62 protein-coding genes, 2 riboswitches and 2 other annotated features (1 of these 66 only partly in view) are annotated in these 55,292 nt (G+C 54.3%); of the genes, 27 read left to right on the top strand and 35 right to left on the bottom strand.

What is annotated here, in order from left to right:
- A protein-coding gene (locus KNP83_RS00990) for a YfbR-like 5'-deoxynucleotidase (RefSeq protein WP_214759396.1) crosses the window boundary here: on the bottom strand, positions 1-418 show its start. The gene continues 710 nt to the left of window position 1, outside the view; 418 of the gene's 1,128 nt are visible here — the first part of the coding sequence; its start codon is at positions 416-418; its stop codon lies off the left edge, out of view.
- Positions 418-1,449, bottom strand: a complete 1,032-nt coding sequence (locus tag KNP83_RS00985; RefSeq protein ID WP_214759394.1) for an ion channel — start codon at positions 1,447-1,449, stop codon at positions 418-420. The genes KNP83_RS00990 and KNP83_RS00985 overlap by 1 nt, the downstream gene beginning before the upstream one ends.
- 103 nt (positions 1,450-1,552) lie before the next feature.
- On the opposite strand from KNP83_RS00985, the gene KNP83_RS00980 reads away from it, so the two are divergent.
- The 5 genes from KNP83_RS00980 to KNP83_RS00960 are packed head-to-tail and all read left to right on the top strand — an operon-like array spanning position 1,553 to position 4,573.
- Positions 1,553-2,011 carry a hypothetical protein gene (locus tag KNP83_RS00980; protein ID WP_214759368.1) on the top strand — a complete coding sequence of 153 codons (459 nt, stop codon included), beginning with the start codon at positions 1,553-1,555 and terminating at the stop codon, positions 2,009-2,011.
- Positions 2,008-2,373, top strand: coding sequence for a hypothetical protein (locus KNP83_RS00975; protein WP_214708346.1), 366 nt, complete (start codon positions 2,008-2,010; stop codon positions 2,371-2,373). The genes KNP83_RS00980 and KNP83_RS00975 overlap by 4 nt, the downstream gene beginning before the upstream one ends.
- Positions 2,370-3,593: a glutathionylspermidine synthase family protein gene (locus tag KNP83_RS00970; RefSeq protein WP_214759366.1), complete on the top strand. Its 1,224-nt coding sequence runs from the start codon at positions 2,370-2,372 to the stop codon at positions 3,591-3,593. Before KNP83_RS00975 ends, KNP83_RS00970 begins: the two co-directional genes overlap by 4 nt.
- The gene (locus KNP83_RS00965) at positions 3,590-4,003 is read left to right on the top strand and encodes a DUF350 domain-containing protein (protein WP_214759364.1); all 414 of its coding nucleotides are present in this window, start codon (positions 3,590-3,592) and stop codon (positions 4,001-4,003) included. The genes KNP83_RS00970 and KNP83_RS00965 overlap by 4 nt, the downstream gene beginning before the upstream one ends.
- A gap of 60 nt (positions 4,004-4,063) precedes the next feature.
- Positions 4,064-4,573, top strand: coding sequence for a hypothetical protein (locus KNP83_RS00960; protein ID WP_214759349.1), 510 nt, complete (start codon positions 4,064-4,066; stop codon positions 4,571-4,573).
- Positions 4,574-4,635: 62 nt separating this feature from the next.
- Here KNP83_RS00960 and KNP83_RS00955 read toward each other — a convergent pair whose 3' ends face one another.
- Entirely contained in the window at positions 4,636-5,736 is a 1,101-nt protein-coding gene (locus tag KNP83_RS00955; RefSeq protein ID WP_214759347.1) for a globin domain-containing protein, read from the bottom strand.
- A gap of 190 nt (positions 5,737-5,926) precedes the next feature.
- On the opposite strand from KNP83_RS00955, the gene KNP83_RS00950 reads away from it, so the two are divergent.
- Positions 5,927-6,367, top strand: coding sequence for an RrF2 family transcriptional regulator (locus tag KNP83_RS00950; RefSeq protein ID WP_214759344.1), 441 nt, complete (start codon positions 5,927-5,929; stop codon positions 6,365-6,367).
- Positions 6,368-6,388: 21 nt separating this feature from the next.
- Here the strand turns inward: KNP83_RS00950 and KNP83_RS00945 are convergent, their stop codons facing one another.
- Positions 6,389-7,321, bottom strand: coding sequence for a ring-cleaving dioxygenase (locus KNP83_RS00945; protein WP_214759336.1), 933 nt, complete (start codon positions 7,319-7,321; stop codon positions 6,389-6,391).
- 119 nt (positions 7,322-7,440) lie between these two features.
- On the opposite strand from KNP83_RS00945, the gene KNP83_RS00940 reads away from it, so the two are divergent.
- From KNP83_RS00940 to KNP83_RS00915, 6 genes are all read left to right on the top strand, one after another.
- Positions 7,441-7,650 (top strand): helix-turn-helix transcriptional regulator, encoded by a 210-nt coding sequence (locus KNP83_RS00940; RefSeq protein ID WP_214759327.1) that lies wholly within the window; start codon positions 7,441-7,443, stop codon positions 7,648-7,650.
- Positions 7,647-8,111, top strand: coding sequence for a hypothetical protein (locus tag KNP83_RS00935; RefSeq protein ID WP_214759326.1), 465 nt, complete (start codon positions 7,647-7,649; stop codon positions 8,109-8,111). Before KNP83_RS00940 ends, KNP83_RS00935 begins: the two co-directional genes overlap by 4 nt.
- A gap of 133 nt (positions 8,112-8,244) precedes the next feature.
- The gene (locus KNP83_RS00930) at positions 8,245-9,573 is read left to right on the top strand and encodes an MATE family efflux transporter (protein ID WP_214759324.1); all 1,329 of its coding nucleotides are present in this window, start codon (positions 8,245-8,247) and stop codon (positions 9,571-9,573) included.
- A complete protein-coding gene (gene gshAB, locus KNP83_RS00925; protein WP_214759322.1) occupies positions 9,557-11,839 on the top strand; it encodes a bifunctional glutamate--cysteine ligase GshA/glutathione synthetase GshB in 2,283 nt (760 codons plus the stop codon). The genes KNP83_RS00930 and gshAB overlap by 17 nt, the downstream gene beginning before the upstream one ends.
- 64 nt (positions 11,840-11,903) lie before the next feature.
- Complete coding sequence (locus KNP83_RS00920) at positions 11,904-12,233, top strand: ArsR/SmtB family transcription factor (RefSeq protein WP_214759320.1); 330 nt, start codon at positions 11,904-11,906, stop codon at positions 12,231-12,233.
- Positions 12,233-12,733, top strand: a complete 501-nt coding sequence (locus KNP83_RS00915) for an SRPBCC family protein (RefSeq protein ID WP_214759318.1) — start codon at positions 12,233-12,235, stop codon at positions 12,731-12,733. Before KNP83_RS00920 ends, KNP83_RS00915 begins: the two co-directional genes overlap by 1 nt.
- Before the next feature lie 43 nt (positions 12,734-12,776).
- On the opposite strand, the gene KNP83_RS00910 is transcribed toward KNP83_RS00915, so the two are convergent.
- From KNP83_RS00910 to KNP83_RS00895, 4 genes are read right to left on the bottom strand one after another with little or no spacing between them, the layout of a single operon-like run.
- Positions 12,777-13,148, bottom strand: coding sequence for a YidH family protein (locus tag KNP83_RS00910; protein ID WP_214759317.1), 372 nt, complete (start codon positions 13,146-13,148; stop codon positions 12,777-12,779).
- A 23-nt stretch (positions 13,149-13,171) separates the two neighbouring features.
- Positions 13,172-14,230 carry a threonine aldolase family protein gene (locus tag KNP83_RS00905; RefSeq protein ID WP_214759315.1) on the bottom strand — a complete coding sequence of 353 codons (1,059 nt, stop codon included), beginning with the start codon at positions 14,228-14,230 and terminating at the stop codon, positions 13,172-13,174.
- Between the two features lie 50 nt (positions 14,231-14,280).
- Complete coding sequence (locus tag KNP83_RS00900) at positions 14,281-15,261, bottom strand: zinc-binding dehydrogenase (protein ID WP_214759313.1); 981 nt, start codon at positions 15,259-15,261, stop codon at positions 14,281-14,283.
- A 2-nt stretch (positions 15,262-15,263) separates the two neighbouring features.
- Positions 15,264-15,755 (bottom strand): lactoylglutathione lyase family protein, encoded by a 492-nt coding sequence (locus KNP83_RS00895; RefSeq protein WP_214754523.1) that lies wholly within the window; start codon positions 15,753-15,755, stop codon positions 15,264-15,266.
- A 117-nt stretch (positions 15,756-15,872) separates the two neighbouring features.
- Between KNP83_RS00895 and KNP83_RS00890 the strand changes: the two genes are divergently transcribed.
- Complete coding sequence (locus tag KNP83_RS00890) at positions 15,873-16,178, top strand: winged helix-turn-helix transcriptional regulator (protein ID WP_214759304.1); 306 nt, start codon at positions 15,873-15,875, stop codon at positions 16,176-16,178.
- A 28-nt stretch (positions 16,179-16,206) separates the two neighbouring features.
- On the opposite strand, the gene KNP83_RS00885 is transcribed toward KNP83_RS00890, so the two are convergent.
- Positions 16,207-16,587, bottom strand: coding sequence for a VOC family protein (locus KNP83_RS00885; RefSeq protein ID WP_214759302.1), 381 nt, complete (start codon positions 16,585-16,587; stop codon positions 16,207-16,209).
- Positions 16,588-16,666: 79 nt separating this feature from the next.
- Between KNP83_RS00885 and KNP83_RS00880 the strand changes: the two genes are divergently transcribed.
- Positions 16,667-17,152 (top strand): GNAT family N-acetyltransferase, encoded by a 486-nt coding sequence (locus KNP83_RS00880; protein WP_214759301.1) that lies wholly within the window; start codon positions 16,667-16,669, stop codon positions 17,150-17,152.
- Positions 17,153-17,161: 9 nt separating this feature from the next.
- On the opposite strand, the gene KNP83_RS00875 is transcribed toward KNP83_RS00880, so the two are convergent.
- The 5 genes from KNP83_RS00875 to mtnK are packed head-to-tail and all read right to left on the bottom strand — an operon-like array spanning position 17,162 to position 22,789.
- Entirely contained in the window at positions 17,162-18,163 is a 1,002-nt protein-coding gene (locus KNP83_RS00875) for an ABC transporter permease (RefSeq protein WP_214759297.1), read from the bottom strand.
- Between the two features lies 1 nt (position 18,164).
- Positions 18,165-19,538: a sugar ABC transporter ATP-binding protein gene (locus KNP83_RS00870; RefSeq protein ID WP_214759295.1), complete on the bottom strand. Its 1,374-nt coding sequence runs from the start codon at positions 19,536-19,538 to the stop codon at positions 18,165-18,167.
- A complete protein-coding gene (locus KNP83_RS00865; protein ID WP_214759293.1) occupies positions 19,538-20,614 on the bottom strand; it encodes a sugar ABC transporter substrate-binding protein in 1,077 nt (358 codons plus the stop codon). The genes KNP83_RS00870 and KNP83_RS00865 overlap by 1 nt, the downstream gene beginning before the upstream one ends.
- Entirely contained in the window at positions 20,607-21,641 is a 1,035-nt protein-coding gene (gene mtnA, locus KNP83_RS00860) for an S-methyl-5-thioribose-1-phosphate isomerase (RefSeq protein ID WP_214759285.1), read from the bottom strand. Before mtnA ends, KNP83_RS00865 begins: the two co-directional genes overlap by 8 nt.
- Entirely contained in the window at positions 21,638-22,789 is a 1,152-nt protein-coding gene (gene mtnK / locus KNP83_RS00855; protein WP_214759283.1) for an S-methyl-5-thioribose kinase, read from the bottom strand. Before mtnK ends, mtnA begins: the two co-directional genes overlap by 4 nt.
- A gap of 81 nt (positions 22,790-22,870) precedes the next feature.
- Positions 22,871-22,973: riboswitch (SAM riboswitch) on the bottom strand.
- 205 nt (positions 22,974-23,178) lie between these two features.
- A riboswitch (SAM riboswitch) is annotated at positions 23,179-23,280 on the top strand.
- A gap of 69 nt (positions 23,281-23,349) precedes the next feature.
- On the opposite strand from mtnK, the gene KNP83_RS00850 reads away from it, so the two are divergent.
- From KNP83_RS00850 to KNP83_RS00835, 4 genes are read left to right on the top strand one after another with little or no spacing between them, the layout of a single operon-like run.
- Positions 23,350-24,507, top strand: a complete 1,158-nt coding sequence (locus KNP83_RS00850; protein ID WP_214759281.1) for a 2,3-diketo-5-methylthiopentyl-1-phosphate enolase — start codon at positions 23,350-23,352, stop codon at positions 24,505-24,507.
- Complete coding sequence (locus KNP83_RS00845) at positions 24,504-25,154, top strand: 2-hydroxy-3-keto-5-methylthiopentenyl-1-phosphate phosphatase (protein ID WP_214759278.1); 651 nt, start codon at positions 24,504-24,506, stop codon at positions 25,152-25,154. Before KNP83_RS00850 ends, KNP83_RS00845 begins: the two co-directional genes overlap by 4 nt.
- A complete protein-coding gene (locus KNP83_RS00840) occupies positions 25,151-25,768 on the top strand; it encodes a methylthioribulose 1-phosphate dehydratase (protein ID WP_214759276.1) in 618 nt (205 codons plus the stop codon). Before KNP83_RS00845 ends, KNP83_RS00840 begins: the two co-directional genes overlap by 4 nt.
- A gap of 13 nt (positions 25,769-25,781) precedes the next feature.
- Positions 25,782-26,315, top strand: coding sequence for a 1,2-dihydroxy-3-keto-5-methylthiopentene dioxygenase (locus KNP83_RS00835; protein ID WP_214759274.1), 534 nt, complete (start codon positions 25,782-25,784; stop codon positions 26,313-26,315).
- A 37-nt stretch (positions 26,316-26,352) separates the two neighbouring features.
- On the opposite strand, the gene KNP83_RS00830 is transcribed toward KNP83_RS00835, so the two are convergent.
- Positions 26,353-27,186 (bottom strand): TerC family protein, encoded by an 834-nt coding sequence (locus KNP83_RS00830; RefSeq protein ID WP_214759272.1) that lies wholly within the window; start codon positions 27,184-27,186, stop codon positions 26,353-26,355.
- A gap of 255 nt (positions 27,187-27,441) precedes the next feature.
- Here KNP83_RS00830 and folE2 point away from each other — a divergent pair, with 255 nt between their 5' ends.
- Positions 27,442-28,350: a GTP cyclohydrolase FolE2 gene (folE2, locus tag KNP83_RS00825; RefSeq protein ID WP_214759271.1), complete on the top strand. Its 909-nt coding sequence runs from the start codon at positions 27,442-27,444 to the stop codon at positions 28,348-28,350.
- A gap of 35 nt (positions 28,351-28,385) precedes the next feature.
- Here folE2 and KNP83_RS00820 read toward each other — a convergent pair whose 3' ends face one another.
- The 4 genes from KNP83_RS00820 to pta form a co-directional block, all read right to left on the bottom strand.
- On the bottom strand, positions 28,386-28,574 hold the full coding sequence (locus tag KNP83_RS00820) for a hypothetical protein (protein WP_214761703.1): 189 nt from the start codon (positions 28,572-28,574) through the stop codon (positions 28,386-28,388).
- Entirely contained in the window at positions 28,550-28,849 is a 300-nt protein-coding gene (locus KNP83_RS00815) for a rhodanese-like domain-containing protein (protein ID WP_214759269.1), read from the bottom strand. Before KNP83_RS00815 ends, KNP83_RS00820 begins: the two co-directional genes overlap by 25 nt.
- Positions 28,850-28,885: 36 nt before the next feature.
- Positions 28,886-29,593 (bottom strand): DUF2711 family protein, encoded by a 708-nt coding sequence (locus KNP83_RS00810; RefSeq protein ID WP_214759267.1) that lies wholly within the window; start codon positions 29,591-29,593, stop codon positions 28,886-28,888.
- 77 nt (positions 29,594-29,670) lie between these two features.
- The gene (gene pta / locus KNP83_RS00805) at positions 29,671-30,660 is read right to left on the bottom strand and encodes a phosphate acetyltransferase (protein ID WP_214759265.1); all 990 of its coding nucleotides are present in this window, start codon (positions 30,658-30,660) and stop codon (positions 29,671-29,673) included.
- A 338-nt stretch (positions 30,661-30,998) separates the two neighbouring features.
- Here pta and hemQ point away from each other — a divergent pair, with 338 nt between their 5' ends.
- A complete protein-coding gene (gene hemQ / locus KNP83_RS00800; protein WP_214759263.1) occupies positions 30,999-31,778 on the top strand; it encodes a hydrogen peroxide-dependent heme synthase in 780 nt (259 codons plus the stop codon).
- Positions 31,779-31,855: 77 nt separating this feature from the next.
- Entirely contained in the window at positions 31,856-32,002 is a 147-nt protein-coding gene (locus KNP83_RS00795; RefSeq protein ID WP_021066006.1) for a hypothetical protein, read from the top strand.
- 15 nt (positions 32,003-32,017) lie between these two features.
- Here the strand turns inward: KNP83_RS00795 and KNP83_RS00790 are convergent, their stop codons facing one another.
- A complete protein-coding gene (locus KNP83_RS00790) occupies positions 32,018-32,953 on the bottom strand; it encodes an ATP-grasp domain-containing protein (RefSeq protein WP_214759261.1) in 936 nt (311 codons plus the stop codon).
- A 157-nt stretch (positions 32,954-33,110) separates the two neighbouring features.
- Here KNP83_RS00790 and KNP83_RS00785 point away from each other — a divergent pair, with 157 nt between their 5' ends.
- Both KNP83_RS00785 and KNP83_RS00780 read left to right on the top strand, forming a co-directional pair.
- Positions 33,111-34,607, top strand: coding sequence for a potassium/proton antiporter (locus KNP83_RS00785; RefSeq protein WP_214759259.1), 1,497 nt, complete (start codon positions 33,111-33,113; stop codon positions 34,605-34,607).
- 113 nt (positions 34,608-34,720) lie between these two features.
- The gene (locus KNP83_RS00780) at positions 34,721-35,164 is read left to right on the top strand and encodes an Hsp20/alpha crystallin family protein (protein WP_214759257.1); all 444 of its coding nucleotides are present in this window, start codon (positions 34,721-34,723) and stop codon (positions 35,162-35,164) included.
- A 26-nt stretch (positions 35,165-35,190) separates the two neighbouring features.
- On the opposite strand, the gene trpA is transcribed toward KNP83_RS00780, so the two are convergent.
- The 5 genes from trpA to trpD are packed head-to-tail and all read right to left on the bottom strand — an operon-like array spanning position 35,191 to position 39,425.
- Positions 35,191-35,967 (bottom strand): tryptophan synthase subunit alpha, encoded by a 777-nt coding sequence (gene trpA, locus KNP83_RS00775; RefSeq protein WP_214759255.1) that lies wholly within the window; start codon positions 35,965-35,967, stop codon positions 35,191-35,193.
- Positions 35,967-37,148, bottom strand: coding sequence for a tryptophan synthase subunit beta (gene trpB / locus KNP83_RS00770; protein ID WP_214759252.1), 1,182 nt, complete (start codon positions 37,146-37,148; stop codon positions 35,967-35,969). The genes trpA and trpB overlap by 1 nt, the downstream gene beginning before the upstream one ends.
- On the bottom strand, positions 37,130-37,702 hold the full coding sequence (locus KNP83_RS00765) for a phosphoribosylanthranilate isomerase (RefSeq protein WP_214759250.1): 573 nt from the start codon (positions 37,700-37,702) through the stop codon (positions 37,130-37,132). The genes trpB and KNP83_RS00765 overlap by 19 nt, the downstream gene beginning before the upstream one ends.
- A complete protein-coding gene (gene trpC, locus KNP83_RS00760; protein WP_214759248.1) occupies positions 37,678-38,439 on the bottom strand; it encodes an indole-3-glycerol phosphate synthase TrpC in 762 nt (253 codons plus the stop codon). Before trpC ends, KNP83_RS00765 begins: the two co-directional genes overlap by 25 nt.
- Positions 38,436-39,425 (bottom strand): anthranilate phosphoribosyltransferase, encoded by a 990-nt coding sequence (gene trpD / locus KNP83_RS00755; RefSeq protein WP_214759246.1) that lies wholly within the window; start codon positions 39,423-39,425, stop codon positions 38,436-38,438. The genes trpC and trpD overlap by 4 nt, the downstream gene beginning before the upstream one ends.
- A 56-nt stretch (positions 39,426-39,481) precedes the next feature.
- Positions 39,482-39,706, bottom strand: a binding site (T-box leader).
- A gap of 50 nt (positions 39,707-39,756) precedes the next feature.
- Positions 39,757-39,986: a binding site (T-box leader), on the bottom strand.
- 195 nt (positions 39,987-40,181) lie between these two features.
- Here trpD and KNP83_RS00750 point away from each other — a divergent pair.
- The gene (locus KNP83_RS00750) at positions 40,182-41,543 is read left to right on the top strand and encodes an amino acid permease (RefSeq protein WP_214759245.1); all 1,362 of its coding nucleotides are present in this window, start codon (positions 40,182-40,184) and stop codon (positions 41,541-41,543) included.
- Positions 41,544-41,639: 96 nt separating this feature from the next.
- Here KNP83_RS00750 and KNP83_RS00745 read toward each other — a convergent pair whose 3' ends face one another.
- The 3 genes from KNP83_RS00745 to KNP83_RS00735 form a co-directional block, all read right to left on the bottom strand.
- Positions 41,640-43,175 (bottom strand): murein hydrolase activator EnvC family protein, encoded by a 1,536-nt coding sequence (locus KNP83_RS00745; protein ID WP_214759243.1) that lies wholly within the window; start codon positions 43,173-43,175, stop codon positions 41,640-41,642.
- Positions 43,176-43,633: 458 nt separating this feature from the next.
- Entirely contained in the window at positions 43,634-43,999 is a 366-nt protein-coding gene (locus KNP83_RS00740) for a DUF423 domain-containing protein (RefSeq protein WP_214759241.1), read from the bottom strand.
- 13 nt (positions 44,000-44,012) lie between these two features.
- Entirely contained in the window at positions 44,013-44,618 is a 606-nt protein-coding gene (locus KNP83_RS00735) for a trimeric intracellular cation channel family protein (RefSeq protein ID WP_214759234.1), read from the bottom strand.
- A gap of 93 nt (positions 44,619-44,711) precedes the next feature.
- On the opposite strand from KNP83_RS00735, the gene KNP83_RS00730 reads away from it, so the two are divergent.
- Positions 44,712-46,349 (top strand): ABC1 kinase family protein, encoded by a 1,638-nt coding sequence (locus KNP83_RS00730; protein ID WP_214759232.1) that lies wholly within the window; start codon positions 44,712-44,714, stop codon positions 46,347-46,349.
- On the opposite strand, the gene KNP83_RS00725 is transcribed toward KNP83_RS00730, so the two are convergent.
- Together KNP83_RS00725 and KNP83_RS00720 are read right to left on the bottom strand one after the other, a co-directional pair.
- Positions 46,288-47,880: an aminotransferase class V-fold PLP-dependent enzyme gene (locus tag KNP83_RS00725; protein WP_214759231.1), complete on the bottom strand. Its 1,593-nt coding sequence runs from the start codon at positions 47,878-47,880 to the stop codon at positions 46,288-46,290. The two genes, KNP83_RS00730 and KNP83_RS00725, sit on opposite strands and share 62 nt — an antisense overlap.
- Positions 47,873-48,388 (bottom strand): glycerol-3-phosphate acyltransferase, encoded by a 516-nt coding sequence (locus KNP83_RS00720; RefSeq protein WP_214759229.1) that lies wholly within the window; start codon positions 48,386-48,388, stop codon positions 47,873-47,875. The genes KNP83_RS00725 and KNP83_RS00720 overlap by 8 nt, the downstream gene beginning before the upstream one ends.
- An 87-nt stretch (positions 48,389-48,475) precedes the next feature.
- Here KNP83_RS00720 and KNP83_RS00715 point away from each other — a divergent pair, with 87 nt between their 5' ends.
- Positions 48,476-49,888, top strand: coding sequence for an NAD-dependent succinate-semialdehyde dehydrogenase (locus KNP83_RS00715; RefSeq protein ID WP_214759227.1), 1,413 nt, complete (start codon positions 48,476-48,478; stop codon positions 49,886-49,888).
- Positions 49,889-49,927: 39 nt separating this feature from the next.
- On the opposite strand, the gene KNP83_RS00710 is transcribed toward KNP83_RS00715, so the two are convergent.
- The gene (locus tag KNP83_RS00710; RefSeq protein WP_214759225.1) at positions 49,928-50,560 is read right to left on the bottom strand and encodes an HAD family hydrolase; all 633 of its coding nucleotides are present in this window, start codon (positions 50,558-50,560) and stop codon (positions 49,928-49,930) included.
- A 204-nt stretch (positions 50,561-50,764) separates the two neighbouring features.
- Between KNP83_RS00710 and KNP83_RS00705 the strand changes: the two genes are divergently transcribed.
- On the top strand, positions 50,765-52,093 hold the full coding sequence (locus KNP83_RS00705) for an alkaline phosphatase (RefSeq protein ID WP_251139141.1): 1,329 nt from the start codon (positions 50,765-50,767) through the stop codon (positions 52,091-52,093).
- A gap of 59 nt (positions 52,094-52,152) precedes the next feature.
- On the opposite strand, the gene KNP83_RS00700 is transcribed toward KNP83_RS00705, so the two are convergent.
- The 4 genes from KNP83_RS00700 to msrA form a co-directional block, all read right to left on the bottom strand.
- Positions 52,153-52,521 (bottom strand): rhodanese-like domain-containing protein, encoded by a 369-nt coding sequence (locus KNP83_RS00700; RefSeq protein WP_214759218.1) that lies wholly within the window; start codon positions 52,519-52,521, stop codon positions 52,153-52,155.
- A gap of 105 nt (positions 52,522-52,626) precedes the next feature.
- The gene (locus KNP83_RS00695; RefSeq protein ID WP_214759216.1) at positions 52,627-52,899 is read right to left on the bottom strand and encodes a DUF5327 family protein; all 273 of its coding nucleotides are present in this window, start codon (positions 52,897-52,899) and stop codon (positions 52,627-52,629) included.
- A gap of 69 nt (positions 52,900-52,968) precedes the next feature.
- Entirely contained in the window at positions 52,969-54,264 is a 1,296-nt protein-coding gene (locus KNP83_RS00690; RefSeq protein ID WP_214759214.1) for a DUF2252 domain-containing protein, read from the bottom strand.
- Positions 54,265-54,277: 13 nt separating this feature from the next.
- Positions 54,278-55,228, bottom strand: coding sequence for a peptide-methionine (S)-S-oxide reductase MsrA (msrA, locus tag KNP83_RS00685; RefSeq protein WP_214759212.1), 951 nt, complete (start codon positions 55,226-55,228; stop codon positions 54,278-54,280).
- Positions 55,229-55,292: the final 64 nt, after the last annotated feature.

The following is a 55,292-nucleotide window of genomic DNA, read 5'->3' as shown; positions in this document are numbered from 1 at the left end:
TCGCGTCGAACGAATCGATGCCATCGACGAGCCGTCCTTCGAACGAGTCGTCCTCCGCCTCGACGAGGAAACGATAAAAGTGCGGCCGCAGCGACTGCGACAACAACTCGACGAGGCCGAGACTCGCCGTCCGCTCCATCCGTTCGATATGTTCTTTGAGCGTCGGTTCTTTTTTCGTCCGGTGCATGATCGGGCCGGTCTGCACTTCGTTCATATCATGGAACAGCGCCTTGCCGAGCACATCGAGCAAGTTGACGTCTTGTCCCCGATTCTCTTCATAATACGCCGCGATCAAGCTGAAGACGGCGACACGGAAACTGTGGCTCGCCGCGTTGTCATGATAATGCGGCGCATATTCGTCCCAACGCTGCACGTTCTGCATGCGTGTCATCTTGCGGATAAACGTTCCGTTATACATCAAATTCCTCCTTGGTTCAGTCGCTCCCACGAATCATCGTGACAGACGATGTACAGCATATCGTTCGCCTGAAGCGGTGTATCGAGCACCGTCGCGTAATCGAGGCGGTCGTTGACGGCGATTAACGTGACGCCTTGATGCAACAAGTTTTCCGCGGCATCCCGAATCGTTTTCCATTCCGGTTTTGGCGCGAGCGCCTGGATGTTGCCGCCTGACTGCTTGCTGAGCAGCTGTCGAAAAATCGACGTCGTCCCCGGCTGCAATGTCGCTTTCGCCATGAGCAGTGACACCGAGTCGTTCGCGAGAATGAAATCGTCGACACGGACGTGCTTGAATTTCGAGATGTTCCGTTCCTCGCATACCTCGACGACCGTATGCAAATCGACACCGCGCTCGGACGACAATGCCTCGACCGCGGACGCGATGAGAAGCGATTTCCCGTCGGCGAGGAGCGTCTCCGTGATGCGCGCATCGGCGAAGATGGCGACCCGGCGCGCCTTTAAAATATTGGCCTGCAGGAGGATCGTCTCGTCCGACGCATCCCCATGCACGTAATGGACGTTGTCGTGGTCATACGGCTCTTCCTTCAACTGATCAATCAAGATAATCTCGGCCTTTGGTTCATAGACGAGCACTTCGTCGATTGCCTTTTTTGTCTTCGGCGACCAGCCGATATAGACGTAATGTCCTTCTCCTCGATACACTAACTTTCCCTCCCGTTTTAAGCGTTGAAACGTCGCACCGACTTCAACGAGTTTTCCAATCAAGGCCCCGATAATCCCAATCCCGAACAGGAACAAGAAAATCCCGAGCCAACGTCCCGCGACCGATGTCGGGAAGAAATCCCCATATCCGACGGTCGTGAGCGTCGTCATCGTCCACCAAAACGAGTCGAACATCGACGGGAACGTCTCCGGCTCGAGCACGAACCCGAGGACGGTACCGGTCACGATGATGCCAAGCGACGCCAAGACGACGTTCAAAAACGATAATTTCGATAATCCACGCCAGACACGAAAAAAGATATGCACAGAAAAACCCCTCCTTTTCCTATATACTAGAGACAACTTACTTGATATACGAAACCTATTCTCACTCGGTTCCGTATAGAAAGAAAAAAGAAAGGACGATGTTATGAACTCCATCGTTTTGGAATATCGACTTTATAAAAACGAACTTTCGTTCGAGCCTCTCTACCATTATACATCGCTCGGCCTCGATGAAGTACTCGCCCGCCGCGAATGCGAATTTTTCGTCAAGGACGGCATGACTTACAAGCAGCGCTCATCGGCGCTCGAAGGCGAGCAATACTTCTTGATTTACGTCGATCGCTACACGGAAGGACCCGTCGACAAGCACGAGACGACCGACATCAAAGTCGAAATCCGGACGCTCGACGACCGGTTCGACAATCCGCTGCTCGAGGCGTATTACGTCGACCGTCATCTCGACGCCCTTGCCATGCTTGGCAGCCAATATTTGTACGTCGCCGGCAAAGAATATGAACGTGACTCGGCCGAGACGGATGAGGATCGCGGCGTCTATGTCATTTACGTCACCCCTACAGGTTATACATTGGAGGAATCAACATGAAGACAAGCAAAAAAATCTTGAGCGGTTTATCGGCCGCAGTGTTAACCGCTTCGCTCGCGGCGTGTGGCACCGACGAAACCGAGCAAGCGACGTTACCGGAAGAACCGACGGGCTACGAATGTGACGATTGGGACTGGGATGACGAGACGGAATCGTATTACTGCGACGACGAGCGCTCCCCTCACTTCGGTAGCTTCTTCTTGCTCGGAAGTCTTTTCAACTCAAAGAGTGCGTTGAAAAACTCATCGTCCTATAAGAACTATCGTTCAAACGGCGGCGCCAGCAGCATCACCCCGAACAAATCAAACTCAAGTTCCAAATCGGGACTCGGGAGCGGCTCACGAGGCGGCTTCGGGGGATGAAACGGGACGCATTATTCGGCCAAATCCCTTTCTTTTGGCCTGACTTGAACGACGAGGAATACGCCCTTTACGACTGTCTCACCATGTCCACGGACGCGGTGAGGCAGATTCGGGCGGCGACGCGTGACGTCGATGCGATTTTCCGAAAGACGAACCGGCTGTTGCGAACGCTCCCAGATGAAACGCTCCGCCTACTCGGCTACCCTGAGGCGAGCCTGCCGTTCCTCCGGGACAAGGCACTGCCGCAAGAGACGATTATCGGTCGCTACGACTGGATCGTCAAAGACGGCACGATCAAACTGATGGAGTTCAATGCCGACACACCGACGTTCATCAAAGAACTGTTCGACGTGAACGGCTACGTGACGACAGAATTTGGACTCGATGACCCGAACGCGGCGTCGACCCATGAACTCAAGACCGAATTACGAAAAGCCGTCATCGCGGCGTGGCAACGCCTCGGCCGGGACGGGACGCCAAAAATCGTCTTTACAGCCCACGATGACAACATCGAGGACAAATGGACGACGCGTTTCCTCCAAGAGACGCTCGACTTGCCGTCGGAATTCGTCCCGCTCGACCGCTTGCTCGTCGATGCGGACGGCGTGTTCACACCATCCGGGGAACGCGTCGACGTCTTGTATCGTCAGACGTACCCGATTGAACACTTGGTCGACGACCGGGCACCCGACGGCGACTTGATCGGCATCCGCCTGCTCGAACTGAACGCGGCCAAACACGTCTCGCTGCTCAATCCGCTCTCGGCGTTTCTCATGCAGTCCAAAGGCGTCCAAGCACTCATTTGGGAACTGTATGAGGCCGATACATATTTCGACGAAGCGGAGCGCGTCATCATCGAGACGTACTTTTTACCGACGTACCTCGAACCCGACCCGTTTATCGGCCAGAGCGCATACGTCCAAAAGCCCGCCTTCGGACGGGAAGGTGACTCGGTCATCCTTTACGACCAAGCCGGTGTCCCGTTCCATAAAGAGACGCTCCAGACGTACGCGGACGAGACGGCGGTGTATCAACAGTTCGTCGAGTTGCCGACCCGTCTGACGAACACGGTCAATGGGCCACTCGAGACACACTACATGGTCGGTTGCTTTTGCTTGAACGGCCACCCGTCCGCCCTCGGCATCCGCACCGGCAGTATGATCACCAATAACCAGTCTTACTACTTAGCCATCGGCATAACAAAGGAGAATAACTTATGACGTTCATCACGCTCGATTCCATCTTGAGCTTCCTCGCTCACCTCGGTACAGGGTTCGGCCTGATTTTAGCCGGACTCGTGGTCTTCGCCCTGACGACGAAATACTCGGAACGTAAATTGATTAAAGAAGGTAACGTCGCCGTCGCCTTGAAACTTTGGGGGAAAGCGATAGGACTCGCCATCGTCATCTATACGGTGTGGGCGAACAGCGTCAATCTGCTCGACGCCTTCATCTGGGGCCTTGTCGGGATTCTCGCCCAAGTTGTCGCGTTCTGGACGTTCGAATACGTGCTGACGCCAGGCGTAAACTTGGAGAAAGAAGTCGAGAACGGCAACCTCGCCATCGGCATCAGCCTGTTCTCCGCCTCACTCGTCGTCGGGATCATCGTCGCCGCGAGTTTGACGTACTAAGCAGACAGCCCATGCACTCGGATGAATTCATGGGCTGTTTCTAAAGAAAGGAAGAGATGAATGTTTAAACGAAAAATCATCGGGGTGTTGCTAGCTTGTATCACGCTCATCGCCTTAATCCAAAACGGACCTACATTTTTTGAGAATCGAAAGCTGGATCGCTATTTGGCGAATGATGGCTTTGACGCCTATACATTTGATCAATTTGATGAATCCAACCTCGCCCTGTTCTCGAATGAAGACGAGACCGTACTCGGCCTCGCCGAGATGAGTGGCGACGGCTATGGTGCCAGCACTATCGAGACACTCGATTCGGCTCCGTTCGACTATATCGAGCTTGAACATGAAGACACTTATTATATGGGCGTTCGTCTCAACAACAATCCTCAACACGTGGCTTCGTTCCGCATCATCGGAGAGCGCATGCAAGCAGACCACGTCCTCAACCGTCCCGAAGAAGATACATTTTCTAACTACCATATTTTGAAATTGCGTAACGCCCCTCAAGATAACTGGACGCTTCAAACGTTAGACCAGAACGATCAAGTCATTGACTCGATTGAACTATGAAAAACCGCAAACCGATGACCGGTCTGCGGTAGTGTGGCGACTGCTTTTGCGGTCGTCTTTTCTTATGCTTTGGCGAGGACGGCCGATGGACCGAAAAACTCGTAGCGAGCGTGTGGAATCGTTTGGACAACCGTCTCCATCATCGCGGTCGGCCCGCACGTGTAGACGTCGTGTCCGTCGACATCGAGTGCTTCGAGTTGCACGGCGCTCATGCAACCTGACACATCGTCGATGTGCGTGATGAGCTGAAGCCCCTCGTTCACGAGTTCATCGAGCTCTTCTCCGAGCGGACGGAGGTTCGTGCTGCGAACGGCATGCAATAGCGTGACCGAGCGGCCTTGCTTAAGTGCCGTCTTCGCCATGTTGAAGAGCGGCGTGATGCCGATGCCGCCGGCGACGAGTGTGAGCGGGCGGTCCGTGTCTTCGAGCACGAACTCACCAGCTGGCGCGCTTACTGGAAGTTCGGTACCAATCGTCTGCTCATGGAGCCAGTTCGAGACGAGACCTTCTGCTTTCGGCGCAATCCAATAGCCGTCTTCCGTCGTCTCGACGACGCTGTATTGACGATGATGCAAGATGTCTTCGCCTGGAATACGGGCTTGGACCGAGATGTATTGACCTGGGATGGCCGTCCCGACGACACCATCGTTCGCGACAAGACGGAATCGTTTCACTTCCGGTGTATCTTCGATGACTTCGGCGACCGTGAACGGCTTGAAGCCAATCCATGGCGCATCGTCGTACATTTGTTTCTCGAGCGAAATGAAGACGTCAGCGATGACACCGTACGCTTTCGCCCATGCATCGATGATGTCCGGCGTCGCTGCCTCACCGAGCACGTCTTGAATCGCGCCGAGTAAGTTCTCGCCGACGATTGGATAATGTTCTGGACGGATGTTCAAGCTCTTATGTTTATGAAGCGCCGGCTGAATGGCCGGAAGGATCGCTTCGAGACGATCAATATGGACGGCTGCCGCATAGACGGCGTTGGCGAGCGCCTCTGGCTGACGGCCGCGTTTTTGGTTCGTATGGTTGAAGAAGTGGCGGACTTCCGGATTGTTCTCGAACATGCGCTTATAGAAGTGACTCGTGATGGCGACACCGTGGTCTTTCAAGACCGGTGCGGTCGCTTTGACGATCTCCATCGTTTGTTGATCTAACATAATGTTTCCCCCTTTTTGAAAGTTCATGTTCATTATGTGAGGTAAGTCACTTCAAAAGCAATATCTAAAATACTTGTTTAAGTGCAAGTTCAAAATTCCGCCTTGAATCCGCCACGCTTTTTTCACATCTTCCATCGTCGCGCTTTCATACGATGTCTTGTAAAATGAACAAATGAAGAGGTGAAACAACATGCGGCTGACGCAAACGTGCGACTACGCACTCCGAACACTCATGTATAGCGCCACGTTCTCCCATCGTCTTGTGACGATTCAAGAAGTGGCGGACCAATATCAGATTTCAAAGAACCACGTCATGAAGGTCGTCTATGAGCTCGGCAAACACGGCTATCTCGAATCCGTGCGCGGCCGTGGCGGCGGCTTCCGGCTCGCCCGCCCGATGGAAGACATCAACGTCGGCGACGTCGTCCGGACGATGGAGCCGTTCGAGCTCGTCGAATGTTTTGGCGAAGGCCGATGTGTCATCGCCCCCGCGTGCGATCTGCGAACTGTCTTGAACGAGGCGATGCTTGCGTTCCTGCACGTGCTCGACCGCTATACGATTGCCGACCTCGTCGCGAACCGACAAACCGAACTCGCCATGATTTTAGGCATACAAAACCCGACGGACTGAATAGTCTGTCGGGTTTGTCTGTTACAGCGGCTTCAAGTTAGCCTCGATTTCTGCTCGCCGTGGTTCGAGAAACGGTGGCAGCGCCAAGCGATCCCCAAGCGTCTCGACCGGCTCATCGGTCGCAAACCCCGGCCCGTCCGTCGCGAGTTCCACCAAAATCCCGCTCGGCTCGCGGAAATAAATAGATTTGAAATAATAACGATCAATCAGGCCCGAATGACTGATGCCGAATGAATCGAGTCGCTCGACCCAACGCGTCATCTCGTCATCATCCTCAACGCGAATCGCTACGTGGTGGACACTGCCCCGGCCCGGACGCTCCGACGGTAAATCGGGACGGTCGACGAGATGAATCTCGGTCGCCACGCCACCTTCTCCCGTCTCGAACACACGAACCGGTTGACCGTTCCGTTCGAACTCGGACGCGAACCGATAACCGAGCACGTCTGTCAGCACGCGTTCCGTCTTCTCGATCCGTCGTACCGTCCATTCACTGAATCCAAGACCGAAGACGGCGACGTCGGCCGGTACAGGTCCGTTTTGCCATGGCGTTCCTGACCCGCCATCGACGAGAGCGAGCCTCTGCCCTTCCTCATCCTCAAAGTAAAGAGTGGATCGGCCGAGCACTCTCTCGACCGGATCATGTAACACACCAAAGTCGGTAAAGCGCTCCAACCAGTAAGATAATGACCCGTCCGGCACCCGGAGCGCCGTCCGTGAGATGCTGCTGCTTCCTCGATACGTCTGTCCGAGAAACGGGAGCTCGAAGAACGTCAAATCTGTCCCCGGTGTCCCCGATTCATCCGCATAAAACAAATGGTACATCGACGGGTCATCTTGATTGACCGTCTTTTTGACGAGCCTCATCCCGAGTACCTCTGTATAGAATTGCAAGTTCTTCTTGGCATCCCCGGTCATCGCCGACACGTGATGCTGACCTAAAATCGCCTTCATCCGACTTCTCCCCTTTCACTATTGATTCCATTGTACCATCCTCAAATAAGTAAAGTCTCCTTTACATTTAGTAAAGTTTACTTTACACTAGAGATAGAAACAAGAAATGAGGTGGCGGCATGCCATTAATCAATCGTGTCAAAGCGTTGCGGGCCCGGCATCAACTGACCCAAGGGGACTTGGCGGCCAAAGTCGGTGTGACGAGACAGACGATCATCTCGCTCGAAAAAGGAAGCTACACCCCGTCGCTTCTGTTAGCGATGCAAATCGCGCGCGTATTCGAGGAACCGGTCGAATCCATTTTCACAATCGAGGAGGAAACAAATTGAAACACGTCGTCATCCAATCCATCTCCAGCATCATCTTGTACATCTTGATGGCATTTCTATTCAGCTCGTTCGTGTCCGATGTGACTACAGTGATTGAAACCGAGCGATTCGAAATCGAGTTCAACATGCTGCCCTTGTTGTTACTCGTCGGCTTCTTTATCGTATGGACGGTCTATTCGTTCAAGACGCGCCCGAATCAAAATTTAAGTTTTGGCCAATGGTCGGTCCGGATGACCGAGTTCAGTGACGTCGACGAACGCGAACAAATCATCACAGCTAAAGCGACGAAAGCGGCCTACGTCTCGTTTGGCATCTCCGTTCCGCTCTTCATGGCGTCGTTCATATTCTACCCATTGTTCCAAGATGCTTTTCCGACCTATCCGATTTACGCACTCGCTTCGACACTGATTCTCTCGACGCTCGTCTATATGACGACATGGATTCGCGCCTATACCCATTAAGGAATTCACTTCGAATTCCTTTTTTTGTGTCGATTTTTCGTCGAGTCGCTCCCCACGATTGTCAATTCGGTCACGTCGTGCTTATATATAACTAAACGGTTATATACTAAGTGTGTTGAAGGGGTCCTTCATCGTGAAAACCATCGATTTGACGACCGGACAGGTTCAGCGCGTCATCGTGGCGCTCGCCCTCCCGCTCGTCGGCAGTTCGCTTTTACAATTCACCTATAGTCTCGTCGATATGTTCTGGGTCGGCGCGCTCGGCAGCGACGCCGTCGCCAGCATCGGTGCGGCCAGCTTTTATATCATGCTCGGTCAGGCCATCCAATCGTTGCTTGTCGTCGGTGCCGGCATCAAAGTGTCGCAAGCCGTCGGACGACGCGACCAAGCGTTGATTCAGCGCTACGTTCGTGCCGGGGGACGGATGAACCTCGGCCTCGGACTGTCGTTCGTCGTTCTCCTGATTCTGTTCGGTCAGACATTGATCGGCTTTTTGAATATGAACGCCCCTGACGTCGAACGCTTGGCGTACAGTTACTTGCTCGTCAGTGCCCCGATGCTCGTCTTCTCATTCTTCAACTTGCTGTTCGCCCGACTGTTCAGCGCTTACGGGAATACGACGACGGCGATGCGCATCAATGCGACCGGGGTCACACTCAATATGATCCTGTCGCCTCTCTTCATCTATCCGCTCGGCCTCGGTGTCGTCGGGGCCGGCCTGGCGACACTCGTCGCCAATATCGTCATGTTCGGCTTCTTCTGGCATCGGGCCCGGGCCTTGTTCGACTGGGAAGAGACAATCGCACCAAATCGCACGGACTATAAAGAGATTGTTCGTCTCGGGTTCCCGATGGCGACACAACGCGTCTTGTTCACCGTCATCAGCATCTTCCTCGCCCGCATGATCGGTTCATACGGGACCGAGGCGATCGCGGCCCAACGGATTGGACTACAAATCGAGTCCATCGCCTATATGATGATTGGCGGACTAAACGGCGCGATCGCGAGTTATACCGGTCAAAATATCGGGGCTCGTCAGATTGAACGCGTCCATGAAGGATATCGGGTGACGACACGGCTCGGCGTCATGTATACCGGGCTAATCACGCTCATCTTCTTGTTCATGCCGGATATTCTAATCGGGTTGTTCGTCAATGATCCGAGAACGATTGACATCGGCGCGAGCTATTTACGCATCATCGGGGTTTCCCTCATCTTCGCTTCGTTCGAGATGATTGGGAACGGCTATTTCTCTGGACTCGGCCTGCCGAAAATTCCGGCAACAATCTCCATCGTCTTTACCGTCGCCCGCATTCCGCTCGCCCTAGTGTTAGAGCCTTACCTTGGCATCGACGCCATCTGGTGGAGCATCGCCATCTCGAGCATCGTCAAAGGGCTCGTCTCGGCCCTCTATGTCCGACTAACGAAAAAGGAAGTGACTTCCCTTGCAAAAGCGATTTAATGATCTTACTAACCAGTTGTTGCGTGGCCGGTTCGCCATCGAGCGTGAGATGCTTCGCGTGACCCCTGAAGGAACGCTCGCCGTCACGAAGCATCCGACTAGCCTCGGAGACAAGGCGACGCACCCATATATCACGACCGACTTCTCGGAAAGTCAGATTGAGCTGATCACGCCGACGTTTCCCACCGTTGAAGCAGCGCACAACTTCTTACAGACGCTGTACGATATCACGGCGCTGAATATTGGTGACGAACGACTCTGGCCGCAATCGATGCCTTGCGCACTACCCGACGGCGGGGTCATCCCACTCGCCGATTTCGGTAGTTCCGGGCTTGAGGCCGGGCGCTATCGGGTGCACCTGCTCCAAAAATACGGGGCGAAAAAACAGCTCATCTCCGGCATCCATTTCAATTTCTCGTTCGCAGACGAGCTGCTTGACGCACTTTACGAAGGGTCTCCCGAACAGTTCGATGCCTTTAAGAACGATCTGTATTTGAAACTCGTCCGCAACTATTTACGGACACGTTGGCTCGTCGTCTATCTACTAGGCGGGACCCCGGCTGTCCATACGAGCTATGAAGAGCGCTGCGTCAGCCAAATGCAGGCGCTCAGCGAGGATGTGTATTCGAATACGACGGCGTTGTCGTACCGGAATAGCGACTGCGGCTATACGAACGTCGAGCCTCTCTACCCGGACTATTCAACGCTCTCGGACTATACCGCGAGTGTGCGCCGTTTCATCGCACAAGGTGACATCGCCAACCCGAACGAACTATATTCCCCGATTCGATTAAAAACATCGCGCGGCGGCAATGATTTGGAACGGCTCGAGACGAACGGCATCGACTACATCGAGATTCGCAATATCGATTTGAACCCGTTCGAGAAGACCGGCATCGCCCTCGATGATTTACGTTTCTTGCATGTCTTCTTGCTCTACTTGACATTGAAAGACGAGACATGGTTCGCGGACTGGCAGGCCGAAGCGTTTCACAACCAGCAACGTGTGGCGAAAGAAGGGCTATCCCCTACGCTCGTGCTGCATCGGGACGGCGAGGCGGTGGCGCTTCAGACGTACGCACGCGATTTGCTCGATGAAGTCGAAGCGTTCAATGAACGGTACACTCTCGGATTCGATGACGTCTTCGCCTCTGTCCGGAAGCGGGTTAACCATGTCGAGTCGACGTATGCGGCTCGATTGACCAACATCATGACAACCGAAGGCTACACGTCCTGGTCGCTCCGGCAAGCAGAACTCTTCTATCAAGATGCCTACGCCAACCGGTTCCGGATGCACGGCTACACGGACATGGAGCTGTCGACGCAGATTTTGATGAAGGCAGCGCTGAAACGCGGGTATGCGGTCGACGTAATCGACCGGGACGACCAATTTATCCGCATCCGTCACGGTAACCGAACCGAGTATGTCAAACAAGCGACGAAGACGTCGAAAGACAACTACGTATCGGTCCTCATGATGGAGAACAAGACGGTGACGAAACACGTGCTCGCCGAACATGGCATCCGCGTTCCGGGAGGGGTCGAGCTCCGCACCGAAACTGATTTACGGGACGCCTGGTCTGCGTTTGCGGACGAGATGATCGTCTTGAAACCGAAATCGACGAACTTCGGCATCGGCATCCACATCTTCAAGGACGGGGCAACGTTTGACGAGGCGCTCGAGGCGTTCCGTCACGCTCGGAAGTTTGACGACGTCGTCCTGCTCGAGACGTTCCTGCCCGGGAAAGAATACCGGTTTCTCGTCATCGGTGACGAGGTCGCAGGCATTCTCCACCGCGTCCCGGCGAACGTGACCGGGGATGGTGTGTCGACGATTCGTGAACTCGTCACGAAGAAAAACGAGGACCCACTCCGTGGCAAAGGCTATAAGACACCGCTCGAGAAAATCGACATCGATGACATCGTCGTGGCGTTCCTCCGTCCGCAATGCAAGACGCCTGACAGTGTCCTCGCGGAGGGCGAACTCGTCTTCCTTCGTGAGAACTCGAACATCAGCACAGGCGGCGACAGCATCGACTATACGGACCGGATTCCGGATGCCTACAAACAGATCGCCGTCGATTCTGCCCGAGCGATCGGCGCGACGATTTGCGGGGTCGACATGATGATTCCGTCGCTCGATGGCGACATCGATTACGGAATTATCGAGCTGAATTTCAATCCGGCCATCCATATTCATGCCTTCCCGTACGAAGGCAAGGAACGTCCAATCGGTGAGAACGTGCTCGATTTACTGTTCGATTAATCAATATTCCAAGTTTGGAATATTCTTAAATGGGAATATTGTAAGTAAGAGGACGGTGACGAGGATGGAAGAAAACTTGAGTCCGTTGTTTCACGCGTTGGCCGACCCGAATCGCTTACGAATCATCGATTTGTTGCGGCACGAAGATTTAACGGTCGGTGCCATCGCCGAACGGCTCGACATCAGCCAACCGCAGACGTCCAAGCAGTTGCGTGTGCTCTATGACGCCGGGCTCGTTTCGGTGACCATCGAAGCCAATCGGCGGCGCTACGCCCTAAATCGGCAGGCACTCAAACCACTAGACGTCTGGCGTTCACGGCTTGAAGCAGAGACGGCTCGGCTCGATCGGTTGGAGGAGTTTTTGAATCAATCAAAACGAGAGGGGACATCCTAATGGAAACGCTCAAATCGTACGTCGAAGGCAATACGTTAGTCGTGGAACGAAGTTTTAACGCGCCGCGCGCGCTCGTGTTCGAGGCGTTCTCGACACCGGCCCACCTTGAAGCTTGGTGGGGACCGGCCGGATGGAAGACCGAGGTTCATACGTTCGAGTTCGAACCCGGTGGCACGTGGCATTATTGCATGACGTGCGTCGACAAAGAGCAAGGGGACTATTACGGCATGGAATCATGGGGGAAATCGACGTTCCTCGAGATTGATCCGCACCGGAAAATTGTTTATACGGACGCCTTCTCGGACGCGGATGGCCACGTCAATCCCGAGCTTCCTGTCATGACAATCACGAACGAGTTTGTCGACATCCCGAACGGCACCCTGTTCATCAGTCGCTCCGAATTCACGGACGCCGAGTCGCTCCAACAAGTCGTCGACATGGGAGCCGTCGAAGGTTTCGCCTCACAGCTCGAACGTCTCGACGCGATCGTCTCTAGATAACAACAAGGACCGTGCCTCTCTCCGAGGCACGGTCCTTGTTTCGTTAAAATAAAAAGTAGCTGACGATGAGAATCAATGTGAAGATGAACACCATCCCGATGGCGAGCGCGACAAGGCTCATCTTTGCCGATTTGAACTGTTGAGAGTTGATTGTATGCACTTTCTTCAGATACGACCGAGTCCCGACGAGAATCGTTGCAATCCCGAAGATGATTGACAAGATGCCGATCACCGTAATCAATTGGTGCTCGGCGCCGCTCAAATTCTCGCTTCGATAATAGTGAAAGTTCGTCACGAGAAAGCCAATCCCGATGACCGTGATGGCCGTCCGAATCCAGGCGAGGAACGTCCGCTCATTGGCGAGGTGTTGCTGGATATACTGCGAATCGACCGTTTTCTCCAAATCTAGTTTCACCGATATCCCTTCTTTCTAGCTCATCATCGCTCGAATTGTTCAAATAGTCGATTGAGTTGATGTTCATCAATCGTCCCAACCGCATCGCCGACACTGATCTCGGTCGAACAGTAGCCGTCATGCGGGATGAGATAGCCTGTGATGCCGATTCCGGTCGCGTCTTGAACGGATCGGATCCGTGTCGCGACCGCCTCCACGTCCCCTTCAACATGAAGGTGGAACATGTTCGTCACCGGGACGTCCGGTGTCGTCCACACCCCGTCGAGCGCGTTGAAGCGACGGGCCAATTCCTTCGCCTGCTCATAGTATGTGTCCATCCGGTCTTTCCGCAGTTCATAGTAATAGTCGGCTGGAATGATATACGGGTATAAGCCGATCAAGTCGCCACCGTACCGCCGTTTCCATATTCTCGCCTCGTCACAGAACGCTTTCGGTCCGGCTAAAATGGCGCCGGCGATCCCGCCAACCCCTTTATAGAACGAGACGTAGACGCTGTCGAATAAACTACATACTTCTTGAGCCGTCTTCTCATAATACGGGAGGGTCTCGAATAGCCGTGCCCCGTCGAGATGCAGACGAATCCCCCGCTCCCGGCAATGACGACTGATTACCTCAAGTTCAACGAATGGCGGCAAGTAACCGCCGAGCTCGCGTTGTGGTAACTCAATCAATAGGCAGGCAACGTCCGGTAATGCCTTCACTTCGTCGAGCGTCATCAATCGCTTGTCGTCCCCAATCAAGATCGGCTCGAGGTGGTGCAATTCCTTCAATCCATCTTCTTCATGAATCTCCAAGTGACAGAGCGGATGATAGGCGACGTTTCGATTCCCAGTCTCATCCGCCCAAATCCGTAAGGCAATTTGTTGTGCCATCGTGCCGCTCGGGAAGAAGATGGCGTCTTCCGTGTCGAGTTCTTGCATCATTTTTTGCTCGAATCTCGCGATGACCTCGCCTGTCCCGTAATGGTCGCTGGCCTGATTCGGGTCGACCTCGGCGAACGCCTGCTGCAAGACGCCGACGTTCCGTTTGCCGTGACCGCTCAATTGATGCGACGTCTGTTGATACGATGTGCGCAAATCCATATCATTCCCTCCACAACAAGCCTCCTGTCCATAGACAGGAGGCTCCCAAGTTAGTCGCGCATGCGGACGATTAATTTGCCGCGTACTTTTCGTGTTTGTAACTGTTCGAGACCGTCTTTTAACCGTTCGAACGGCAAGACGTCTGTGACGAGGTCATTCAACTCGCCTGTCTCGAGCAACTTCATCAATTCCTCTGCCATATACGCCAAGTTACGGATGGCGCGCTCATTCTCACTCGCATGAGCCGCACCGAGGGCGACTTCATGGATCGATGGTGACAGCGTGAACCCTTTCATGTTCGACATGTCAGGTGGACCGGCGATATAGGCGAGCTGTCCGCTGAAGGCGAGTCGATCCAAATCGGCCGTCGCTACGTCGCTTCCAACCGTGTTCAAAATCAAGTCGACCCCACGGCCGTCTGTCAGTTCCATGATTTTCTCCGTCACATCTTCGACGTTGTAGTCGATGGCGACATCGGCACCGAGCGATGTGACCCAGTCAAAGTTGTCCGGCGATGCCGTCGTGAACACTTTGAGACCGAGTTTCTTCGCGAGCTGAATCGCATAGCCACCGACGCCGCCCGCTCCGGCATGAACGAGAATCGTCTCTTTGTCACGCGTGTTCAATTTCTGCATGATGGCCTCATATGCTGTCATCCCGGCACACAGGATGGCAGCCGCAGCATCGTCACTCACTTCCGGTGGCACGACGGCACAAGCACGCGCGTCGACGACCGCATACTCGGCAAATCCGCCGTTGTTCCCGAGGCTCGTATGGACGGCGACACGTGAACCGGTGATGATATTGGCGAGGCTCGAACCGACTTCGACGACTTCCCCGACGAGGTCGACGCCAAGAATGTGTGGATACGACCAGTTCGGGTTGCCGTTCGTACCGACCTTATAGTCGACCGGGTTCAAGGCGACCGCTTCGACTTTGATGAGCAATTCGCCCGCTCCTGGTGTCGGGCGCTCTACCTCACCGATGTGAAGATGTTCTAATCCAGGTTGATCAAGTAACCAAGCTTTCATGCTTAATACGCTCCTTCCGAATACGTCAGTTCATAGGAATGTGAGTAGATTTCGACGAGGTTGCCGAACGGATCTTCACAGTACACCATTCGGTACGGCTTATCGCCTGGGTAATATTCTCGAATCGGCATCCGCTGTTTGCCGCCATGGGCAACGATTTTCTCGACGAGCCCCTCGATGTCCGGGTCTTGGACACAGTAGTGGAAAATGCCCGTCTTCCAAAACTCGAAGTTGTTCTCCGGCTTCTCATTGTTCGGGAACTCGAACAGCTCGATACCAATCTTATCGCCTGTCGACATATGGGCGATTCTGAAGCTGCCCCAGCCCGGTCCGAACACGTCCGTACACATGACACCAATCGGCGAGTCGTCCTCGACGACGTCCGATGGTTGCATAATCGTGTACCAGCCCATCACGTCCTCATAAAATTTCACTGCTTCTGCCACACTCGGGACCGATAGTCCGATATGTGAGAATGTACGGGGATATGTCAACGTCATCCGCTCCTTTTTGTTTGCTCATTTTGGTTGATAACGATAAGATACCTTCATCGAAGCAAGAAAAAAAGTACGCACATTCAAGTAACTACCCGAAAGCGAGGCGAATTGAACATGTCGACCCCGTTCCCTGTCAACAAGGCGCTCGACATCATCGGCGGCAAATGGCGGCCTCAAGTGTACTGTACGCTTGAGAACGGTCCACGCCGTTTCTCAGAGCTTCAACGTGCCATTCCTGACGTCAGTCGGAAAGTATTGACCGATCAACTCCGTGAGCTCGAACAGCTCGGCATGGTCCGCCGCATCGACTATTCGACCGAGAAACAGCTGCACGTCGAATACTCGCTCACCGAGGAAGCGCTCAGCCTGCAACCGGCGATGAAGGCGCTCTGCTCTTGGGGCGAGACACGAGACGAATAAACCCTCGCCGAATCTGGCGAGGGTTTTGTCATGCTGCGAATAGGCTAATCAGATTTCCGTCCGGATCGATGACGATGGCGTAACGTTGTCCCCAGAACGCATCCCACGGTTCGCGATGTGACGCATAGCCATTTGCGACGATCGCTTCATAGCGCGCATCCAGCTCCTCCCGACTGTCGCATAAGAAGGCGAGCTCGACCCGATGCCCAGTCGCCGGTTTCCATTCCCCATACACCGATTCGGCCACTTCGACCGTGTCGAAGGCAAGTCGGACCCCGCCGTCATCGACCTCGACGTGCGCTTCCTCATTACTCGATTCCGGAATCGACAGGCCGAGCAACCGATAAAAGTCGAGCGCCCGCGTCATATCTTCGACGACAATCCCAATCATGTCTAGCTTGATCCCCATATGGCCACCTCATTCCTCAAATTGGTAGTACTATAATGAGTGTAGCACTTCATCCTATTCTTGAATCGAGGAATTTCAAATGACCCATCACTTCACTGTCCTGACCCAGCGCCAAGCGGAAACCATCGCCTACACGTGGCACTATGAAGGCGATTATGCCTTTTACAATCTGGAGGCCGACGAAGATGATTTGGCCGAATTTATAGACGCTGAACAGCGCGGGCAGTCGGTATTTGCAGTCACGTCTGACGGTGAACTCGTCGGGTTCGTGAGCGTCATGCGACCGGATGCCGAGACGGTCGACATCGGGCTCGGCATGAAACCCTCCTTGACCGGAAACGGTAGTGGACGAGCGTTCGTCACATCGATTCTCGACTTTGTCAAAGCGACGTACGCGCCTCATCGCATCACTTTGTCCGTCGCTGCCTTCAACGTGCGGGCGATTCGTGTCTACGAGGCGTGCGGGTTCGAGCAGACCGGTTCGTTTCAACAACCGACGAACGGGAGCACGTTCACCTTCATCCAGATGGAACGTCAAGAAAGTCCTCAGAACCAATCGTTCTGAGGACTTTTCCTATGTGAGCTGTTTCTTTTGGATGTATGACAAGCCGAGCGCCGCAATCAAAATCGCGCCTTTGACGATGTCTTGGGCGTAATATGGCACGTCCCACATCGTCAGCCCGTTCAATAAGATTCCAATCAAGACGGCACCGATTAACGTGCCGACGACGTTCGGTCGGCCCGTCCCGAAGACGGCGTAGCCGATATAGGCGGCCGCGACGGCGTCCATCAACAACGGTGCCCCGGCCGATACTTGTCCGGTACCGATGCGTGATGCCAAGATGATGCCACCGATGGCTGCGAACAAGCCGCTCAACACGTACGCGTACAGCTTGATGCGATTGACGGCGATGCCGGAGCGGCGGGCCGCCTCGACGTTCGAACCGACGTAATAGAACTCTCGTCCCGTCTTCGAATACGTCAAAAACAGATGGGCCCCGGCGAAGAAGAGAATCATTAAGATGGCGACGAACGGGACCGGTCCGATTGAGCCTTGCCCGATGAAGAGGAACGACGGGATGAAACGTCCCGGTGCCGTCCCCCCTTCAATCGGCATGTTGTCGTAAATCGAGAAACCTTTCGTATACGTCAATTGGACGCCGTTGATGACGTACATGATGGCGAGCGTCGCGAGTAAGTCCGGTAACCGGAACTTGATCGTCACGAGCGCGTTCAACAGCCCGACGAGCACGCCGAGGGCAATCGGGACGAGCAAGGCGACGAGCAGTTCTTGACTATGTAACACGAGGCTCGACGCCGCTCCGATTGTCGCGAGACTCGCGGTCGAGCCAACCGATAAGTCGAATCCACCGACGATGAGCGAGAATGTGACGCCGAGCGCGAGCAACGAGACGATCGATACGGATTTGATGATGTCGCTGAAGTTCGCGTACGTCAGAAACTGGTCGTTCGTCACACCGAAGATGGCGATGAGTGCGAGAATCGCGAATAGCGTCCCATATTGACCAATTCCGCTGAAGCGTTTCGTGCGTTGTTTTAAGACGAGTTGGGCCATGTTAGGCGCCTCCTTTCTGGTGCCACCGGCCGCGGTCGAGCCAGAGCGTCCGGTTGGCGACCAATTCTAGTTCGTGCGGTTCACTCGAGGTGAAGATGACGGTTTTCCCGTCTTTGGCGAGACGCGTGACGAGTTCATAAATATCCCGTTTCGCCGTCACGTCGACGCCTTTCGTCGGCTCGTCGAGCAGATAGATATCGCGGTCTTCGAGGAGCCATTTACTGAGGACGATCTTCTGTTGATTCCCGCCGCTCAGTTCTCGGACCGGTTGCCCAATCTGGTCATATTTCACTCGCAGCGAGGCCAACACGCGGGTGACCGCGTTCGCCTTCCCTTCAATCGCGAGGACGTTCCGTTCAATCGAATCGTCGAGAAACAGCCCCTGCTTCCGGCGTTCTTCCGGTACGAGCGCAAATCCAGAGCGGACTGCCTGACGCGGTTCGCGAATGTTGAGCGGTTTTCCGTCCAACGTGATGCGCTGCTTGACCCCGGAGAGACCGAACAGCACCTCAATCAGCTCCGTCTTGCCACTCCCGGTGACGCCGCCGATACCGACAACTTCGCCTTTATATGCCGTGAACGACAACTCAGTTCCGAACGTCGGTAACGTGAGATCGGCTTGAATCCGTATCTCGGTTTCAGGAACGGCTTTTTCGACCGCTTCTGCCATGTCAGATCCGCTCAAATACGTATGGACGTCCTGTTCGGACAACGCTTGAAACGGCCCTTCGTAGGCAATTCGACCATCCCGGAGGAACGTCGTCGTCGTGGTGACGCGCGACAGTTCGTCCGACCGGTGGGTGATGAGCAGAATGCCTACACCGTCCTCGGCGAGTGACTGCAGTAACTTTAGCAGTGCCGCCGCATCATCCGTCGACAAGGCGGCCGTCGGTTCATCGAGCAAAAGATAGGCCGCATCACTCGCGAGCGCCCGGGCAATCAAGATGCGTTGTTTGACGCTGAGCGGGAAGCGCCCGACCGGTTCGGTCACATCAATCTCTAATCCGACACGTTTTAAATAGGTGGCCGCTCGCTGTTTTAGCTCACGAGGTCGAATTCGTTCAATCGTCTGCCACGGTACGACATTTTCATACACCGGCAAGTCAAGATAGAGGGCGTCATCGACTTCTTGTGACACCGTGATGACCCCGCGGCGAATCGCCTCGGCCGGTGTGAGTGTGACCGCCGTCTCGTCGAGCTCGACCGTCCCCGACGTCGGAATGATGGCACCGCTCAACAACTTGACGAGCGTACTCTTTCCGGCCCCGTTCAAGCCGAGAAGTCCATGAATCTCGCCACGACGGAGCGTGAACGTGACGTCATCGAGCACCGTCACGTCGCCATAGCGTTTCGTGACACGTTCAAGCCGTAACATCAGTCCGTCCCTTTCATCCAGTCCGACCAGCCCGCGTCTGACGCGCCCCAGTTCGGCACGTATTGGCCAAGGTCGTCCATCGTCACTTTCTCGTCCGGCAAGACGTCACGATCGACGAGATACGGATCGACCGAATGAATCGACGGCGTCTCTTCACCCGCTAATTTTTGATATGCGTATCGAACTTGAATCCGTCCGATTTCAGCTGGATCAGTCGCTGCCGTCACTTTCCACGGGCTTCCGTCTTCTTGCATGAGCTGAAGGTCTTCATCACTCAAATCGATGCCATAGACGGCGATTTCATCGCGTCCGGCCTGTTTGATGGCACGGCTCGCCCCTTTGGCGAACTCGTCCCACATCGCGAACACGGCATCAATTTCGCCTTCCGGATACTTCTTCAAGATGGCTTCCATCTGGCTCTGTGTGTCGAGTGCTGTATTGTTCGTCGCCGAACCGAACTTGGCGACTTCTGTGATACCTGGGTAACGTTTCAAGAACGCATCATAAATCGTGTGACGCCGTTCCATCGGCGTGAAGCCGCCGACCCAAATCGTGACGATGTTGCCTTCGCCGTCCAAATCCTCGGCGAGCGCCTTAAGTGAACGCCAGGCGAGCGAATAGTCATCTTGGTCGATGACGGTCACGCCTTCGTTCGTCAAATCGTTGTCGAACGCGACGACTTTGATACCTTTGTCGAGCGCACGTTGGACCGGTTCTTTCAACGCATCGGCACGGCCATGGTCAATCAAGATGACATCGACGCCTTGCGTCGTCGCCGTGTCGACATAGCTCGCCATCTTCGACAAATCGTTGTCGGCGTTGTACACTTTCACGTTGCCGCCGAACGATTCGACTTGTTCCGTCACCCCGTTGATATACTGCGACGAGAACGTCCCGATCGACATCTGCATGATCAGGGCGACATCGATGTCTTTCGGCAATGTCGCGTTCGAGGCCGAAACGGGTTTCGCCTCCGGCGTCTTCTCGGCCGGCTTCGTCGGGGCCGCTTGCTCGTTCGTGCAACCGACGAGCGCCAAGACGAATGTGAATAATAAAATCAATAGTTTTTTAGACATGAATCGTTCCTCCTACATGATGTGTGATGGCAGTCTCTGTCGGCTCGAACACACCCACCTCGGTGATGAGTCCGGTGATGAGGGCTGGCGGGGTGACGTCGAACGCCGGATTGAAGACGGTGATGCCGACGGGTGCCGTCGGTTGACCGCCGATATGGGTCACTTCTTTTGCGTTCCGCTCCTCGATTTCAATCGTGTCGTCTGCCGTCAAATCAAACGTCGAGTGTGGTGCCGCGACATAGAACGGGATGCCATAATGCTTGGCGAGGACGGCGAGCTGCAACGTCCCGATTTTATTGGCGACGTGACCCGTCCGCGTGATGCGGTCGGCCCCGACGATGATGGCGTCGACGCGTTTCGACTGAATCGTCCAAGCCGCCATATTGTCGGTGATGAGCGTCACGTCGATATCGGCCCGGTCGAGCTCCCAGACCGTGAGGCGTGCCCCTTGCAGGAGCGGCCGCGTCTCACAGGCGAAGACGTTGAAAGATACGCCGCGTTCTTTTCCGACGTAAAACGGTGCGAGGGCCGTCCCGTAACGTGATGTCGCGATGGCACCAGCGTTGCAAATCGTCAACACGTTGCCCCCGGCCGGCAACACGTTCAATGCATGCTCACCGATGGCCCGATACGTATCAACGTCCCGGTCGTACAATGCGATGGCGCGGCGTTTGATTTCCTCGGCAATCGCCTCAAAGTCGTCCCCGACATTTAAAGCAAGGAGCGATTCGATCACGTTTTGCAAATTGACCGCCGTCGGCCGGGTCGCGATCAAGCGGCGTCCGACGAGGTCGAGCCGACGCGTGAAGTCCGGGTCGTCGACTAACCGCCCGGCCTCTTTGGCGAGAACGAAAGCGCCGAAGTAAGCGATGGCAGGCGCGCCGCGGACTTGGAGCGTCTCGATGGCATGTTCGGCCTGTTCGAGCGTCTCAATCGTCACGTAACGCTCTTCATGTGGCAGCAACGTCTGATCCAATACGATAAGTTCGTCCGTCGACGGATGGAAGCGGATGTTTTGGATCGTCATACGCGCACCCCCGACAGAAGCGTCACCAAGTCGTCAATCGACTCGACGCTGTGGCGTTCTTTAATGAGCGCCGTCCCGAGGGCGAGCGCATCACGTTTCCGTTCGAGTCGCGTCGCTTCCGGCAACGTCTCGAGATCAGCGACACCGGCGAGCCCGACGGCACGACGAATGAGTTCGCAACCGGCGTATCCAATCGTGTCACTGAAGACCGTCCGCAACAACTCGTCGACGAAACCGGCCGTATTGAACGGCTCGACGGCGCGCTCAAAGTTGGCCCGGAACGTCTTCTCGAACGTCTCCCACACGGTCAACACGTCCGTGAAACGTTCGAATCGTTTGAGCGGGTCATGGAACGTCGACAGCGTCAAATGGGCGATGATTTGGCCGAGGTCGAAGCCGAACGGTCCGTAAAATGCGAACTCTGGATCGATGATTTTCGTCTCTTGTTGGGTCGCGAAGATGCTACCCGTATGTAAGTCTCCATGCAGGAGCGCCTCATGTTTCGTGACAAACCCGACTTTCAGTTTCGTCACCTCGACCTTTAACGCCTGATCTAGCCATAGCCGTTCGACATCTTCTCGCAGCGCCGCCTCGATGTTGTTCGACTCGGCGTCCTTGAACGGGTCGGTGAAAATGAGCTTCTCGGTGATATCACACAGCTCCGGGTTGTAATAGTCACGTTCAATCCGCTTCTTCGCGATCGGGCCGGCCGCATAATCCGACGTCGCGAACAGCGTCTCGCCTAAAAATTCACCGACATGACGCGCGAGTTCCGGATAGCTCTCCCCTTTCAAATAACCAGTGCGGACAATCTCATAATCAGACAGATCTTCTAAAATCGTGTAGGCGAGTGTCCGATCGCTACCGAGGACGTCCGGGACGAAACGCGGCGCCACGTTCGCAAACTCACGGAGTGCCAACTGTTCAATCCATGCCCGTTCGAGTGTAAGCGGCCAGCTCTCACCGACGACTTTGGCGTATGGGAGCGCCTGTTTGACGATTAGGCGCTGTTCGCCTTGGCGAATCCGAAACACGAGATTCAAATTGCCGTCCCCGATTTCCTCACACTCGGCGATTCCGTCTTGCAAGTATCCTAATTGACGGACGTGCTCGACGACGGTCTGTTCTGTAAATGGTTGATATGACATGATTGTTTCCCCTTCCTGTACGTTGCCCACAAAAAAAGCCCCTTTCTCCGCGAGAAAGAGGCACAGCCAAAATGGTTGTTCCTCTCATCTGTCAGACATTCGTCTGGTGGATGTAGCACCGTGCCTAATGGTCGGTTGCTGCGGCGTCATCGGGCCAATTCCCTCTGCCAACTCGCGATAAGAGTGGTTTATTCGATTCGGTGAACTTATGTGATGAATATTACGGACTCGACGTCACAATTGTCAACGTCCTTTTCTCCGTGCCACTCCGTCTTTTTTTGTGCATATATGGAAACAACTTCCCAAAATATTTTTTTTGGAAAAAAAGTAATTGACGACGTGACGAATCTGTGTAAAAATTCAATTAAATTTCACAACTTCAAATCATATTCTTATCAAGAGCAGACGGAGGGACGAGCCCGATGATGTCGCAGCAACCGACCAGAGATGGCACGGTGCTAATTCTTGCAGCGAAAGCTGAGAGATAAGAGTTCATTTTTTATGATGACCTCTTGCCTCGGCATGGGGTCATTTTTTGTTTGCCTGGAAGGAGGAACCATATGAGTATCACTGCCACATATGAAATCAAACGGACGGATACGGTCGCAAGCATTGCCGACAAAATCGCCCTTGAGCTGACCGTCGGCACATGGACCGAGCTGCGTCATTTAGAGCAAGAGCAGTTACAGGCGTACCGGGGCGAGGTCGTGTCGACGTCACACACCGATACGACAAGCCGCTTCACAATCCGTTATCCGTTACATAATGTCAGCCCTGACTTTTCATCCATTTTGACGACGACGTTCGGGAAACTATCCCTCGACGATTCGATTCGGTTAATCGATTTGACCTTACCCGAGACGCTCGCCCCTCATTTCAAAGGCGCCAAATTCGGTGTCGACGGGATTCGCGAGTTACTCGGTGTCCATGACCGTCCGCTCGTCATGAGCATCTTCAAAGGGGTCATCGGGCGTGATCTCACGTTTCTCGAGCAGCAACTCCGCGACCAGTTCGCCGGAGGCATCGATATCGTCAAAGACGACGAGATTTTATACGACAACCCGCTCACCCCGTCGCTCGAACGGGCCCGCATCGGGGCAGACGTCATTCAAGCCCACTTCGAGGCGACCGGGAAGCGTGTCCTCTATGCCATCACGCTGAGCGGCCCCGTGTTCGGTCTGCGTGATCAGGCGCTCCGTCTCATCGAGGCCGGTGCGACGGCGCTCCTGTTCAACGTCTATACGTACGGTCTCGACGCACTGCGCGAACTTGCGAACGACCCAGACATCCGTGTCCCAATCTTGGCCCACCCGGCTTTTGCCGGTGCCTTGACCGGGTCCATCCGTCATTCGCTCTTACTCGGTAAACTCCCCCGCCTCGCCGGGGCCGATTTGACGCTCTTCCCGTCCCCGTACGGCTCACTCGCGACACCGCGGGACGAGGCGTTCGCGATTCGTGACTTGAGTGCCGAACCGCATTGGTCGAAACCGATTTTACCGGTCCCGTCAGCCGGAATTCATCCGGGACTTGTCGCCGACATCATTCGTGATTTCGGGACGGATGTCGTCATCAACGCCGGCGGTGGCATTCACGGTCACCCGGACGGTGCAGCCGCCGGGGCCCGTGCTTTCCGCCAAGCCATCACTCACGTCCTCGGTCACACCGAAGGACAGACGGACGAACTCGATACCGCGTTAAAGGCGTGGGCGTCACGATGACGGTCCACATCTTGTGCGACTTCGATGGGACGATCACGGCGGAAGACAACATCATCGCGTTGATGAAGGCGTTCGCGCCGCCGGCTTGGGTCGAGTTGAAAGACGCGGTCCTCGAGCAACGGATCTCGATTCGCTCCGGCGTCGGTCAAATGTTTCAACTGTTGCCGAGTGCTGACGCCCCGGCCTACCGCGAGTATTTGTTGGAACGCATCACGCTCCGCCAAGGCTTCCCGGCATTTCTAGAAGAGGTGCGGGCCCACGGCTGGAAGTTTGACGTCGTCAGCGGCGGCATGGACTTCTTCGTCCAGCCGGTCTTGGACGGTCATGTCGACCCCGAGCACATCTACTGCAACGTCGCCGATTTCTCCGACGAGACGGTAAGCGTTGCTTGGCCGCACGCTTGCGACGAACACTGTACGAACGATTGTGGCTGTTGCAAACCGACGCTCGCCCGACGCATCGTCAATCCCGCCGATCGCTTGATCGTCATCGGTGACTCGGTGACCGACTTCGAGGTCGCGAAGCGTGCCGACTTCGTCTATGCACGGGGTCAACTCATCACGCTTTGTGAAGCGGCAGGCATCCGTTACGCCCCGTTCGAGACGTTTGACGACATTACCCATCACTTGAAGGAGGTGCCTGTATGAGCCTTGCGGCACGTTGGCTCGAACTGGCCGACATTAAAGACGAACTCGCCGCCCGCGACTGGTTCCCCGGAACGAGTGGGAATTTGGCGATTCGTGTGTCCAACGATCCGCTCGAATTTCTCGTCACGGCGAGCGGACGCGATAAACGGAAACGAACACCGGACGACTTTGTTCACGTCGATGCGGCCGGACGCTTGATTGGCGAACAGACAGGAAAACCATCCGCCGAGACGTTGCTCCACGTCGAAGTGTTCAATCGGACGGACGCGACGTGTTCGCTCCATGTCCATACGGTCGACAATAATGTCATCTCCGAACTCCATGCCGCGCGGGGCGAGGTCGTCTTCACCGGCCAAGAGATCATCAAGGCTCTCGACTTTTGGGACGAGGACGCGGTCGTCCGCGTCCCGATCATCGAGAACCACGCCGATATCCCGACGCTCGCGGCCGCGTTTGCGCCACATGTCCAGACAAGCGCCGGCGCCGTCCTGATTCGCAATCATGGCATCACGGTATGGGGCGAGACCCCGGCCGCGGCCAAACGCTATTTAGAGGCTTACGAATTCCTGTTCAGCTACACGTTAAAATTACGCGCCCTAGGCGTCCATTCATAAGGAGGAACCAACCATGGCAACTGTCTATTTCCAACAAACCGAAGAGCGTTACGTCGATCAAACTGAAGTGAGTGCCTTTTTAGAGTCCCGAGGGATTTTGTACGAGCAGTGGGACATCGCGAAACTCCCGGAGAACCTGCAAGAGAACTATCAATTGACGGATGAGGACAAACAAGCCATCTTGGCGACGTTCCGTGATGAGATTCGCGACGTTTCGGAGCGCCGCGGCTATGAGACGGCCGACGTCATCTCATTGTCGGATGCGACGCCGAACTTGGACGAACTGCTCGTCAACTTCCAAAAAGAGCACCATCACACGGATGACGAAGTCCGCTTCATCGTCAGCGGGCACGGCATCTTCGCCATCGATGACGCCGAGCGCGGCTACTTCAACATCGAGCTCAACCCGGGCGACCTCATCTCGGTCCCGGTGAACACACGCCATTACTTCACGCTCCAAGACGACCGTAAAGTCGTCGCCGTCCGCATCTTCGTGACGACAGAGGGCTGGGTGCCGATTTATGAAAAGCAAGACGTGACAGCATGAAAAAATGGTCTCTCGCTCAAGGCGAGAGACCATTTTTTTAATGTTTGGCAGCAGCTGTCGGTTTTGAAGAGAACCAACCCCATACCGCGATGCCGACCATGACCGACCAGAAAAACACGGTCCATGCTGTCGAGTGAACGAAGCCGTCTGGAAGACCCATGAAGGCGAACGGTGTGCCGGCAATCAATTCCTTGAAGCCAGGGTGTTCAAGCACGAGCACCGTCAACTTCACACCGACCCAACCGACGATGATGAAGGCGGCTGTCTCAAGTGTTGGACGTTGATGCAACAGTTTGACGAAAATCCGAGCAGCGAAACGCATCAAGATGACACCGATGAGTCCACCCGTCAAGACGACGAAGAACTGACCAGAGTCGATACCACCGATTTCACCGAGACCGAGCGGCGGCAAGCTGACCGCAAGTGCGACCGCTGCGAGAATCGAATCGACCGCGAAGGCGATATCTGCAAACTCGACTTTCGCGACCGTCCACCAGAACTCTTTCTTCGTGACCGGTTTCTCCGTGACGGCCGTCTCTTCTTTCGCCTCAGCGGCGAGATCTTGTTTCGGCTCCAGCTTGCGAGCCTTATAGGTCATATACAGATGCCGCGCACTCATTCCGATCAAGTAAAGCGCACCGAGTGCCTGGACTTGCCAGACGTTGATTAAGAATGAAATCAAGAACAATGCGATGAAGCGGAAAACGAACGCTCCGAGTAATCCGTAAAATAGTGCTTTCTTCTGTTCCGTCCGCGGCAAGTGCTTGACCATGACCGCCAAGACGAGCGCGTTGTCTGCAGAAAGTAGCCCCTCGAGACCGACGAGTACGACGATGATCCAGGCGTACTGCAGGATTAACTGCCAATCCATTAAAACATCCCCTTTTTTGTTGTGTTCCTTCATATTTAACAGTGATCTATTTTTTAAGTTCACAGGAACATTTTATTCCCGATTTAACTCGAAATCAATCTTCTTTTGTTCAATTGCTGAAGTTTTTTTATTTTTCAGCACGTTCACAGCGTGTTCAGAGAGCAAAATGGTACCCGGTCGATGTACATTTCGTGATAAAATCCTAACAAGAACGAGTGGCAGTCATTTGCCCTCTCAAAAAAGGAGAATCCGATTATGTCTACAAGCCATGTCGCTTTACCTACTAAAGCAGAACGACATAAATTATTCGGTTCGGTCCCGCCCATCAAAGGCACGAAACCGACTGAAAAAGATAAAATGGTCGATCTACAAAACACACCAAAAAACTTCTTGTTCGCGCTCGACAGCGTCGGCATCTCAAACGTCAAACACCCTGTCAACATCGAGACGCCAGACGGCATCCAAGCGACGGTCGCCACATTCGAGTTGACGACGTCGCTCGTCCAAGACCGTAAAGGCATCAACATGTCACGTCTCACTGAACAGCTCGACGCGTACCACACACAAGGTTGGACGCTATCGAACCGCTCGCTCATCGAGTTCGCACAAGAACTCGCCGAGCGTATGGAACAGACGGAAGGTCAATTGACGGTCCGTTACCCATGGTTCTTCAGCCGGAAAGCACCTGCCACAGGTCTCAGCGGTCTCATGAACGCGGACGTCATGCACAACGTGACGTACAACCTCGAGACAGGCATGGCGAGTGTGACGGTCGGTCTCGTCATCAACGTGACGACGCTCTGCCCATGTTCGAAAGAAATCAGTGAGTACAGCGCCCACAACCAACGCGGCTACATCACGATCGAAGCCGGTCTCGACGAGGCATCGCTCGACGGTTTCGACTGGCGTCTCGCACTTCTTGAGGCAGCCGAGTCGAACGCATCAGCTCCGCTTCACCCTATCCTCAAACGTCCGGACGAGAAGCGTGCGACCGAGATTGCTTACGAGAACCCACGTTTCGTCGAAGATATGGTCCGCTTGATTGCAGCTGACTTGTACGAAATGAAACAAGTCGTCAACTTCTTCGTCGAATGCCGCAACGAAGAATCGATTCACCAACACGATGCGATCGCGTCGATCACATTCGATAAGCGCGATAACTAAAAAATGAGGGAGCCCCTGCGGGCATCCCTCATTTTTTATAGACTTTGGACGAGCCGAATCGTCAACAACATGACGATGACAATAAGCCAAACCGCCCAGACGAGCCGCCATTTGTCCGTGTCGACTCGTTTGACGAACGTATAGACGGTCAAATAGAGCGCGATCAACAGCGGGATGACGACCCACGGATTGTCGAGCATCACGCCTCGATGTCGCCGTCCCACGCGAGCATGCCGCCTTCGACGTTGACAACCTTATAGCCTGCCGACTCCAAGTAGTCGCCCGCCGTCTGACTGCGCCCGCCTGAACGGCAGATAATATAATAAACGTTGTCTTTTGCGAGCTTATCCGCCACTGCTGGAAATTCAGACAACGGATAGAGCGGCACGTGCGGAATGTGGCCCGCGTCGTACTCGTCTTGTTCGCGCACGTCGATGATATGGAGCGATTCGCCGTTCTCGAGCTTTTCACGTAATTCAGTTGCATGGATGTTTTGCATGGTGGTTCCCCCTTAAAAGTGTTGTCCCCTACTAGTTTACCTCAGTTTTCGATTGGAGAAACTCCAATTGATTGTCGTATCATCATCACAATAGAACCCTTCGAGCTCGCATCGCTCGACAACCTGCTCGATCCAAGCGCGACTGCCACAAAATAGTGTGAAGTGGCTATCCCAAGGCGGTACAATGAGCCACTCATGGTTGTAACCGAAAAACGTCCGATGTTGCATCCCCCACGTGTCGGCAGCTAGCGTCTCACGAAGATGGATGAGATGCCGTTCCATGCAGAATTCATCCCCACTCCAGATCCATCCTTCTCCCATCTCTAGAAGTGCCCGCAACACTCGATTCTCTAGGAAATCCGATAGCTCACCTTCGCTTGGCGGAAGTATATTCTCGCGCTCGCAATATTCAATGAGTCGACTCGCACCGTCTTGGTCTTCGGCGTGCGGTTTCAGCGCCCCAATCATCGTCCGGAGCGCATGGTCGATACGGCTCACATCATGGAAACCAAGCTTTTGCCGCATTTCATCCCATGGAATTGCCCGAAATTGTAATTCTACTTCGTTTTTATCCATCTCGAGATAGCGGTCAGTTGCAGTCGGGTCGTCGATTGGAACGAGGAATGGATGAAATACGACGAAGACCGATTCGAATACGCCTTCATAATACATTTTAATCGGCTCATCATCCCCGCCGCCGAACATGGCGTAACGATGTCCTTCCGGTAACGTGATTGCCCCCATACAACCTCCTCCTTTTCCAATAGTTTACAATGTGACCACAAAAAAAGCATCCTCCGCTCTGGAAGGATGCTGCTGACTTACGCTTCGTTGCGCTCGTCGATGGCTTGTGCCGCTGTGATGAGCGTCAATTTGTAGACGTCCTCTTCGTTACAGCCGCGCGACAAGTCGTTGACCGGCTTGTTGAGACCTTGAAGGATAGGTCCGATCGCTTCGAATCCGCCGAAACGTTGAACCATCTTGTAGCCGATGTTTCCGGCTTCGAGGCTTGGGAAGACGAAGACATTCGCATTTCCGGCTACTTCAGAGCCTGGTGCTTTCTTCGCCGCCACGCTCGGGACGAAGGCTGCATCGAATTGAAGTTCGCCGTCGATTGGAAGGTTTGGTGCCTTCTCTTTGGCGAGACGTGTCGCCTCGATGACTTTCTCTGTCTCTGGTGACTTCGCTGAACCTTTTGTCGAGAAACTGAGGAGCGCGACTTGCGGCTCGATGCCGAACGTCTTCGCTGTCAACGCTGACAAGTAGGCGTTCTCGGCAAGGTCAGCCGCATCCGGTGCGATGTTGATCGCGCAGTCCGAGAAGACGTACTGCTCGTCGTCGCGTACCATGATGAAGACGCCTGACGTCTTTTTGATGCCTTCTTGCATCTTGATGATTTGAAGGGCCGGACGGACCGTATCGGCCGTCGCGTGCATCGCACCCGAGACAAGACCTTCTGCTTTTCCAGTGTGGACGAGCATCGTTCCGAAGTAGTTCACGTCTGACGACAATAATTCACGTGCTTGTTCCGGTGTCGCTTTACCTTTACGACGCTCGACGAACGACTCGACGAGTGTGTCGATGTCTTCGTACGTCGCTGGGTCATATTGCGTCAAACCTGAAATGTCAAAGCCGTGTTTGGCTGCGACCGCATCGATTTCAGCTTTTGGTCCGACAACGATTGGTTCGACCATACCGTCCTGTTTCAAACGAACGGCTGCGCCGAGGACGCGCTCGTCGATTCCTTCCGCTAAGACGATGGTCGGGCGGATCGGGCTGACTTTTTGTTTCAACGTGTCAAATAGTTTCATAGTGAATGAACTCCTTTTCGATTAGAAGAAATCGGATTTTTTCTGTCTCGGACGCTCTCGTCCATATGCGAGTTTTATTATACACAGTCCGTTTTTTAAAATAAACTATTCTGCCCATTTCGTCATAAATCGCTTGAAATCAATCATTATATGAATAGAACAGTTATTCATTTCCGACTGATACAGCCCATTGTGAAGCCGTTTTCATGAAAGGCGCACCTTATGTCTATACCCGGTGTCACATGTGACTATCCTCACGACGGCGTCAAATTTGCCAGACGGTCAAACGTGTATGGTAAAATAGTCAGCGAAGCCTAGTCTCGAAAGGAGTTTTTTTCATGTCAGAACGTCCAGCACCAACACCGACAACCGATACGCAACACGCAGCCGCCACGTTAGACGGCTGGTATACGCTCCATGATTTCCGTTCCATCGATTGGACTCGTTTAAAAACAGTCGACCCAACCGCCCGTCAAGAGATGATTGACGAGTTCATCGCTTTCCTCGGCTCACTCGAAGATGTCGAGACGCGTGGTGAAGGCAGCCATGCTTTCTATTCGATCCTTGGCCAAAAGGCGGACGTCGTCTTGATGGTCCTTCGTCCGACGTTCAAAGAGCTCGAGCAAGTCGAACTCGCTCTTCGGAAGACGAGACTGTACGATTATATGATTCCAAGTTATTCATACGTATCTGTCATCGAACTCGGCATGTACCGTGGTTCGGGCGACGGTGACCCGTATGAGAACCCGCACATCCGGGCCCGCCTCTATCCGACACTCCCGAAAGCGGCCCACATTTGCTTCTATCCGATGAGCAAGGCTCGTCGCGACGGGGACAACTGGTATACGCTCTCGATGGATGAGCGCAAAGACCTCATGTATCGCCACAGTATGATCGGCCGTAGCTACGCCGGCAAGATTCAACAGTTCATCGGCGGTTCGACCGGTTTCGACGGTTGGGAATGGGGCGTCACGCTCTTCGCAGAAGACTCGCTCCAGTTCAAAAAGATCGTCTATGAGATGCGCTTCGACGAAGTCAGTGCCAAATATGGCGAGTTCGGTGACTTTTATGTCGGGAACATCCTGCCGAAAGAAGAACTCGGCACATTCCTCGGTTGATCGAGGTTTACGCGCATCTTGCCTCGGGAATCATTGTGTTAGAAGCAACAATACAATGATCAATGAGGTGAACAACGATGCGCGTGTTCAAGGAATCAGATCGAGACACGGCGAAACGTTTAGATTCGTTCATCGAACGAATGGCACCGACGGCAGAACTAGTCCAACTTCGATTTGAACAGCAATTACAACATACACAGCGAAAGGGTCAGGCAAAAGCCTGACCCTTTCTTCTGTCTTTATTTCGTCGTGACCGCCAAGGCGTCCCCGAGGAACGTCGCGAGTTCGAGCATACCGTACTGCCCTGCTTTCGCTTCGGCATCAGAGTTATAGTTCGTGTTCGTGTTGACGTCATACGCGTACACGTTCCCGTCCGCGTCTTCGATGATTTCAATCCCCGCGACCGCAATCTCGTTCTTTTGAAGGAACGTCTCCAATTGTTGAATGATCGGGTCATGGAAGCCTTCGACGATTTCAAACTTCGCCGGTGGCGTCTCGCCGACCGGGCAAAACTGGTCTTCAATCGAGCAGGCGTCGGCCGGGCAGAGTTCGAAACCGTCTGACGTGTCGACACGCACCGCGTAAACGAATGTACCGCCGATGAACTCACAGCGTGTGATATACGGTTTCGGTGCCTCGATATATTGTTGGATGAGCGTAATCCCGTCAATCGATTCCTCGAACGTCGGACCCTCGACGTATGCCTTCAACGCATCAATCGAATGGAACAGTTGGACACCGAGTCCTTTGCCGGCCCGATTGTGTTTGGTGATGAACGGTGTCATGCCAAGCTTCTCGGCCGCCTCGATGATTTGCGTCTTCCCGACGGCCGCCACCGTCTTCGGTACACGAATCCCTTCTCGTTGAAGCGCCGTATACTGATTGACCTTGCTCACCTCGAGCCGAATCGCCCGTGTCCCGTTGAAGACGGTCCGTCCGTTCGCTTCGAGCCAAGCGAGCACCCCTTCCGTCAATTCCGGCGCATAGCGGTGACCGCGCGTATGCGACGACGCGCTCATCCGGTTATAGAACACACCTTCTGGCGGCTCTGCCATGAGATCGATCGTCCCTTGGTCAAGATGCCACAGCTCATACGGCAGTGATAATTCCTCGAGTCGCTTCACGAGGTGATCGGTCCATTCGTTGTTTTCATGGAGCACGTGAATTTTAGCCATGTGAATCCCCCTTTTTGATGCCCCTACTGTACCACATCCATATCCGATTATTCCAATGTGCATAATTTACGATGCGTTATTTCTTAATTCATAACGGTTTCATGGTATAATGAACTTAATAATACAGCGAAAAGTAATTAATTTCTAAAAGGAAGTGATGTGTTTGAATGGTTCGATTTTAAGTACAGATGTCTTAATTTTGTTGTTCGGGTTACTCCTCGTCGCCGGTGTGTTGGCCACACGCGTATCGACGCGGTTCGGTTTGCCTGCCTTGATTTTGTTCATGGGTATCGGCATGCTCATGGGCAGCGATGTGACCGGTCTCATCTTCTTTGACAACTCCAATCTTGCTCAAATGATTGGGGTCGCGGCCCTCGTCGTCATCTTGTTCGAAGGTGGCTTGCAGACGAAATGGTCGTCCATCCGGAGCGTACTCGCCCCGTCCGCTTCACTCGCCACAATCGGCGTCTTATTGACTACCGCTCTCGTCGCGGTGGCCGTTCGTTTCGTATTCGGCTTCGACTGGGTAGAATCTTTCCTGTTCGGTGCCATCATCGGCTCCACTGATGCGGCCGCTGTCTTCGCGGCCTTCAAAGGAAAGAACATCTCACCGAAAGTTGGCTCGACACTCGAAGCCGAGTCCGGCACGAATGACCCGATGGCGATGTTCTTAACGATTCTCGCCCTTGACTTTATGTTAAAACCCGACACGACGATTTGGGACGGTGTTTGGATGTTCATCCTACAAATCATCGTCGGTGCGTTCGTCGGTTATTTCCTCGGAAATTTGTCCCGACTCATGTTGAACCACTTGCGACTCGAGTCGAGCGGTCTGCACGCCGTCCTTATGATCTCAATGGCCTTTATGACGTATGGTGTCGCCGCCTATTTCGCCGGCAGCGGACTACTTGCCGTCTATCTCGCCGCGATGATTGTCGGGAATGCGCATACAGCCCACGAAGTGACCATCGTCCAATTCTCAGAGGCACTCGCTTGGATTATGCAAATCATCATGTTCGTCATCCTCGGGCTGCTCGTCTTCCCAAGACAGTTGCTCGACCCGGAGCTCATCTGGAAAGGATTGTTGATTTCATTCATCCTCATGTTCATCGCCCGTCCGATCGCCGTCTATTTATCGACAATCAACATGCAGTTCACCAATAAAGAGAAACTGTTCATCTCGTGGGCCGGACTGAAAGGTGCCGTGCCGATCGTCCTCGCCACGTTCCCGCTCATTGCGGGGATTGACAATGCCCAATTGATTTTCAACGCCGTCTTCTTCGTCGTCGTGACGAGCGCCTTGATTCAAGGAACGACACTGACACCGCTCGCAGCGAAACTCGATTTGCTCGGACCGGATAAGATTCGTTCGCCTTATACAATCGCACTCGTCTCGAGCAAGCAATCGCAACATCAGCTTGTGCCATATATGGCGACGGAAGACTCCTCGATGATCGGCAAGACGCTCGCCGACATCACCTTGCCGCCGAACACGGTCGTGAATGCGATTGTCCGTCAAGACTATCTCATCCCGCCGACGGGCCAGACGAAAATCGAGCCAGGAGACTTGTTGTACGTCCTCGCCTCGACGTATCGCCACGACCAGCTCGACCGCAAGTTCGGGGAGGACGGGTTGGAACGCGTGGAGTTGTGACCACCTTTTCTTCAACAAACTGTCACGTCGATGACGTTTATATCTCGCTAAAAACGGACAGAGTAAAAGTGACAACACTTCTACTCTGTCCGTTTTTTGAAGGAGGGATTCGTATGTTCGATTTGACGCCATTCCGGAAGAGTGAACTCGATCGATTGCGCAACGATTTGTTCGGCGACGTCTTTGATCGGATGAATCACCTGTTCGACCCGAAAGACGGCGCGACGTCGTTCCTCGACTCGTTCAAACTCGACGTCCGGGACCAAGACGGTCAATACGTCATCGAGGCGGAGATGCCAGGCATCAACAAAGACAACATCCACATCCGCTATGACAAAGACTATCTCATTCTCTCGGTCGACCAACGTGAAGAGAAAGAAGAAGATAAGGACTATGTCTATCGGGAACGCCGCGTCACTTCGATGCAACGTTCACTCTATCTGCCGAACGTGAAAGAAGATGCCATCAAAGCGAAGCTTTCAGACGGCGTGCTCCACTTGACCGTTCCGAAAGCCGATGACGGGTCGAGCACCCGCACCATCGAAATCGAGGAATGAATAAGGATCGTGCCGAGGCACGATTCTTATTTTTTTGCACTGACCGTTCGCGCTGACGCGATTAACGCGGCCACGTCCTGTTCACGACCCGCGTGGAGCGCCTCGACGATGAAACTGCCGACGACGACCCCGTCACAGGCCGCCCCGAGCGTCCGAACCTGATCGGCGCGATGGACACCGAACCCGGCGAGCACCGGTACCGGTGACCGCTCCGTCAACGAACGCAAGTGGTCGAGTAACTCTTCCGGGAACACATCCGTCTTCCCGGTCGTCCCTTTGAGCGTCACCGCATAGACGAACCCTTCCGCTTGGCTTAGAATCGTGTCGATCCGAGTCTGACTGCTCGTCAACGTGACGAGCGGTACGACCGCCACCCCATGTCGGTCGATGCCGGCGAACAAATCGAGGCTCTCTTCAAACGGTAAATCCGGAATGATGACGCCACTGACACCAGACGCTGCCGCTCGCTCGAAGAAGCGTTCGACCCCGAACCGGAACACCGGATTCAAGTACGTCATGAGGACGATCGGGACCGAAAAGCGACCCGTTCCTTCTATTAAACGGTCCAGCACGTCCGTCAACGTCACACCTTGTTCGAGGGCGCGCATCCCAGCCGCTTCGATGATGGGACCGTCTGCGACCGGGTCGGAGAACGGGATTCCGAGTTCGATGGCCGTCGCCCCCATCGCCTCTAGCCGTTCAATCGTCGGAATCAACTGATCCATCCCGCCGTCCCCGGCCATGATGTAGGGGACGAACGCCGTCCCTTCACTCCGCTGTCGAATCGCTTCATCTAATCTCATCATTGCGTCACCCTTTCTCGAATCGTATGAACATCCTTATCCCCGCGACCGGATAGACAGATGACGAGCACGTCGTCCGCTTCCATCGTTTTGGCGAGCGTTTCCGCATAGGCGAGTGCATGAGACGACTCCAGCGCCGGAATGATGCCTTCTTGGCGGCTGAGCGACATGCAGGCTGCGAGTGCGTCCTCGTCCGTGACCGCCGCGTAGCGAACCCGTTCGATGTCTTTCAAGAAGCTGTGCTCCGGCCCAACACCTGGATAATCGAGTCCAGCCGAAATCGAGTGGGCTTCCTGGATTTGCCCGGCCGCGTCTTGGAGCACGTACATGAGCGAGCCGTGAAGCACCCCGACCTCGCCTTTCGTGAGCGTCGCTGCATGCTTGTCCGTATCGACACCGCTTCCTGCTGCCTCGACACCGTATAAGGCGACCGTCTCATCATTCAAAAATGGATAGAACATGCCCATCGCATTGCTGCCGCCACCGACGCAAGCGACGACCGCGTCAGGCAGACGTCCGGTCTTCTCGAGCACTTGGCGGCGCGTCTCTGTCCCGATGACGCTTTGGAAATCGCGTACCATCGTCGGGAACGGGTGCGGGCCGAGCACCGACCCCATCACGTAGTGCGTGTCATCGACATGTTTGACCCAGTAACGGAGCGCCTCGTTGACGGCATCTTTCAATGTCCGGCTTCCCGATTTGACGGGAACGACGGTCGCACCGAGCAATTCCATGCGAAACACGTTCAATTCTTGACGTTCGACGTCGACCTCACCCATGAAAATCGTACATTCGAGATTGAGGAGCGCACACACTGTCGCCGTGGCAACCCCGTGCTGTCCGGCTCCTGTTTCGGCAACGACTTTTCGTTTGCCCATTCGTTTGGCGAGGAGCGCCTGGCCGATCGTGTTATTGATTTTATGGGCCCCGGTATGGTTCAAGTCTTCACGTTTCAAATAGACGTTCGTCCCGAGGCGACGGCTCATGTTCTCTGCATAATAGAGCGGCGTTTCGCGACCGACGTACTCGCTGAGGAGATCGTTGAAGCGTGCCTGGAACTCAGGGTTTTCTTTTGCTTCCTCGTAAGCCACTTCGAGCTCTTCGACCGCTTGCATGAGCGTTTCAGGAATATATTTTCCGCCGTATGGGCCAAACTTTCCGTTCACTGGTTGTGTATACACGGTGTTTCCTCCTTGGCGCGTTGGATGAACGCGCGAATCTTATCATGATCTTTCTGTCCGTTCGTCTCGACACCGCTTGAGACGTCGACACCGTCCGGTCGCATGGCGCGAATCGCCGCACCGACATTGTCGACGTTCAATCCACCGGCGAGCCAAAACGTCTGCTGTGGCCGTTCGAGCGTCTCCCAATCGAGCGCTTGTCCACTGCCCGGCGTCGGCGCGTCGAGTAGAATGATGTCAGCCTCCGACGAACGATCCGCTTCGATGATTGGGAGACCGAACTGACGGAACGTCTCAAGCGGCCGGGTTCGACGGTGCAACTGAATGTCGGTCAATCCGCAAGCGACGGCGGTACGAACCGTCTCGACGTCCGGGTCGAGAAACACGCCGACGACCCGGACCCCATCAGGAATCAATTGACGCAATCGCTGCGCCGTCGCGCAATCGATTTGGCGCGGGCTGTCCGCGAAGACGAACCCTATGGCGTCTGCTCCGGCCTCGACCGCCGTCGTGACACTTGCCTCCGTCGTCAATCCACATATTTTAACGAACATGACGTCAACTCCTCGATTAAGGCTGTCGGGTCGTCCTGTCGCATGAGCGCCTCCCCGACGAGAATCGCTCGGGCTCCGGCTGTCTGGAGCCGACGGGCCGCCGCTCCTGTGCTGACGCCGCTCTCGCTGACGAACGCGACATCGGGATACTTCGTCATCAAATCGACCGACGTATCGAGTGAGACCTCGAACGTCTTCAAGTTTCGGTTGTTGATCCCGATTAACACATCGCCCAGTTCGAGCGCCGTCTGGAGCTCGGTCTCATCGTGGACTTCGACGAGAACATCGAGACCGATGGACCGGGCATACTGTTTTAACGTATGGAGCCGGCTCGGATGGAGCGCCGCGACAATCAACAGTGCCGCACTCGCCCCGGCCGCTTTGGCCCGGTCGAGCTGTCGTTCATCGATGATGAAGTCTTTGCAGAGGACCGGAATCTCGACAGCGGCCGCGACATCACGCAAGTCGTCGAACGACCCGTTGAAATAGGTCGAATCCGTCAAGACGGAAATCATTGTCGCCCCTGCCTGCTCATACGTGCGGGCCCGGCTCACGACATCCACTTCCTCGCGAATCACCCCTTTTGACGGGGAGGCCCTCTTAATCTCGGCGATGACATGGAAACCGTACTTCATTACATGCGGTAATGAGATGGCTGTCGTCCGCGTCACCTCGATGTCCCCCATTTGATTGACTTCTTCGATTTTCGTTCCGATGATTTTCGTCAAGTAGCTCATGCGCCAACCTCCGTTCGTTGTAGGTGCTTGAGCACGCGGATGGCGTGCCCTTCATCAATGCTTGCTGTTGCCACCGCGACACCTTCGCGGAGCGTCTGGACCGTCCCATACGTGCACAGGGCGAGCGCGGCGTTCAATAAGACGACATCTCGCGCCGGTCCCTTCGCTCCGTTCAAGACGGCGAGGAGCGTCTCGGCATTTTCAGTTGGTGTCCCGCCTTGCAGCGCCGAGAGCGGCGCTCGCATCAATCCGACGTCGCGCGGGTCGACCGTGTAACGGGCCACTTTGTCGCCGTTGAAGAACAAGACGTCGTTTCGTCCGGCGAGGCTCGCTTCGTCTAGCCCGCCTGCCCCATGGACGACCATGCCGCGCTCGACACCGAGGTGGCGCATCGCCGTCGCCATCTTCTCGATGAGCGATGGATGGTACACGCCGATCAATTGGCGCTTCGGCTTGAGCGGGTTCGTCAACGGACCGATTTGATTGAAGATGGTCGCCGTCGCCAGTCGTTTCCGGACCGGCATCACGTGCTTCATGACCGGATGGATGTGTTGGGCGAACAAGAAGCTCAAGTTCGTCCGTTCGAGATCCGCGAGCATCGCCTCCTGACTTTGGACGATCGGGATATTTAATGACTCGAGGACGTCGGCACTGCCTGACCGACTCGACACGCTGCGATTCCCATGTTTGGCGACCGGGATATTGAGCCCTGCCAAGACGAATGCGACCGTCGAGCTGATGTTGAACGTGTTCGCCCCGTCACCGCCCGTGCCACAGACGTCGAGCACAGGAAGCGCCGTCTCTGGGAACGTTGCTGCCTCACGGATGTAGTCAGCGAGTCCGGCCATCTCCTCGGCCGTCTCCCCGCGCGCTTTCATGGCGAGTAACACCTCGGTGATTTGCGCTTCGTCGGCTTGGAACAGCTCGGCCGCCGCCAGTTTCATTTCGTTCGTCGTCAATGGGTTCGTCAATAGTCGTGTTAACATGTCCGTTCCTCCTCAAGCATTTTGGGTATAAAAAAACTCCATACGACGTCTGTCGTATGGAGGACGGTTTGGACCGCGGTGCCACCTCTCGTTGGATCGATTGATCCCACTTTCCGATGCTATCACATCGTATCCCGATAACGGAGGAAACCGTCATGACCTACTTGGTTCAGCCATGCTCTCATGAGCCCATTCACGTGACTGTCTCGGCCGGGATCCCACCATCCCCGGCTCTCTGAACGAGACTTGTTCACGCTACTCTTCTCAATCACTGATTTATGATGTGTTGAAACGAAAAAGGGTTACCCGCCCGACTCATAGCTTGCGCTATGAGAAGGACGAGTAACCCCGTGGTGCCACCTTCGTTGGTTCCGTAGAACCCACTTCACGGACAAACATCCGCTTTCCCATGGTAACGGTGGGTGACCCGCTAAAGCCTACTAGAAGTTTCGGTTTAGAGCTCAGAAGTCCATTCGCGACGCCCTGCATACTGATTCACACCAACCATCAGCTCTCTGTCATGCCGGGACCGTCGTTACTTCTCTTCGTCGACGCCTTTATTCGTTTCAATTAAGTTAACTCGTACTATACAGGGCGGATTCCCTCGTGTCAAACAAAAGCGTGCAAAAAAACTTTGCTTCTATAGGTGCGACCGAATCGATGCCAGCTTTTACGTTTTCGCGAGTTGACACTTGATTTTTTTGTCTGCTATAGTCGTCCCCAACAACACTTCACTCAACTAAAGGAGAATTAACTTTGGAAACTAGCAAATTAAAACGTGAACTGTCCACGCGGCAGTTGACGATGATTTCGCTCGGTAGCGCCATCGGAACGGGCCTCTTCCTCGGAAGCGGGCTCGCCATCCAAACGGCCGGACCGAGTGTACTCGTCAGTTACGCCATCGGGGCGTTCATCGTCCTGTTACTGATGGGCTGTCTCGCTGAGATGACCGTCGCCCATCCGACTTCGGGCTCGTTCGGCACCATCGCCGAGCGCTATGTCCATCCGCTCGCCGGCTTTTTGGTCCGCTACTCGTACTGGGTCGCCAACGTCCTCGCCATCGGCGTCGAAGTGAGCGCGATCGCCATCTATATGCGGTACTGGTTCCCCGACGTGAACGGATTCGTCTGGGTCGCCGTGTTCGGCGGATTGCTCATTTATGTCAATGCCCGGCACGTCCATACGTTCGGGACGACCGAATACTGGTTATCGTTCATCAAAGTGACGGCCATCATTCTCTTCATCGTCCTCGGGGCCGCCACGCTGTTCGGCGAGCCCGGTTCACCGATTGAATCGATCACGGCGGGCAATGAAGGATTCTTCGCCTTCGGTTTCTACGGTATGTGGGTGACGATTTTTATCTCGCTCTTCAGCTTCCTCGGGACCGAGCTCGTCGCCGTCACAGCCGGCGAAGCGAAAGACCCGGACCGTGCCGTCCCGAAAGCGTTACGTGCGACGGTATTCCGCTTGACGTTCTTCTATCTCGTCACGATCGCCATCATGCTCATGCTCATCCCATGGCAGCAGGCGGGCATCGATCAAAGCCCGTTCGTTCTCGTCATGCAACAGTTCAACGTGCCTGGCGCCGCCGGTATATTGAACTTCGTCATCTTGATTGCCGCATTGTCGGCGATGAACGCCCAGCTCTATGCGTCGACGCGAATGATGTATTCGCTCGCCGGGGCCGGTGATGCTCCGCGACTCTTTAAAAAAGTCAGCACTAGCGGGATCCCAATGCCTGCCTTGCTCGTCTCAACAGGCGGAATCATTCTCGCGGCACTGCTTCAAGTGTTCATGGAAACGTCGTATCCGTTCTTGATGGGCATCTCGATGTTCGGAGCCATCTTCACATGGTTCATGGTGTTCGTCTCGCATCTGTTCTTCCGCAAGAAATGGACAGGACGCAAGTTACCGGTCCGCATGATCGGGTATCCGTTCCTACCGTTACTCGGTGCCGGACTGTTGCTCAGCCTCATGATCACGACATGGTTCACCGACTTCAATATTTTGCTCAAGTTCGGGATTCCATGGTTGGTCGGACTGACCGTCATCTATCTCGTTCGTGAGCGGTTCCGCAAAGCGAACAATCAAGCAGACGACATCGAACAAGCCAACTGAAACAAGCGCCTGTCCGTTACGGATAGGCGCTTGTTTTTGGTTTTTGATAGGACACAAAACGAGAACCTGTCACGATTGACGGGTCCTCGTTTAACATTAGAAGAACTGACGTGGGTTGACTGTGCTTCCCGCGCTCGTTCCAGAGTACGAGTAGCTACCTTGGTGAACCTCGAAGTGAAGGTGCGGGCCTGACGAGTTCCCCGTGTTCCCAAGTGTTCCGATGTTCGAACCTTGTGTCACACGTTGACCGGCACTCACTGAGACTGAGTTCATGTGCGCATAGACCGTCGTCCAAACTTGACCGTTGATGACGTGGGCGATCATGACGTGATTCCCGTACGCGCCACCCCAGCCGGCACGGATGACTGTTCCCGTTGCCGAGGCACGGATTGGTGTGCCGACAGGTCCAGCGATATCGACGCCGTTATGGAACGAGTAACCGAATTGACCGCTTGCCGGTCCCCATCCTTGTGAGAAACGACCTGTCGTCGGTTGAATGAACATCGCGCCTGATGGTGCCGGAGCTGACGTCGTCGGTGCCGTCGGTGCTGGCTTAGGCGCCGGGGCTGGTGCCGGTTTTGGTGCTGGCGCAGCCGGTTTCGGTGCCGGTGTACTATTTTGTGTCGTCTGGTTTGAAGACGTTGACGACTGGGTATTATTGTTATTGTTCTGCTTTTTAACGGCTGCTGCGCGTTCGGCTTCAGCTTTCGCCGCGGCTGCTCGTGCTGCCTCTGCTTCACGTGCCGCTGCAGCTGCTTGCGCTGCTTCTGCTTGACGAGCTTCCTCAGCCTTACGGGCTGCTTCTTGACGAGCCGCCTCTTCAGCACGACGGCGCGCTTCTTCTTCCTCACGACGTTGCGCTTCGATTTCAGCCGCAATTGCTTCTTCTTGCGCGATTAACGTCGCTTCGATTTCTTGAAGGTCGAAGATTTGCGATTCGAATTTGATATTTTTCTCCTCGAGCTCTTTAATGCGAGCTTCACGCTGTTTCATCGTCTTCTCGAGTTGAGCTTGACGCACTTCTAGCGCTTTTTGTTGCTTCAAGAGCGATGTGCGCTCTTCTTTAAGTGACGCTTGCGCTTCTTGTAACGATTGACGCGTCGCTTCATAGTCTTCAAACAACTCTTGGTCGCTTCGTTGAATCGTTCCGGCTGTGATCATCCGTGTGATCAAATCCGAGAAGTTTTTCGAACCAAAGATGAACTCAGCCCAGTTGATTGAGCCGCCGCCATTCGTTTGCATCGTGGCCATACGCTCTTTCATCATGGCTTCTTGAGCCTTCATCTTCTTCTCATAGCCTTTAATATCTTTCTCGAGATCTTCAATTTTCAACTCTGTGCGCTTGATTTCTTGGCGCTTGGCTGCGACATCGTTGATGATGTCTTGAAGTTGAGCATCCATCTTGTTGACTTCAGCTTGAACTTTCGAGATTTCATTTTTATTTTGCTTAATTTTCGAAGACGTGTTTGATTGGTTCTGTTTGACGTTATTCCGTTGCTCTTGCACTTTTTTCTGCTGTTCTTGTTTCTCCTTGATTGACGTCGAGGCATCAGCCACCGAGTGCGTCCCAAGAAGAAGCGCGCTAAGCGTGAGTGTCGAGACAGTGCGTTTCCAATTGATCAATGGGGACATCCTTTCTATTGACGGGGTCGGGGTTTACATACTATTTAAAGGTCGTCGCTTTGCTATGTAACAAAAACGATTATTTTTTTAGTTTCAACACGACTAATTATATCGAAGTGTCGAATGTTTTCCTGTTAAAGTTATATTTCACTTTTATTACGATACAGGGGTGGGAAACCTTTTACGGCTCCCCACCCCTTTATATTTCAACATTTTTTTACTTTTCTTTTCTTGAAACATTGTTGTAATACTAGATGAAAATAGGAAACTATTGACCTTATATTAAAAAAGTATAATCCAGTTCTTTTGCTAAGTCTATCCATTCCCAAAAAACGTAAAAAAGGGCCTGTTCAGTCTCCCGCTCCAGGCGAGAAGGCTAAACGGGCCAATTGTTCGTCGGTGTGGAGACAAGGGGTCTCACACTCAGAATGATACATAAGAACTGTTAATCAGGCGTTAACGTTTGATTACAGTTTGAGTGCACCGAGGATGACGAACACCCAAGCCGCAATAAATAAGACGCCGCCAATCGGGGTGACCGCTCCGAGCTTCGTGATCCCGGTCAGCGCCATGACGTACAGGCTACCCGAGAAGAAGAGGATTCCGGCGAACATGAGCCAACCTGCCGTGCTGAACTGGCTGATGCTCACTTTCATCAAGATGCTCGCCAACGCGATAATCCCGATGGCGTGAATCATATGGTAGAGCACGCCTGTCTGCCAGTTGGCGAGCATGTTCGGTGTCAGACGTTCTTTCAAGGCGTGGGCCCCGAACGCGCCGAGCGCGACGCCGAGCGCCATCAAAGCAGCGCCGATGATGAGTAATAGTTTCAAACTAGTTTCCCCCTTATCGCACTTTGCGTGCAGGTAAATTCCACTTTCGATAGTAGGATATCACTCGAAGCGTCGCCACGACAATTAATAGTACATACACCGCAAGCCCACCTTCAAGCCGGAAATAATACGTGACGACCGCGATGATGATGGCCCAAATCGCATACACTTCCGATTGTAAGACGAGCGGCTTGCGGCCGGCCAACAAATCACGGACGACCCCGCCGCCGACACCCGTCAAGACGGCAGCCGCAATCGCGGCCGATAACGGTAAATCGAGCTTGATGGCGACTTGTGCGCCTTGAAATGCGAAGGCGACGAGCCCGATCGCATCGACGATGACGCCCCAGCGTTCCCAATGGGGTAAGACGACGCTCGGTAGCAGGAAGATGAGCAACGCGACAAGAAAACAAAGGATGAAGAGATCGTTCTGTTGCCAAATCAAGCTGACGGGGTTGCCGAGCAAGACGTTTCGAATCGCTCCGCCGCCGAAGGCTGTCGTAAAGGCGAGCAGCCAGACCCCAAAAATATCGTATTTTTCGTCCATCGCGATGATGGCCCCGCTCGCCGCGAACGCAATCGTTCCGACGACGTTGAGTAATTCCCACTCCATAAACATCCCTTGCCCTTTCTTGAAAGCATTCTGTGGTAAAGTTAAGATACAAAAAATCAGACCAGTCGAGCGACTGCTTGTAAAGGATGTCGGTACTTTATGAAACGAATCGCCTTGTTCCGCATATGGATTATCGTCACAATGTTCGCCCGATTCATCATTAAAATTTACGCCTTCTCACGCAAACAGCAGCAAGGTCTCGCCTCGACCGAGGAATACGAGACATTGATGTTGAATCTCGCCCGCGAGTATAAGCGGAACGCGCTCCGACTCGAAGGACTGTTAATCAAGCTCGGTCAATTCCTATCGATTCGAGCCGACTTGTTGCCTCCGTCTGTCTTGAACGAACTGTCAGAGCTCGTCGACCGCGTCCCGACTTCCGGCTGGGACAAGTCCCGTGCCATCTTGGAGGCGGAATGGGGCGTCCCGTATACACAAATCGTAAAAGACGTCGGAATCGATGCCGTCGCCTCCGCCTCGATCGGGGAAGTGTACGGTGCGACACTCCTTGAAAACGGGAAGCGTGTCGCGCTGAAAATTCAGCGTCCAGACATCGAAAAAATCATTCGGACCGACTTCAAAGCGATGCGAATCGTGACGACGATGCTCAAGCGGACCTCACTGGCAAAATCGACCGACTTAGATAGCTTATATCGCCAAATGATTTTTGTCATCGGGGATGAATTGAATTTCCAAACCGAATTGAAGAACGCCCTCTATTTCAAAGCGAAGTATGCTGAAAATCCGGACGTCTACATACCGGACTATTACGACCATCTTTGTTCAAACCGGGTGTTGACGATGGATTGGGTCGATGCCCGTCGCATCACCGACCTCGCGTTCTTAAAAGAGAATAACATCGATCGCTCCGCCCTCGCGGAACGCCTGTTCACGATGGCGGCCGAGCAGCTACTGTTCGGCGGGAAGTTCCACGCCGACCCGCATCCGGGGAACGTGCAAATCCGGGCCGATGGCACCATCATCCTGCTCGACTTCGGGATGGTCGGCTCGACGACACCGCAAGATATGGCGACCATCCGTAAAATCCTGCAGGCGTTCATCTCGCTTGACTATGACGGTGTCGTCGACGGCCTCGAAGACTTGCGCTTCTTGTTGCCGACGGCGAACAAACACAACATCCGTCAGGCGCTTGAGAAAGCGGTCACGTTCTACTTAGAGACCGATATCGACACGGTCGACACGAAGTTGATTGAAAAAGTGTTACAAGATATCCAATTGCTCGTCAAAAATGAACCGATTCAGCTTCCGGCCGAGTTCGCGTTCTTCGGTCGAGCCGCCTCCACCTTACTCGGGATTTTACAAATCCTCGATTCGAAAATCGATTTGTTCACGCTCGGTAAACCGATTGTCATTCAATGGCTCGAGGCCGACGGCACGACGATTCAAAACCGTTACGTCATGACGGCGCTCAATTACGGCAAAAAGTTGCTGAACGTCCCGCCGCTCCTCGATAACTTTTTGAAAGAACCGACCCGGAAACGCCTGTCCGAACAGGCGATGTTCCAACGTGAGCTCGAGTCGAAAGAACTGCTCCATCGGCAGACGTTCAATGCCGGCCTGATGATCCTTGGCTTGATTGTCGGATTGCTCGGCTATCTCCGACCGGATGAATGGTTGTTCTGGTCGGGTGGCGTCGTCTCTGTATTGGCATATTTCAACTCAAGACGCCTCGGTCGGAAGATTCGCCATTTGGCCCGCCAAGATTTCCGTGTTTGAACCCGTCACTCTCCGGAGTGGCGGTTTTTTTCTGAATCCATGTGGCAATGTAGCTGGCGACTTGTTGCATGTCTCGTGTGGTCGTCCACCCCATCGTCGACACTTGGATGCAGTTCGCGCGTCGCAAATAGTCGCTTTCATACTGGATGTGATAACCGTGGAAGCCCAATTGGCGCCCCAATTCCATCGATGATTGTCCGTCCGGCAACACGAGCGAAAAAATGCCGGGAGATTGGTCGTCCTTGCATTCAACCTGTATACCGCGGCGCATCAGCTCATGCACGAAGAGATCGAGTTTGGTTTGATGTGCCTTCATCTCCGCGTCCGTCAGTTCGCTCAACGCCACATCCATCGCTTGGATGAGCGGGACGGACTGAGTGAAAGCGATTGGATTATAGGCTGCCAAATCCAGATACCGGGGAATCGATGGATTCGGGACAGCCCGCTCTCGCATCGCGACAAAGGCTAGACCCGGCGCATTTCGAAGCGCCTTCCCCGAGACGAACGTCACGAAATGTGCGAACGAATAATCAGTCACCATTGTCCCGACTGCGCTGATGGCATCAATTGCAATCTTCGTGGGATATGCGTGTGCGTATTGACGCAACTGGTCCAAGTCGACCAGCTTCCCCGTCGACGTCTCGCAATGGACCGTCCAAATCCAATCGGGTTTATGCTGTTCGATTTGCTTCATATCAAGACGACGCTCGCTCGATAGCGCGACGACATCAAATTCAAGCCCCACTCGATTGGCATGGTCGACCAATCGTCGCCCGAACTCCCCAGTGTCGATAATCACGCCACGTCCGGTCAACTGGGCGGCGACGGCATCGTTCGCAATCGTCCCGCTCCCAAGCATCGTATAAATATGGGGCAACTTGATGAGGGCGCTAAGCTTCGACTGCACGGAATGCAGCAAACGACTTGCCTCGGCCGACCGATGTGGTGACGGTTGACTGCCCAAAGCAGCACGCACTTGAGGCGACAGTTCGACAGGTCCAGCCAATAGGAGTTTCGGACGCAATGTTCGAGCGGTCTCCGACTGCATGAAACGAGAGCGGGTCAACTGCATCGGTACATATAACGCCTCCGTCGTCCCGACCGGTTCTGCGAACGGGATGAACCCGAACCGCCGATATAGCTTCTGTTCGCGTACGGTTCCGCTGATGACAATCCCTTCGACGCCCCGGTCTGTCGCCTCCAGAAGCATCGCTCGCATGAGTCCGGCAAACGTTCTCGTGTTCCGGTAGGCGGGCGTCACGGCCAATAGCCGGACTTCGATCCACTCTCCCGGCGGCAGCGTCACGCCTTTTTGTTCAAGCGAGAACGGATGCTCGTCCCGGATGGCACACATGGCGACGAGCTGTCCGTCCGCCAACCCGACCCAATATGTATTCGTGTCATGGAAGCGGTCGACGAGAAGCCGCTCCGCGTTCGGATGATGTTGCGGGATTTCTTCGACGAACGTCTCATAGTTCAAGCGGTGAATCGCCGGGGCATCTCCCGGCGTCGCTCTTCGAAATTCAAGCACGTTGGTTCCCCCTTATATGGTGATACACGATGACCAACATCGTCATCGTCGCAAATCCGACATCTGTCGCGTCCCCCCATGCCGCGAGCGGCAGCAGGACAAGCATGACGAGCCCGGTCTCGCGCGAGTTGCCCGTCAGTTTGATGAGCAATAGCAACAGCAGCAGCCCGACGATAAACCAAAGCGGGCTATACGCTAATATTATTCCAGAAAATACGGCGTATCCCTTCCCCCCGGAGCGAATATGCCACATCGGATAAATGTGGCCGAGCGTCAAGGCGAGCCCGGTCTCAAAAAAGTATGGACCGCTCATCGACAGTACGAGTACCGTCTTTAAGACGTCGAATCCGTAAACGAACAAGAAGGCTCGTTTCCCACCCATCCGTAACGCGTTGCGGGCACCGGTGTTCCCCGATCCGGTCGTGGCCAGGTGTTGACCACTCCATATGCCGTATAGGCGCCCGCCAAGCAGGCTACCGATGACATAGCCCACGATGATAATCCACATGGCGACCCCTCCTCTTTGTAAAATTGTGTATGATTTTTGAAAACGGGTACCTTCTTAATGTGCACCTAGACGAAAGGGGAAATCAAGATGCGAGTGGAAAACAATTTCATCAATGGAGAATGGATTGATACATCGGACACGATCGAGGTGCGCAACCCTGCCACCGGAAATATCATGGCCACGGTGACGAAGAGTGACACAGCCGAAGCGAAACAGGCCGTCGATGCCGCGCACGACGCCTTGAAGGATTGGCAAGAGAAGACGGCCGAAGAGCGCGGCGCCCTGCTGCTCGAATGGAACCGCCTGATCGATGAACATACGGAAGCCATCGCCCGGACGATGGTCGAAGAGCAAGGCAAACCGCTGCAAGAAGCCATCGGCGAAGTCCGTTATGCGAATGGCTTCATCGAATGGTACGCTGCTGAAGGAAGACGCGTGTACGGGGAGACCATTCCGGCCTCGTCGAATAAAAAGCGCATCTTCGCCATCAAACAACCGGTCGGCGTCGTCGCCGCCATCACGCCATGGAATTTTCCGGCAGCGATGATCACCCGGAAGCTCGCACCGGCTCTGGCCGCAGGCTGCACCGTCGTCCTGAAACCGGCATCGGCGACACCACTGACGGCCATCGAACTCGTCAAGCTGGCGGAAAAAGCCGGTTTCCCACCCGGTGTCATCAATCTCGTCACCGGGAAAGCATCTGACATCGTCAACGCGTGGCAACACGATCCCCGCGTCCGCAAGCTGACGTTCACCGGTTCGACCGAGGTCGGCAAGATGCTCATGCGCGGTGCCGCCGATACGATGAAGAAAATCTCACTCGAGCTCGGCGGACACGCCCCGCTCATCGTCACAGCACAGGCCGACCTCGATAAAGCCGTCCCGCAAGCGGTCGCGACGAAATTCCGTAACGGTGGACAGACATGCGTCTGCGCCAACCGGATTTATGTCGAGCAATCCATCGTCGATGCGTTCTCTGAAAAATTCATCGCGGCCGTCTCGGCGCTCAAAGTCGGCAACGGGCTCGACGAAGGGACGGATATCGGTCCGCTCATCGACGAGGATGCGGTCGAGAAAGTGATGAAGCATTTAGAGGACGCCCAAATCCGTGGCGGCGAAATCACAGGTGGCGAACAGCTCGACGGCTTATTCGTCCGCCCGGCCGTCATCCGCTATGCGAACGAGGACATGCTCTGCATGAATGAGGAGACGTTTGGCCCCGTCGCCCCGATTGCGTCGTTCGAAACACTTGAGGAAGTGATTGAGCGGGCGAACGCGACGCCGTTCGGTCTCGCCGCCTATGTGTTCACCCAAGACATCAACGAGGCCCTCTATTTGGCCGAAGCACTCGAATACGGTATCGTCGGCGTCAATGATGGTCTTCCCTCGACGCCGCAAGCCCCGTTCGGCGGGTGGAAGCAGAGCGGTCTCGGCCGCGAAGGCGGTCATCACGGCATCGAAGAGTTTTTAGAAGTGAAATATATCTCGCTCGGTCTTTAAAAAAATCCCGGTGGAACCATAACGGTTCACCGGGATTTTTCATGCTTCGATATACGTGATCAAGTCGTTCGGCGTCGCAATCACATGATCCGCGAGCGCCCACTCGTCTTCGTTGCCGAAGCCGAAACCGGTCAAGACGACCGGGAAGTCATGGGCCCGCGCCGCTTCGACGTCGGATTTCCGGTCCCCAACCATCACATAGTCGCTTTCACCGTGACGAAGTCGATGCGCCGTCAAAATGTCGGCTTTCTTCTCGCCACTCACGGATTCGAGGCATTCCGGCGCCGTCATGAACTGGCGAATGTTTTGTGAATCGAGCATCAAGTTCAAGTAATGGACGCCGCAGTTGCTCGCCGTCGTCAACGTGTGTCCTTTTTTATGGAGTGTCTCGAGCATCTCGTAGATGCCCTCGAACAAGACGTGCTGCCCTTCCATCGCCCGCTCGAGCGTCTCATGGCGCAGCTTGCGGATTTGGCGAATCTCTTCAATCGTCGCTTCCGGGATGACATGTTCCCAGAACGCGTTGCCGGCCAATCCGTAACCGGAACGGACCGCATCCTCACTCGGTTTCGGTAAATGTGGAAGTTGCTCCAACGCCTCGTGAATCGCTTGCGTCATCGGTCCGGTCGTGTCAACGAGCGTCCCATCGATATCAAATAAAATGACTGCCATTGTCTGGTCCCCTCTCTCTTTCCTATGTCCCTACCGTAGCAGAATCCCCTGAAAACCGAAAGCGGAAACGTCACTAGGCATAAAGTCTGTTGCTACAAGGAGTCCCATCTTTTTTTACACATTCTAAAAAAAAGGGAAATAGAACAATTACATTTGTTGTTTATAGTGAGGACTGTAGTGATTACATATGCAGGAGGCAGACAAATGAATAACCAAAAATGGATGATAGGGACGCTCGCTTTAGGCTTGATGGCAGGCGCGGTCGTCAGTGGAAGCGGGATTCAACAAGAGGCTGGCGCGAACGCCAAACATAACCAGAAGCAAGTGAAAAATGTGATTTTTATGATTCCCGACGGATACTCCGCATCGTACGCCACCAACTATCGATGGTATGCAGACGAGGAAGAGACCACACTCGATCAACATTTGACCGGGATGATGCGGACGTATTCCGCGAACTCGAAAGTGACCGATTCGGCGGCAGCCGGGACGGCGATGGCGACCGGCGTGAAGACGAACAACGGCACAATCAGCATGGACCCGAACGGCAAGGAGCTGACATCAGTGCTCGAAAAAGCGAATCAGACCGGAAAAGCGACCGGACTCGTCGCTACGTCAACCATCACCCATGCGACACCGGCCGTTTTCGCCTCACATGTCGCGTCGCGCGCGAGCGAGGCTGAAATTGCCAAACAATATATGGATGAGCTCGAGGTGGATGTCTTGCTCGGTGGCGGTCAAGACTATTTCACTACTGAACAAGACGGCGGCTTGCAGAAAGAAGATTTGATTGCTCGAGCAGAGGCGGCCGGATATACGTATGCAACGAATGCAGACGAGCTTGAAACCGCGAACGCTTCGAAGTTGCTCGGTCTGTTCGCACCAGAGGCGATGGCACCAGAACTTGACCGTGAGATGACCGAGGAACCGAGCCTTGCCGAGATGACCACGGCCGCTTTGACCTCACTCAACCAAGACAAAGATGGCTTCTTCCTAATGGTCGAAGGCAGTCAAATTGACTGGGCCGGTCATGCCCACGATGCCGCATGGGCGATGAAAGATTCTGAAGCGTTTCATGACGCTTTCCAGGAAGCCATCCAATTCGCCATGAAGGACAAACAGACACTTGTCGTCGTCGCAGGCGATCACGATACGGGAGGCATGTCGGTCGGCGGCTATAATGAGTACGTGGCCAAACCAGAAGTGCTTCGTTCGGTCACGGCAACGGGCGATTTTATGGTCGATTCGTTTGATGAGTCGTTGACGAATGTTCGGGACGTCGTCGAACGATATACGTCACTCACGCTGACGGAAGCAGAAGTGAAAGCAATCCAAGCGGCCGAACCGTCGAAACGTGCGCTCGTACTGAATGAAATCATTAGCAAACGTGCTTACGTTGGTTGGACGACGTCACAACACACGGGTGTGGACGTCCCACTGTATGCCTATGGTCCTCAGCACGACCGTTTCACTGGCGTTTTAGATAACACGGATGTGCCGAAGCAAATCATGCAGGCTCTTAAACTGAAATGATGTGGATGCGCTCCAAAAAAACAGCTCTAGTTGAACATATTGTTCGGCTAGAGCTGTTCTCATGATGCACGCCAGAAATTCATACCACCTTTGACCGAATAGACGTCCGTATAACCTGCGCTTTTCAACATGGCGGCGGCTCGTTGGCTTCGCATCCCGCTCTGACAGATGGCATAGACCGGACGTTGTTTATCTTTCGGATACTGGGCACTCGCATTGCCGAATCCTGACAAAGGCACGTTCTTCGCTTGTTTGATATGTCCGCCTTTGTACTCATGCGGTTCCCGCACGTCGAGCAATTGAATGCTTCGCTCTTCGGCAATCTTTCGTTTCAACTCATCCGTCGAGACTGTTTTCGTGCCATTCCGCTTCGACCACCAAAAATAAATCAATCCGATCACTACTGCGACAAACAAGAAATCAAGCATAGTCACGCCTCCGTTAGCTTTAGTTTAATTAACCTCATTATACCCCCTATGGTATATAAGTCAACGCGAACGCCTCACAAAAAAAGCTGTGCCACGGGGCACAGCTTAAAAGTCGAGCAATGAATCGGTTTTTGGTTTATCTTCGTCATCAAGCGGGATTCCGAGGAACGCCGCCATTTGACGATCGAGCGGCGGCTTCGACTCGATCGGTTGGGCAACGGGAGCCGCGGCAGGTTGCACCGGTGTCGAATCGGCGAGCAAGAGCTCGCAATACCCCATCAGTTTGGCCAAGTGGCGCTTCTGGGTCTCTCCAGTCGATTGTTCGATTTGGCCCATCACTTGCTTCATCTGCGTGATGACCTGTTGTTCTGTAATCATATCTCGCACACATCCTTTACCGTTCCATTCTGAGGCAAACAAGGGGCTAGCCGCAAGTCCCATGCTTGTTCAGACGTGAGTCTCCGCGCGCGTCGTGAGCCAGGATTGGAACGCCTCGAAGTCGAACCGGACTTGATTGGCATAAAATTGGGACCACCGTGAGATTTGACGAATGAACAGTGGTCGCGACGCCCCGATGGCCGCCGCAATCCGTTCACTCGCCTCATAATCGAGCACGTTCGCATCCGCGTCCGCCCGAGCATGAATCTTGGCCGTGATTTCGGCCTGCACTTTCAACGTCTCGATGAGCGACTCTTCGTTTTTGATGTGCTTCGCCTTTACTTTGCGCTTATACGGCGACCGTTGACGGACGTAGTATTCATTCCCGTCAATCGTCAAATAGCCGAGATACGGGTCACGACTGTGGACCATCGCGCGTTGGGCCGCGATGACACGCGCCCCTTGATGCGACAGCCCATCCTCGAACAACGGGTGCGTCGGCAGGAAGAGCGACGGGACGGCCGATTGGGCTTGTTTCATCTCGAGGATGAGGTCCTCATCGTGCTCCGCATCCGCGCCTTCAATCAAAATATAATAGCGTTCGAGTCCGATTGAGGCGGTGCCGCTCTCGCGCTTGATGGCGATATCTTTAATCTCGTAATGGTCGGCGTGGTGGCGATGCTTCTCCGATAACGACGACAGATAATCCGGCCACGCCTGCTTGATCTGCCTCGCCGTCTTCGGACTGACCGGAACGAGGTCGTCACTCGTCGCAAAGTAACGCTCCTCGTCCCGCACTTCCGTCCGCTCGGCCATGAACGCATCCTTCTTCTTCTCTGCCTTCTTAATCACTTTCTTGATGGCTTTGCACGTGTTCGCTTTCGTGAACTGCACATCCTCGTCTTTCCCATTCGCGTAGCGCTCGATCGCGCGTGCATACGTGTCGGCATACGTCTCGATGGCCCGAGTCGCGTCAAAACCTGACTCGGCGGCAAATAAGTCGACCGAGATGGCCATGCGCAGCACATCAAACAAATATGAGCCGAGATATGCCTCATCAAAATCGTTCACATCGTAAATGATCGTCCCGGCGCCATCCTCGAACACCCCGAAGTTCTCGAAGTGCAAATCGCCTTGAATGAACGTCGGATGGGACGCATCCGTATCGAACGCGAGCGGCACTTTCGCAAAATCATAATAGAACAAGTGCGAACTCCCGCGGAAGAACGAGAACGGCGTCGCGCTCATCTTGTTATACTTCTCATCTCTGGCGGCTTCCGATAGATTCCGAATCGATTTGTCGTAATAGTCCAAGACGGTCGCGAGCGTCTCACGACGGATTTGTTGTTTGACGGATGTGAACATGGCCCTCTCCCCTTCACGCATCAAATAAGTGCTTGTACTCCCCATATCCTGCAGACTCGAGTTCTTCTTTTGGAATGAAACGGAGCGCTGCCGAGTTGATGCAGTAGCGCAAGCCGCCGAGTTCTTTCGGACCGTCATCGAACAAGTGGCCGAGGTGGCTGTCGGCTCGTTTCGAGCGGACCTCGGTACGGACCATGTGATGCGTCGTGTCCATATTCATGTCGACGCGCTTCTCTTCAATCGGACGGGAGAAGCTCGGCCATCCACAGTTCGATTGGAATTTATCACGCGACGTGAACAGCGGCGTCCCATCGATGACATCGACGTATAACCCTTCCCGTTCCTCATCCCAATATTCATTTTGGAACGGAGGCTCGGTACCGTTCTCTTGCGTGACTTTATACTGCATCGGCGTCAGACGATCTTTCAACTCTTTCTGTAACTTCTTGTCACTCCACGCCTCTTTCACGAATTTGGCCCGGCCAGACCCGACGCGGTACATCTCGTAACGGAACGGGTTTTTCTTGTAATAGTCTTGATGGTAATCTTCCGCTTCCCAGAACGTCTTCGCCGCACGGATTTCGACTTCGATTGGTCGATCGAAGCGTCCCGAATCCTCGATTTCTTGTTTCGACCGTTCGGCCGCGACGCGCTGCTCTTCCGAATGATAGAAGATGGCCGGTCGATACGACTCACCCCGGTCATTGAACTGTCCGCCGCCATCGGTCGGGTCGATTTGACGCCAATAGATGCGCAACAGTTCCTCATAGGAAATCACGTCCGGGTCGAACGTGACCTCGATCGCCTCAAGGTGACCGGTCGTCTCCGAACAGACTTGTTGGTACGTCGGGTTGTCGACATGTCCGCCCGTATAGCCGGAAATGACACGCTCGACCCCCTCGTATTTATGAAACGGTTTGACCATGCACCAAAAACAGCCTCCCGCGAATGTAGCTTTTGCCATAATAAATCCCTCCTTACTATGTAGTGTACCCAAAAATTCTCACCGACAACAAAAAACGAGAACC

The organism is Exiguobacterium sp. s146, assembly GCF_018618415.1.
Lineage (GTDB): Bacteria > Bacillota > Bacilli > Exiguobacteriales > Exiguobacteriaceae > Exiguobacterium.
The sequence above is the reverse complement of the archived record's forward strand: the minus strand, read 5'-3'. Positions and strand labels throughout refer to the sequence as shown.

What these genes read in the sequence shown, in the direction of transcription:
- trpC (WP_214759248.1), bottom strand. Translation starts at nt 38,439, where the DNA reads ATGAGCTACTTGACGAAAATCATCGGAACGAAAATCGAAGAAGTCAAT.
- KNP83_RS00700 (WP_214759218.1), bottom strand. Translation starts at nt 52,521, where the DNA reads ATGCTTGATTTCTTGTTTGTCGCAGTAGTGATCGGATTGATTTATTTT.
- KNP83_RS00745 (WP_214759243.1), bottom strand. Translation starts at nt 43,175, where the DNA reads ATGTCCCCATTGATCAATTGGAAACGCACTGTCTCGACACTCACGCTT.
- pta (WP_214759265.1), bottom strand. Translation starts at nt 30,660, where the DNA reads ATGAAACTATTTGACACGTTGAAACAAAAAGTCAGCCCGATCCGCCCG.
- KNP83_RS00830 (WP_214759272.1), bottom strand. Translation starts at nt 27,186, where the DNA reads ATGGATTGGCAGTTAATCCTGCAGTACGCCTGGATCATCGTCGTACTC.
- KNP83_RS00965 (WP_214759364.1), top strand. Translation starts at nt 3,590, where the DNA reads ATGACGTTCATCACGCTCGATTCCATCTTGAGCTTCCTCGCTCACCTC.
- KNP83_RS00845 (WP_214759278.1), top strand. Translation starts at nt 24,504, where the DNA reads ATGACGGTCCACATCTTGTGCGACTTCGATGGGACGATCACGGCGGAA.
- KNP83_RS00875 (WP_214759297.1), bottom strand. Translation starts at nt 18,163, where the DNA reads ATGGCCCAACTCGTCTTAAAACAACGCACGAAACGCTTCAGCGGAATT.
- KNP83_RS00835 (WP_214759274.1), top strand. Translation starts at nt 25,782, where the DNA reads ATGGCAACTGTCTATTTCCAACAAACCGAAGAGCGTTACGTCGATCAA.
- KNP83_RS00940 (WP_214759327.1), top strand. Translation starts at nt 7,441, where the DNA reads ATGCCATTAATCAATCGTGTCAAAGCGTTGCGGGCCCGGCATCAACTG.
- KNP83_RS00810 (WP_214759267.1), bottom strand. Translation starts at nt 29,593, where the DNA reads ATGGGGGCAATCACGTTACCGGAAGGACATCGTTACGCCATGTTCGGC.
- KNP83_RS00850 (WP_214759281.1), top strand. Translation starts at nt 23,350, where the DNA reads ATGAGTATCACTGCCACATATGAAATCAAACGGACGGATACGGTCGCA.
- KNP83_RS00900 (WP_214759313.1), bottom strand. Translation starts at nt 15,261, where the DNA reads ATGAAAGCTTGGTTACTTGATCAACCTGGATTAGAACATCTTCACATC.
- KNP83_RS00710 (WP_214759225.1), bottom strand. Translation starts at nt 50,560, where the DNA reads ATGGCAGTCATTTTATTTGATATCGATGGGACGCTCGTTGACACGACC.
- KNP83_RS00980 (WP_214759368.1), top strand. Translation starts at nt 1,553, where the DNA reads ATGAACTCCATCGTTTTGGAATATCGACTTTATAAAAACGAACTTTCG.
- KNP83_RS00870 (WP_214759295.1), bottom strand. Translation starts at nt 19,538, where the DNA reads ATGTTACGGCTTGAACGTGTCACGAAACGCTATGGCGACGTGACGGTG.
- KNP83_RS00905 (WP_214759315.1), bottom strand. Translation starts at nt 14,230, where the DNA reads ATGGATTTGCGCACATCGTATCAACAGACGTCGCATCAATTGAGCGGT.
- KNP83_RS00945 (WP_214759336.1), bottom strand. Translation starts at nt 7,321, where the DNA reads ATGAAGGCGATTTTAGGTCAGCATCACGTGTCGGCGATGACCGGGGAT.
- mtnK (WP_214759283.1), bottom strand. Translation starts at nt 22,789, where the DNA reads ATGTCATATCAACCATTTACAGAACAGACCGTCGTCGAGCACGTCCGT.
- KNP83_RS00975 (WP_214708346.1), top strand. Translation starts at nt 2,008, where the DNA reads ATGAAGACAAGCAAAAAAATCTTGAGCGGTTTATCGGCCGCAGTGTTA.
- folE2 (WP_214759271.1), top strand. Translation starts at nt 27,442, where the DNA reads ATGTCTACAAGCCATGTCGCTTTACCTACTAAAGCAGAACGACATAAA.
- KNP83_RS00720 (WP_214759229.1), bottom strand. Translation starts at nt 48,388, where the DNA reads ATGTGGATTATCATCGTGGGCTATGTCATCGGTAGCCTGCTTGGCGGG.
- KNP83_RS00915 (WP_214759318.1), top strand. Translation starts at nt 12,233, where the DNA reads ATGGAAACGCTCAAATCGTACGTCGAAGGCAATACGTTAGTCGTGGAA.
- msrA (WP_214759212.1), bottom strand. Translation starts at nt 55,228, where the DNA reads ATGGCAAAAGCTACATTCGCGGGAGGCTGTTTTTGGTGCATGGTCAAA.
- KNP83_RS00735 (WP_214759234.1), bottom strand. Translation starts at nt 44,618, where the DNA reads ATGTTTATGGAGTGGGAATTACTCAACGTCGTCGGAACGATTGCGTTC.
- KNP83_RS00880 (WP_214759301.1), top strand. Translation starts at nt 16,667, where the DNA reads ATGACCCATCACTTCACTGTCCTGACCCAGCGCCAAGCGGAAACCATC.
- mtnA (WP_214759285.1), bottom strand. Translation starts at nt 21,641, where the DNA reads ATGACGATCCAAAACATCCGCTTCCATCCGTCGACGGACGAACTTATC.
- KNP83_RS00790 (WP_214759261.1), bottom strand. Translation starts at nt 32,953, where the DNA reads ATGGCTAAAATTCACGTGCTCCATGAAAACAACGAATGGACCGATCAC.
- KNP83_RS00885 (WP_214759302.1), bottom strand. Translation starts at nt 16,587, where the DNA reads ATGGGGATCAAGCTAGACATGATTGGGATTGTCGTCGAAGATATGACG.
- hemQ (WP_214759263.1), top strand. Translation starts at nt 30,999, where the DNA reads ATGTCAGAACGTCCAGCACCAACACCGACAACCGATACGCAACACGCA.
- KNP83_RS00840 (WP_214759276.1), top strand. Translation starts at nt 25,151, where the DNA reads ATGAGCCTTGCGGCACGTTGGCTCGAACTGGCCGACATTAAAGACGAA.
- KNP83_RS00785 (WP_214759259.1), top strand. Translation starts at nt 33,111, where the DNA reads ATGTGTTTGAATGGTTCGATTTTAAGTACAGATGTCTTAATTTTGTTG.
- KNP83_RS00795 (WP_021066006.1), top strand. Translation starts at nt 31,856, where the DNA reads ATGCGCGTGTTCAAGGAATCAGATCGAGACACGGCGAAACGTTTAGAT.
- KNP83_RS00920 (WP_214759320.1), top strand. Translation starts at nt 11,904, where the DNA reads ATGGAAGAAAACTTGAGTCCGTTGTTTCACGCGTTGGCCGACCCGAAT.
- KNP83_RS00695 (WP_214759216.1), bottom strand. Translation starts at nt 52,899, where the DNA reads ATGATTACAGAACAACAGGTCATCACGCAGATGAAGCAAGTGATGGGC.
- KNP83_RS00765 (WP_214759250.1), bottom strand. Translation starts at nt 37,702, where the DNA reads ATGTTCGTTAAAATATGTGGATTGACGACGGAGGCAAGTGTCACGACG.
- KNP83_RS00955 (WP_214759347.1), bottom strand. Translation starts at nt 5,736, where the DNA reads ATGTTAGATCAACAAACGATGGAGATCGTCAAAGCGACCGCACCGGTC.
- KNP83_RS00715 (WP_214759227.1), top strand. Translation starts at nt 48,476, where the DNA reads ATGCGAGTGGAAAACAATTTCATCAATGGAGAATGGATTGATACATCG.
- KNP83_RS00815 (WP_214759269.1), bottom strand. Translation starts at nt 28,849, where the DNA reads ATGCAAAACATCCATGCAACTGAATTACGTGAAAAGCTCGAGAACGGC.
- KNP83_RS00730 (WP_214759232.1), top strand. Translation starts at nt 44,712, where the DNA reads ATGAAACGAATCGCCTTGTTCCGCATATGGATTATCGTCACAATGTTC.
- trpD (WP_214759246.1), bottom strand. Translation starts at nt 39,425, where the DNA reads ATGTTAACACGACTATTGACGAACCCATTGACGACGAACGAAATGAAA.
- trpA (WP_214759255.1), bottom strand. Translation starts at nt 35,967, where the DNA reads ATGAGATTAGATGAAGCGATTCGACAGCGGAGTGAAGGGACGGCGTTC.
- KNP83_RS00970 (WP_214759366.1), top strand. Translation starts at nt 2,370, where the DNA reads ATGAAACGGGACGCATTATTCGGCCAAATCCCTTTCTTTTGGCCTGAC.
- KNP83_RS00690 (WP_214759214.1), bottom strand. Translation starts at nt 54,264, where the DNA reads ATGTTCACATCCGTCAAACAACAAATCCGTCGTGAGACGCTCGCGACC.
- KNP83_RS00960 (WP_214759349.1), top strand. Translation starts at nt 4,064, where the DNA reads ATGTTTAAACGAAAAATCATCGGGGTGTTGCTAGCTTGTATCACGCTC.
- KNP83_RS00890 (WP_214759304.1), top strand. Translation starts at nt 15,873, where the DNA reads ATGTCGACCCCGTTCCCTGTCAACAAGGCGCTCGACATCATCGGCGGC.
- KNP83_RS00780 (WP_214759257.1), top strand. Translation starts at nt 34,721, where the DNA reads ATGTTCGATTTGACGCCATTCCGGAAGAGTGAACTCGATCGATTGCGC.
- KNP83_RS00950 (WP_214759344.1), top strand. Translation starts at nt 5,927, where the DNA reads ATGCGGCTGACGCAAACGTGCGACTACGCACTCCGAACACTCATGTAT.
- KNP83_RS00865 (WP_214759293.1), bottom strand. Translation starts at nt 20,614, where the DNA reads ATGTCTAAAAAACTATTGATTTTATTATTCACATTCGTCTTGGCGCTC.
- KNP83_RS00705 (WP_251139141.1), top strand. Translation starts at nt 50,765, where the DNA reads ATGAATAACCAAAAATGGATGATAGGGACGCTCGCTTTAGGCTTGATG.